Consider the following 55,354-nt stretch of genomic DNA (forward strand, 5'->3'; position numbering starts at 1 on the left):
GACGCTGAACACCGGGTTCAGCGAGCTCATCGGCTCCTGGAAGATCATCGCGATGTCCTTGCCGCGCAGCGCGCGCATCTCGGCGCCGCCGGCCTTGAGCAGATCGCGTCCTTGCAGCAGGATCTGGCTGTCCGGGGAGATTTGGGCGTGCTGCGGCGACAGCAGGCGCATGATGGCCATCGAGGTCACCGATTTGCCGGAGCCGGATTCGCCCACCAGCGCTACGGTGCGCTTGGCCGGGATGTCGAAGCTGACGCCCTTGAGCGCCTGGAATTCGCCGCCGTTCTCCTGACGGAACGCCACTTTGAGATTGCGCACCGACAGCAGGGTCTGGTTCTGAGTCATTGTTGTTCTCCCCCGCTCACTTCGCCGCCGCGCGCGGGTCCAGCGCGTCGCGCAGCGCATCGGTCAACATGCTGAAGGCAGTCACCAGGGTGGACATGAACACCACCACCATGGCCAGTTGCCACCAATAGCCCTGCAACAGCTCTTCCGGCACTTCCGCCAGCATGGAGCCCCAGCTCACCTGGCGCACGTCCACGCCGAAGCCGAGGAAGGACAGGATCACTTCGTACTTGATCAGACCCACCATCAACAGCGAGAACTGCACCAGCAGCAGGTGGGAAACATTGGGCAGGATGTGGATGAACATGCGGCGGCTGTGGCTGGCGCCGATGGCGTCGGCGGCCTGCACGTATTCGCGCGAGCGGTTCTTGATGAACTCGGCGCGCACCAGGCGGAAGGTGCCGGTCCAGCTGGTCAGCGACAGCACCAGGATGACGGTGGCGATGCCGCGCCCGGCCACTGCGGCGAAGGCGAGCAGCAGCAGCATGTCCGGCACCGAGGTGAACACGCTGTAGAACCACATCAGGAAATCGTCCACCTTGCGGCCGAAGTAGCCGGCCATCGCGCCCAGCGAGGTGCCGATCAGGATGGACAGCAGCGCGCCGAAGAAGCCCACCAGCAGCGAGGTGGCGGTGCCCTTGATCACTTTGTCCAGGATGTCGCGGCCGCGCTGGTCCGCGCCGAAGGGCAGCGACGCCACTTTCTTCACCTCCGGCACCGCGTATTGGGCGGCGTGGGGGCGCGCGGCTTCCAGCCAATCGTGGATGGGGTCTTCCGACGGTTTCAAGCGCTCGGTGGGCACGATGGCGCTGGACGGGCCGCCGGCGGCGGCCGGGGTGTCCTGCTGGCGGTATTGTTCCAGCAGCAGCGTGGGCGGCGCGTAGGAGGCGGCGATTTCGTCGTTCCAGCCGCGGCCGGCCAGGTTGAGCCAGCCGGCGGCGGCCAGCAGCATGAAGGCCGCCACCACCCACAGGGAGACGAAGCCGATGCGGTCGCGCTTCAGGCGTTGCCAGCCCAAGGCCCACAGGCTGCGCGAGGGGGCGGCCGGCGGCGCGCCGGCGGTGTTTTGCAATGTTGTCATGTCTTGTGCTCCGCGCTCACTTGAGTTGCACGCGTGGATCGATCCACTTGTAGATGATGTCGGCCAGCAGGTTGAACACCATGGCGGCGGCGGCGATGGTCACGGTGATGGCCTTGATCACCGGGAAATCGCTCTTGTCCACCGCCATCAGCAGTTCATTGCCCATGCCGGGGATGCCGAAGAAGCGCTCCAGCAGCATCGAGCCCAGCACCAGGAAGGGCAAGGACATCATCACCGCGGTGACCACCGGGATCAGCGCGTTGCGCAGCACGTGCTTGAACAGCACGGTTTTCTCGGACAAGCCCTTGGCGCGCGCGGTGCGCACGTAGTCGTGGCCCAGCTCTTCCACCACGAAGCTGCGGTAGAAACGCACATTGGGCGCCAGCGACACCAGCATGCCCAGGATCAGCGGCAGCGGCACATAGATCAGCAGGCTGCGCAGCAGGCTGTCGTCGTCCCAGCCCATTACCGGGAACCAGTCCAGTTTGAAGGCCAGCAGGTACTGGCCGACGATGATGTAGGCCAGCGAGCTGATGGACATGGCCACGGTGCAGATCAGCGTCACCAGGCGGTCGGTCAGGGTGCCTCGGTAGTAGGCCACGGCGATGGCGATGGGCAGCGCGGTCAGCAGTTCGAACACCAGCAAGGTGCCGGTCAGCGTCAGCGAGGGGCCGATGCGCGAGGCCAGCGTGGCGGTGACGGATTGCTGGGTGGACCAGGAAGTGCCGAAGTCGAAGGTGGCCACTTGCTTGACGAAGAGCCAGAACTGCTCCGGCAAGGTCTTGTCCAGGCCCAGCTGGGCGCGGATATTGGCCATGATTTCCGGCGTCAGGCGTTTGCCGGCCAGGATGTAGGTGGGGTCTCCGCCCACCCAGTTGAACAGCACGAACACCAGCAGCATGACGCCGAACATCGTCGGCACCATCTGCCAGATTCGGCGAATGATGAAATTGAACATCTGGATCTCCAGAAGAGTCGGCGCGGCTGCGCCCCGGGTTATAAGACCGTTCCCTTAGCGGCGCTTGCCTAGGTCGATGTCGACGTAGCGCCAGGACACGCCTATCGTGGCCAGCGGATGCGGTTTGTAACCCTTGAGATAGTCGTGGCTGACGACGTTTTCGAAGCGGGTCACGCCCAGCACATAGGGCTGGTAGGCGGCCACCACCCGGTTCATGCGGTCGAACAGCGCGTCGCGCTCCGGCCCGTTGGGCAGCACTTGCGACGCTTCATAAGCCTTGTCGAACTCCGGCCGGCTGAAGAACGGCAGGTTGCCGATGCCGATCTGCTTGGTCCACAGGCCGGTGACGAAATCGTCGCCGTCCGGAATGGCGGCGGAACCGCCCAAGGACCACATCTGCAGCTTGCCGGCGTAGGCGGCCTTGAGGTTTTCGTTCCACTTGGCCACTTTGAAGGTGACGCGCAGCTTCAGGCTGTCGAAGGCCTTTTGCCAAATCTGGTTGAACTGTTTGTCGAAGGCGCTGCCCTGGGTGGCCTGGGTGATCAGCAGCGGCTGGCCGTTGGGCTGCTGGCGGTAGCCGTCCGGGCCTATCTTGTAGCCGGCCTGGTCCAGCAAGGCGTTGGCCAGCGCCGGATCGAAGTCCGCCGCGCCGCGGAAGCGCGGATCGTTGCCCACCATGTTCAGGGGCACTAGGTTTTGCAGCTGGATGGCCTGACCGCTGTACAGCAGCTTGATCACTTCCTGGCTGGGGTAGGCCATGGCGATGGCGCGACGCAAGGCGATCTTTGGCTTGCCGTAGCCGCCCACCACCGGATCGCGCATATTGAAGAAGGCGTAAGTCAGGTCCATGCCCAGGTTGTGGTGCAGGCGGATGCCGCGCTGCGCCAGCGTCGGATTCAGGCTGGCCTGGAAGGGGTTGCCCGCGCTGCTGTGCACGGTGGACGGGATGGCGGACTTGGGCACGCCGGTGTAGTCGATCTGCTTGTTGAGGAAGGACAGCCAGCGCGGCTGCTCTTCTTCTATCACCTTGATGTCGATGCGGCCGATGACCGGCAGCGTCCTGCCGCGCAGTTGCTCGGCGATTTCGCGGTCCAGCGGCGGAGCGTCGGCGGCCGGCTCGTCGGAGAACACTTCCTTGCGGTAGCCGGGGTTGGCTTCCAGGATGATGCGGTTGCCCGGCTTCCACTCCTTCAGCAAGAACGGGCCGGTGCCCACCGGGTGGGCGTTGGTGTTGCTGTCGTAGGTTTCAATCACCTCTCGCGCCACCGCGCCGCTGAATTTGGCGGCCACGGTGTAGAGGAAGTTGTAATTGGGCTTTTTCAGCGTCAGCTGCAGGGTGTAGCGGTCCAGCGCCTTGATGCCTTCGATAGGCTTGTCGTAGTCGAAGCGCCCTTTCTTGCTGGCGGCGCTGCCCGCCTCCGCCAGCCCCAGCACGTAGTCGGTATAGGAGGTGGCGTTGGGCGAGCTGACCTTGGGGTCGGCGAAGCGCTTGATGCTGTAGGCGTAGTCCGCCGCGGTCAGCTCGCGCTTCTTGCCCTTGAAGGCCGGATCGTCGGCGAAATAGATGCCGGGCCGGACTTTGAAGGTGAACACCTTGCCGTCCGCCGAAATCTCCGGCAAGGCCTGGGCGGTGCCCGGCTTGAGCTTGACCGGCCGCGCCAGGTAGTCGTACCTGAGCAGGTTGTCGAAAATGTTCTCGATCACGCCCAGCGAATAGATGTCGCTCATCTTGGCCGGGTCGAAGCCGGTCTCGGGCGCCAGAAAGGCCACCCTCAACGTCTTGGTCATATCGGCCGCCTGCGCGGACGCGAACAGGCCCGCCCCGGCCAGCAGCAGGGGCAGCCATTTCAAGCGATTCATCTCGCTTACTCCTTTGTGTCACGGAGCCGGGAAACCCGGCGTCTCTATTGTTATGCCTGCTCCGGCATGAGGAAATGCCATGAGCAAGTGCCGTGACTGTAAAGCGAATCCGCAGGCTAGATCAACAAGAAACTATCAAAATGACATCAAAGAAAAAACATGTCTATGCATAGAAAAACTCATGCTATGCCAAGGACTTGGCGTCGCCTCAGGTCGCCGCGCGCAATGCCCAGTCAAAACAACGGGTTGGCAACAGCCGGCGCAGCCACCAATACAGTTTGGTGGGGAAAGTCACCCGGTAGCGCGCCGCCGGCTTGGCCGCGGTGATGGCGCGGTGCACCGCCTCCGCCACCGCGCTGGCCGGCAGCGTGAACGGCGCGGCGTGGCCCTCTTTCTTCAGCCGCTCCAGTTGTTGCTGGTAGGCCTCGCGGTGGTGGCTGGCGTCTATGTCCACGTTTTTCAGGAAACGCGCCAGCGCATTGGGGCGGAAACGGCTTTCAATCGGCCCCGGCTCCACCAGGGAGACATGGATGTCGGTGCCGTGCAGCTCGTGGCGCAGCGTGTCGCACAGACCTTCCATCGCGAACTTGCTGGCGTTGTAGGCGCCGCGCCAGCGCATGGCGGCGAAGCCCAGGATGGAGCTGTTGAACACGATGCGGCCGTGGCCCTGGGCGCGCATCACCTTGAGCGCGGCGTTGGTCAGCTCCCAGGGGCCGAACAGATTGGTCTCGAACTGCTCGCGCATCGCCGCGCGGCTGATGTCCTCCACCGCGCCCGGCTGGCCGAAGCCGGCGTTGTTGAACAAGGCGTCAAGTCGCCCGCCGGCCATTTCCAACGCCTGGGCCAGGCCGTCGCGGATGGAATCGGCGTCGTCCACGTCCAGCCGGATGCAGGCCATGCCCTCGCTGCGCAGGCGCTCCACGTCGGCGGCGGCGCGGCAGCTGGCGATCACGCGCCAGCCGCGCTGCGCCAGGATGACGGCGGTGTGGTAGCCGATGCCGCTGGAGCAGCCGGTGATCAGAATGGATGGTTGCGAATGCATGCTGGCCCCTGTCGTTTTCAATTGGCGACACCCTACCGCAAATGCGGGCGGCGGGGAATTGTCCGCTAGGCGCGTTCCCTTTCCGTGCGCTTAGCATTCCAACGACATCCGCGCTTGCCGAAAGCGCTCAATCGCCTCTGTCGCCGCACCGGGGAATTGGACTAGAATGACGGCCTTAAAGAGCCGCCTGCGCCCACGCGACACCGACGGAACCCGCACGGCCCGGCCACCACAAAGCACAATAAGGAAAACGCCATGGCTAAAGCCAGCAAAGCGCCGGCCAGTTTCGAAACCGCACTGGCCCAACTGGAAGACATCATCCAGGCGATGGAAAGCGGCGACATGCCGCTGGAAACGGCGCTAGGCTCCTACAAGCAGGGCATAGAATTGATCAAGTTCTGCCAGACCAAATTGGCCGACGCGGAACAGCAGCTGAAAATCCTGGAAAACAACGAACTCAAACCACTGGAATTGTCCAATGGCCAATAAACCGTTCATGGCCTGGATGACCGAGATCCAGCAGCAGGTGGAAGGCGCGCTGGAGCGCCTGCTGCCCTCCGCTCAGCACACGCCGCAGCAACTGCATGAAGCGATGCGCTACGTCTGCCTGGGCGGCGGCAAGCGGGTGCGTCCGCTGTTGGTGTTCGCCGCCGGCGAACTGGTGGGCGCTTCGGCCGATAACCTGGCCCGCATCGGCGCCGCGCTGGAAATGGTCCACGTTTATTCGCTGGTGCACGACGACATGCCCTGCATGGACGACGACGTGCTGCGCCGCGGCAAGCCCACCTGTCACGTGGCTTACGACGAAGCCACCGCGCTGCTGGTGGGCGACGCGCTGCAAACCCACGCTTTCGACATGCTGAGCGCGCCGCTGCCGGACGTGGCCCCCGCGGCTCAGCTCGCCATGGTCCACACCCTGGCCCGCGCCGCCGGCCACGCCGGCATGGCCGGCGGCCAGGCCATAGACCTGGCCAGCGTGGGCAAGGCGCTGAACCAGCCGGAACTGGAATACATGCATTTGCTGAAGACCGGCGCGCTGATCCGCGCGTCGGTGCTGCTGGGCGCGATGGCCGGCCGGCCGTTGAGCGAGGAGGAAACCGCCCGCCTGGACGTGTTCGCCAAACGCATGGGCCTGGCCTTCCAGGTGGTGGACGACGTGCTGGACTGCGAGGCGGACACCGCCACGCTGGGCAAGACCGCCGGCAAGGACGCCGCCCACGACAAGCCCACCTACGTCAGCCTGATGGGGCTGGCCGAGGCCAAGCAGTTTGCCCGCGACTTGCGCGACGAGGCGTTTGCCGCGCTGGAAGGATTTGGCGATTCCGCCCAACGATTGAAGGAACTGGCCGACTACATCGTCGCGCGCTCGTTCTGAGAAGCAGAAAACTATGTATCCCTTGCTCGAGACCATTGAAAGCCCCGCCGACCTGCGCAAGCTGTCGCGCCAGCAGCTTGCGCCGCTGGCCACGGAACTGCGCGACTTCCTGGTGGAAAGCGTCAGCAAGACCGGCGGCCACTTCGCCTCCAACCTGGGCAGCATCGAGCTGACCATCGCGCTGCACTATGTGTTCAACACCCCGGACGACCGCCTGGTGTGGGACGTGGGCCATCAGACCTACCCGCACAAGATCCTGACCGGCCGCCGCGAGCGCATGGGCAGCATGCGTCAGAAAGGCGGCCTGGCCGGCTTTCCCAAGCGCGACGAATCCGAATACGACACCTTCGGCGTCGGCCACTCCTCCACCTCCATCGGCGCGGCGCTGGGCATGGCGGTGGCGGCCAAGACCCAGGGCATAGAGCGCAAATGCGTGGCCGTCATCGGCGACGGCTCGATGACCGCCGGCCAGGCATTTGAAGCCCTGAACAACGCCGGCGCGATGGACACCGACCTGCTGGTGGTGCTCAACGACAACGAGATGTCGATCTCGCCCAATGTCGGCGCGCTGAACAACTACCTGGCCAAGCTGATGTCCGGCCGCTTCTACGCGGCGATGCGCGAAGGCTCCAGCAAGGTGCTGGGCATCGCCCCGCCGCTGAAGGAGATCGCCAGCAAGGTTGAGGAGCACGTCAAGGGCTTCTTCACCCCGGGCACCCTGTTCGAGGAGTTCGGCTTCAACTACATCGGCCCGATCGACGGCCACGACGTGGACGTGCTGGTGGATACCCTGAGCAATATCCGCAGCCTCAAGGGCCCGCAGTTCCTGCACATCGTCACCAAGAAAGGCCACGGCTACAAGCTGGCGGAGAGCGACCCGGTCAAATACCACGGCGTCACCAAGTTCGACCCCAGCAACGGCCTGGCCAGCGGCAAGGGCGGCGGCAAGCCGCAATACACCCAGGTGTTCGGCGACTGGATCTGCGACATGGCCAAGCGCGACCCGCGCCTGGTGGGCATCACCCCGGCGATGCGCGAAGGCTCCGGCCTGGTGCGCTTCGAACAGGAACACGCGGACCGCTATTACGACGTGGCCATCGCCGAACAGCACGCGGTCACCTTCGCCGGCGGCCTGGCCTGCGACGGCGTCAAGCCGGTGGTGGCGATCTACTCCACCTTCCTGCAACGCGCTTACGATCAGCTGATCCACGACGTGGCGCTGCAAAACCTGCCTGTCTTGTTCGCCATCGACCGCGCCGGCCTGGTGGGCGCGGACGGCCCCACCCACGCGGGCGCCTTCGACCTGTCCTTCCTGCGCTGCATTCCCAATCTGACGGTGATGGCGCCGTCGGACGAGAACGAATGCCGCCAGATGCTCTACACCGGCTTCCAGATGAACAGCCCGGCCGCGGTGCGCTATCCGCGCGGCACCGGCCCCGGCGCCGAGATTCAGGCGGAGATGACGGCGCTGCCGCTGGGCAAGGGCCGGTTGCGCCGCCAGGGCGAAAAAGTGGCCATCCTCGCCTTCGGCAGCATGGTGACGCCGGCGCTGGCCGCCGCCGAGACGCTGAACGCCACCGTGGCCGACATGCGCTTCGTCAAGCCGCTGGACGCGGAACTGGTGTGCCGGCTGGCGGAGAGCCACGATCTGATCATCACCGTAGAGGAAAACGTGGTGATGGGCGGCGCCGGCTCGGCCTGTTTGGAGGCGATGCAGGCGATGGGCATCCTCAAGCCGGTATTGCAACTGGGCCTGCCGGACGATTACGTGGAGCACGGCGACCCGGCCGGCATGCTGGCCGATTGCGGCCTGGACGCCGCCGGCATCGAGCGCAGCGTGCGCCAGCGGCTGGCGATGCTGTAAGCCTTACGCTTGTTCCAAGTCCAACGCCCGGCCCCGCCGGGCGTTTTGTTTTGACGGCGCGCCCGCGCCACAAACCGCGTTCAGCTTTTGTCAGCCGCGCCAATTTGCCATTGACATAGAATCCATTAGATGCGCAACAGCGCCGCGCCATTCAACCGCCATGGAGTCATTCAATGTCAAATAATTGGGATTATATTGCCGAGTTTAAGAATGATATTGACGAACTGCTGGAGAAGATCAGGCAGCGCGCCGATGAATTGTCGCGGGCCAATCATCACATCATCGCCGCCGTAGCCGACGAGAAAGAAAATCCGGCCAAGGGCGTGGTGTTTTATGCGCCGGCCATCCAAGGCAATATCCAGAAGAACAATGCCGGCTGGAAGAAAATATATATAGAGGCCAAGCCCAAAGGCGACGATCAGGCCGCCTACAATGCGGAACTATTCGACAAGATTCGCCGCCAGTTGAACGACTTGACGCCGGCCCAGGCGTTCGGCGCCAAGCTCTTGCTGTCGGACAGCCAGGGCGGCAAGGCCACCATCACCCTGTTCTATCCCACCACCTACATCAAACCGCCCGTGCCGCAGACCCACTGGCTATACACCAGCTGCTTCGAGCCCTATATCGAAAACGTGGCCGACAAGCTGAGCTTCGCCCTGAATCACATCGACTCCAGCTTTTCCCTGCTGGCCTACTCCGACGAGGACGGCTCCGACGCCAAAGGCGTCATTTATCACAAACTGGGACTGGCCAACCCCGAGCTGGCCCATGTCGGTCATGCTTGGGCGCTGAAGAGCTACTCCACCAAGGCCGACGGCAAGTCCCAAGCCGACTATCAGGCCGAGCTGTTCGACAAGATCAAGACCGACCTGAACTCCCTGTCGGAACAGCATCTGCTGTTGGCCCAGCTGTTCTTGACCGACCGCACCAAAGGCAGAGCCCATATCGCCCTGCTCTACCCGCAAGAGATCCGTCCCATCTAAGCCGCACGCCAAGCTCGCAAAAAAACGGAAGCCCCTGGGCTTCCGTTTTTTGTGCCGCCAGATCCCGGCTCAGGCCTCCAGCAGATCCAGAATGCGCCGCGCCGTTTCCTCCGGACGCTCCAGCGGAAACAGATGGCTGCCCTGCTGCATTTGCACCTGGATATTGAAGTGCTTGCGCATGAAGCGCAGGTCCGCCGGTTTCAACACATCCGAACCGGTGCCGGCGATAAAGGTGGCCGGCACTTTCAATTGTCCGCGATAACGCGGAAAATCATGCGGCAGCGCGCAGTAGATCTCATGCTCGATCCGCGGCCGGAATTTGAGCTTGCGCCCGCCCTGGCCGTCGTCCACGGTGCCGTGCTCGGCGTAGTCGGCCAGGCAGTCCGGGTCGAAGCGGGCGAACATCGGCTTGCGGGCGAAGTAGTCGTGGACCATGGCCACCGACGCCCAGTTGTCGCGCCGCTTCAGGGTATTGCCGCCCGGGGTGACGCTGTCGATGAAGCCCAGCTTCTTGGCCAGCCAGATGCCGCGCGAGCGGAACGGCCCCATCAGCGGCGAATCCAGGATCACGATGCGCTTGAACAGCTCCGGCCGGCGCAAGGCGGCGTAGAACATCAGGAAACCGCCCAGCGAATGGCCGACGCCGACGATGGGGCCCTGATAATGGCTTTCGATATGGGCGATGGTTTCCTCCACCAGGTGCGGCCAGCAGTCGGTGACCGGGTAAGCCGGGTCATGGCCGATGGCGTCGAGGAAGCCCACCTGGTGACGCTCGCCCAGCGCGGCCAGGAACTTGCGGTAAACCGAGGCCGGGAAACTGTTGGCATGAGCAAAGTGAATCGTTTCTCGCATGATGTATGGTGTTGCGCCCTAGTTTTTATATGAATATTCTATCTTACCGTTTGCCCGTTATTTGAATTTAATGCATATTGTTTTCGCATAGCAAGACGCGACGGCGACCAAACCCGTCGCCCTCCGCGCCCCGCCCGGCCGCCACGGAACCAATGCCAAGGCGCGCCGGTCATTCAAACGCTAAAGACCATAAACCATAGAGTCATCCCGTGCCAATCAACTTATCGCTACTCTCATCCCGGATCGTGGGCCTGCTCGCGGTCTCGCTGGCCTGCCTGGGCTTGAGCCTGCCCGCGCACGCCGTCAACCAGGACGATCTGCTGCCGGCCGAGCAAGCCTTCGCCGCCAAGGTGGAACGCGCCGGCGACCAGCTCAAGCTGACGCTGGACGTGGCCCCCGGCTACTACCTGTACCGCGACCGCACCCAGGTCAGCAGCCAGCCGGCCAATCTGGTGGGCGCGCCGCAGTTTCCGGCCGGCAAGGAAAAGAACGACCAGTACTTCGGCAAGCAGACCGTATTCATCGGCAAGAACGTGGTGACCGTGCCGCTGCAACCCAATGCGCCGGCCGAGTTCGAGCTGCAAGTGCGGCTGCAAGGCTGCGCCGACGCCGGCGTGTGCTACCCGCCCTACACCCACAAGCTCAAGGTGGGCGGCACGCCGGCCGCCGGCGGCAAGCTGGGAGAATGGCTGTCGGAGGCATCCCCGCAGGGAAAGTCCTCGGCCGGCAACAATGAGCTGGCAGCCCAGGGTTGGCTGACCACATTGGGCACCTTCTTGCTGGCGGGCATAGGCATGGCCTTCACCGCCTGCATGTATCCGCTGCTGCCCATCGTTTCCTCATTGATTGCCGGCCAGGGCGCCACCCTGACCCGCCGCCGCGGCTTCCTGCTGTCCTTCACCTATGTGCAGGGCCTGGCGCTGACTTACACCGTGGTCGGCGTCATCGCCGGCCTCACCGGCGCGCTGCTGACCGTGTGGCTGCAACAGCCGGCGGTGGTGCTGAGCGCCAGCGCGCTGATGGTGGTGTTCGCGCTGTCGATGTTCGATCTGTTCACCATCCAGCTGCCGTCGGCGCTGCAATCGCGGCTGGCCGACACCTCCAACCAGCTGTCCGGCGGCAAGTTCGCCACCGTGTTCGCCATGGGCGCGCTGTCGGCGCTGATCATCGGCCCCTGCGTCGCCCCGCCGCTGGCGCTGGCGCTGGGCTATATCGGCAGCACCGGCGACGCCGTGCTGGGCGGCGCGGCGCTGTACGCGATGGCGCTGGGCCTGGGCCTGCCGCTGATCCTGATCGGCACCTTCGGCGGCCACGTGCTGCCGCGCGCCGGCGGCTGGATGAAAACCGTCAAGGCCTGCTTCGGCGTGGTGATGCTGGGCCTGGCCATCTGGTTGGCCAGCCCCTTCCTGCCGGGCGCGCTGGTGATGCTGCTGTGGGCCCTGCTACTGATAGGCAGCGCGGTGTCGCTGGGCGCGCTGGAAGCGCTGCCGGGCAAGGCCAGCGCGGCGCGGCGGCTGGGCAAGGCCGCCGGCGTGACGCTGCTGTTGATAGGCGCGGCGCAATTGGCCGGCCTGCTGGCCGGCGCGGACAACCCGCGCTATCCGCTGCGCTGGCTGGGCCAGGGCCAGGCGGAAGCCCGGGCCGAGGCCGTGTTCCAGCCGGCCGCCAGCAACGCCCAGCTGGACGCCTTGCTGGCCAAGGCCAAGGCCGAAGGCAAGCCGCTGCTGCTGGACTTCTACGCCGACTGGTGCGTGTCCTGCAAGGAGATGGAGGCGGAAACCTTCCCTGACCCGGCGGTCAGCCGCCAGATGCAGGGTTATCTGCTGGTCAAGGCCGACGTCACCGCCAACAACGCCGAGCACCAGGCGCTGCTCAAGCGCTTCGGCCTGTTCGGCCCGCCCGGCATCATCCTGTTCGACAAACTGGGACAGGAGGCGGACCGCGTGATCGGCTTCACCCCGGCGGAAGCCTTCGCCAAAACGCTGGCGGCGGCGAATCCGCAATAGCCGCAAGCGCCAATTGCATTCACGCCCATTGCATTGCAGAATCAGCGGGCCGATCGGAAGATCGGCCCGTTTTCATTTTCCGAGAGCCCCATGGCCATCAATAAAGCGTTCTCCAATGTCAGCATTCTGGCGGTGTTCCAGATCGCCATCATCGCCCTGCTGGTGGTCTCCTGCCTGCGCGTAATCCAACCCTTTCTCGGCGCCCTGACCTGGGCCTCCATCATCGCCATTTCCGCCTGGCCGCTGTACTGCCGGCTGCGGCTGAGGCTGGGCGACCGCCACAAGCTGGCCGCGCTACTGATCGTGCTGGCCTTGGCCTTGGCGCTGGCCATCCCCATCGGCCTGATGGCGCTGACCCTGGCCGACACCCTGCCCCACCTGTCCGGCCTCACCCATGATCTGACCCAGCTGACGCTGCCCAACGCGCCGGCCTGGCTGGCCAATATCCCGGTGGTGGGCGAAAGCCTGCAAAAACTGTGGGGCAGCGTGCAGGCCGACCTGCCCGGCTTCTTCGAGAAAATCCGCCCGGCGGTGAACCAGGGCGCGTTGTGGCTATTGTCCGGCGGCGCCAACCTCAGCCTGAGCCTGCTGGAAATCGTGCTGGCCATCATCGTGTCCGGCCTGCTGCTGATCAACGGCGACCGGCTGTGGGACACGGTGGAGCTGATCGTGATCAAGCTGGGCGGCGCGCCGGCCGGCGAGCTGCCGGACGTGATCGCCCGCACCATACGCAGCGTCACCACCGGCGTGGTGGGCACCGCGCTGGCGCAAACCATTCTGTGCGTGATCGGCCTCTTGATCGCCGGCGTGCCCGGCGCGCTAGTGCTGGGCTTCCTCTGCTTCATCGTCGCCGTCGCGCAGATGCCTACGCTGATCGTCTGGCTGCCGGCCGCCGCCTGGGTGTTTTACACCGGCCACACCGGCCTGGGCATTTTCCTGCTGGTCTGGGGCTTTTTACTGATCAACACCATAGACAACATCCTGAAGCCCTTGCTGATCAGCCAGGGCGCGCAAATGCCGCTGTCGCTGATCTTCCTGGGCGTGATCGGCGGCCTGATCGCCTGGGGGGTGATAGGCCTCTTCATCGGCCCCACCCTGTTGGCGGTGGCGCTGACCATGCTGCGCCACTGGCTGCGCCCGGAGTGTCCGGAGCCCAAGGCCGGCGCGGCCGGGACAGGCTGCGAAGAGCAGGCCGCGGAATAAAAACCAGACATCAGGAGAGACCTTCCCATGACTTTCGCCACCCTGCTCGCCTTCGCCTTCATCATGTCGGTGGGCATTCTCACCCCGGGACCGACGGTTCTGCTCGCGCTGAGCAACGGCTCCCGCTTCGGCCTGCGCTACGCGCTGTACGGCATGCTGGGCGCGGTGCTGGCCGACCTGTTGCTGGTGCTGCTGGTGGGCCTGGGTTTCGGCGCGCTGCTGGCGGCGTCCGAAACCCTGTTTCTGATCGTCAAATGGCTGGGGGTGGCGTTTCTCGCCTATGTCGGCCTGCAGATGTTGCGTTCCAAAGGCGGGCTGGTCTCGATGCACGACGCCGCGCGGCAGCCCTCGCGCTGGTCCGCCGTCGCCAAGAGCTTTTCCGTGGCCATGGGCAACCCCAAGTATTATTTCTTCATGTCCGCGCTGCTGCCGCAGTTCGTCGCGCCGGCCGAGGCCCAGCTGCCCCAGTACCTGGCGCTGGCGGCCGTGATCGTGGCGCTAGACGTGCTGGCGATGAGCGCCTACGCGCTGCTGGGGGCGAAATCGCTGCAGCTGTGGCGGGAAAACGGCGTCAAGTGGCTGAACCGCGTCAGCGGCGGCGCCTTGCTGGCCTTGGCGGGGTCGATCGCGCTGTACCGCAGGAGCTCTTGAGCGCCTAAGAGCCTGTTCAAAGTCTGCTGCGCTTCGTGAAACGTTGCACGGTGAGTACCAGCTCAAAATGCTCATGTACCACTCGACCATTCCGCTTTTTCGCCAGTTTTCGCCTTGTCTCGCCCTTGCTCGCGAGACTTTGAACAGGCTCTAAGGCAATAAGACAAGGGCCCGTTCGGGCCCTTTTTGTTGACGCTCAAAACGCCGGACACTCCACTTCCCAGTCTTCCTCGCTCAAGTGCAGATGGCAGGCCAGCCGCCACGGCCGCGCCTCGGTCCAGCTCTCGCTGGCGGCCTGGGCGGCGTCGATGGCGCCGGCGCGCAGCAGCACGTTGCGTTCCTTGCGGCTGGGCCGCTGCTCCGCCGTCGGCGTCGCCAGCCTCACCTTGCAGGTGCCGCAGGTGCCCTGGCCGCAACGCCAGTGCAAGGGCACGTCCGCCAGCCGCGCCAGGTCCAGCAGATTGTCGCCGGCCGCCGCCTGCTGTTCGCCGAGCAGCGCGCCGTTTTCATCGACGAAGCGGATGGTGGGCACGGCTCACTGCACCAGCGGCAGATAGGCCAGCAGGTCGCCGCGCGCCACGGTCTGGCCCGGCTCCAGCCGCACCAGGCCGTCGGCCCAGGCGCAGGACATCAGCACGCCGGAGCCTTGCTGCGGGTACAGTTCCAGCTGCCAGCGGCCGTCGACGCACACGCGCCGCACGCGGATGAATTCGCTGCGGCGCGCGTCCGGCCGAGTCCAGTCGAAGGCCGCCGGATACGGGCCTTCCGGCGCCAGCGCCGACACCGGCAGGCCGGCGCGCCGCTCCAGAAAGGCGCGCGCCAGCACCTGGAAGGTGACGAAGCCGGACACCGGGTTGCCCGGCAGGCCGATGAAGTCCGCCTGCCCCACCTTGCCGTAGGCCAGCGGCTTGCCCGGCTTGATCGCCAGCTTCCACAGGTCCAGCGAACCCTCGGCCTCCACCGCGGTCTTGACGTGGTCTTCCTCGCCCACCGACACCCCACCGCAGGTCATGATCACGTCGGCGGCGTCGGCGGCGTCGCGCAGCGCCTCGCGGGTGGCGCCCAGGGAGTCGCGGACGATGCCCAGGTCTATCACCTCGCAGCCCAGGCGCATCAGCGCCGGCGCCAGCCAGTAGCGGTTGGAGTTGTAGATCTGGCCGGCGGCCAGCGGCCGGCCCGGCTCCACCAGCTCGTCGCCGGTGAAGAACACCGCCACCCGCAGCGGGCGTCGCACCGTCAGCGTCTCCACGCCGATGGACGCGGCCAGGCCGATGTCGGCCGGGTTCAGCACCTTGCCGGCCGGCAGGATTTCCTGGCCAACGCGGATGTCTTCGCCGCGGCGGCGGATGTTCTGGCCGGCGCTGGCCGGCTGGCTGAAGCTGACCGTGCCGTCGGCCCCGGTTTCCGCCTGTTCCTGCATGATGACGGCGTCGGCGCCGGGCGGAATGGGCGCGCCGGTGAAGATGCGCACCACGCTGCCGGCAGTCAATGCCTGCGGCACGCTGCCGGCCGGCACCCGCTGCGACACCGGCATCGCCGCGGACTGGTCGGCGGCGCGCAAGGCGTAGCCGTCCATCGCGCTATTGTCGTGCGGCGGCACGTCCAGCGTGGCCAGCACGGGCTCGGCCAGCACGCGGCCGGCGGCGGCCAGCAGTTCGACTTGTTCGGTGGCGGCCAACGGCTGGGCGCGTTGCAGCAGCCAGTCGCGGGCTTGTTCAAAGCTCAGCATGGGGCAGGTCCAATCGTGAAATCAGGAAGGCCGCGACGGCGTCGACGTCGTCGCGGTGAAACCAGGGGATGTCCAGCGTTTGCGGCAGATCGCCGACCACGGCCAGCACCTGCGGGTCGTCCGGGTGCAAGGCCGGCGCCGCCAAGGCGCTGTTGACCACTTCTATCTTGGGAATGGCTTCATGCTTGAAGCCTTCGGCCAGCGCCAGGTCGCAGGGGCCCAGCATGGCCAGATGGGCGGACAACGGCAGCTCGTTGCTGTCCGCCAGTTCCTCCACCAGCATGCGCCGGCGGGCCGAGGCCAGCAGCACTTGCGCCGCGCCGGCCTGACGATGGCGCCAGCTGTCCTTGCCCGGCGTGTCCCAGTCCACATCGTGGTGGGTGTGTTTGACCACGGCGACGCGCAGGCCGCGCGCCGTCAGCCGGGGAATCAGTTTTTCCAGCAAGGTGGTCTTGCCGCTGCCGGAATAGCCGGCGAAACCCAATACGCGCATGGCGCCGGCCCCCATAAAGATTCAGGCGGCCATGATAGCATGGCCGCCTGCGGGCTTGACTCCTACCAAAGAGCTAGCCGCCTAAGCCGCGTGAGCGAGCTTGCCGGCCTGCTCCGGCGTCTCGAAGCGTTTCCAGTCGACGATCATCACCTGGGTCAGACCGCAGTCCACCGCCAGCTGCGCCTCGATTTCCTCCAGCACCTGATGGCAATGGATCACGCCGTTGATCACCACTTCGGCCCGGCGCATCACGCTGTCGTCCGGCGTGACAAACCATATGCAGTAATGGCCCATAATCGCTTCCCCCAGGTGGTTTCACAGTGAGCGCGGACGTTTTTTCGCCGCAGTCATCTACAAATATCGTCCCAGTTGCCGCCAAACTTCAAGTTTTCTGTCAAACGCCAGGGTATGCGCCGGGCTGGAAGACGGCAAGGCCAGAATGTCCAGCCCCAGTCCGTCCAGCTGTCCGGCCGCGCGCGCGGCGGTGGCGCCGTTGAAGGCGACCGCGCGCAGCCGCGGCAGGCTTTGCGCCAGTTCGCGCAGATCGTTGGCCTGCTGATCGCGGATGTCGGCGTCCAGGCTGCCGCGCCGCCGCGCGCTGGCGATCACGTCCCACAGCGCCACGCCGGCCTGTTGCAGCGCTTCCAGGCGCTCGGCGTAGGCCAGCTCGGCCAGCGGCCGGCCGGTGATCGCCTGCAGCAGCGGCCAGAATTGATTGCGGGGGTGGGCGTAGTACTGGCCGGCCTGCAAGGAGGCGTCGCCGGGCAAAGAGCCCAGCACCAGCACCCGGGCGTCCGGCCGCGCCACCGGCGGAAAGCAGGATTTGGCGGCCGCGCCGCTCAAAACAGCTGTCCCTGCTGACGCGCCAGCCAGGCCTTGACCGGGCCGAAGCTCTTGCGGTGGGCCGGCAAGGCGCCGTGCTGTTCCAGCGCGGCCAGGTGTTCGGCGGTGGGATAGCCCTTGTGGCGGGCGAAGCCGTATTGCGGATGCAGGGCGTCCAGCGCCACCAGCTCGGCGTCGCGCGCGGTCTTGGCCAGGATGGAGGCGGCGGAAATGGCCGCCACCTTGGCGTCGCCCTTGACGATGGCTTCGCCCGGCACCGGCAGCCCCTTGGGCACGCGGTTGCCGTCGATCAGCGCGCGCGTCGCCTGCGGCTGCAGGCCTTGCACCGCACGCGTCATCGCCAGCATGGTGGCGTGCAGGATGTTGAGCTTGTCGATTTCCTCGACGCTGGCGCTGGCGATGCACCAGGCCAGCGCGTCGCGCTTGATCAGCAGCGCCAGCTCGTCGCGGCGGGCCTCGCTCAGCACCTTGGAATCGGCCAGGCCGGCGATGGGCCGCGCCGGGTCCAGAATCACCGCGGCGGCGAACACCGCGCCGGCCAGCGGGCCGCGGCCGGCTTCGTCGACGCCGGCGATCCGCTCCGGATCAAGCCCGCTCATTGCCGCCCCGCCACTTGCAGCACCGCGTCCGCCGCCAGCGCGGCGGTGTCCTGGCGCAAGGACTGATGCAGCTCGGTGAAGGTTTGCACCATCTCCCGCCGCGCGTCCTGATCCTCGTACAGCCTTTGCATCTCCGCCGCCAGCTTGGCCGGCGTGGCCTGCTTCTGCAGCAGCTCCGGCACCACGAAGCGGCCGCACAGGATGTTGGGCAGGCCGACGTAAGGCAGCCGGATCTTGCGCTTGACCAGGCGGTAGCTCAAGGCGGACAGCTTGTAGCTGATCACCATGGGCTTCTTGGTCAGCGCCACCTCCAGCGTGGCGGTGCCGCTGGTGACCAGCACCGCGTCGCTGGCGATCATCGCCATCTGCGCGTGGCCGAACAGCTTGCGCAAAGGCAGATCCCAGCCCTTGCAGCGGCTCAGCATGCGGTCGAACAGCTCCATGGTGGGACGGGTGGCCAGCGGCACCAGGAACTGGGCGTCGGGATAGGTTTTCAGCAGCAGCTTGGCGGCTTCGATGTACAGCGGCGCCATGTGCTCCAGCTCGCCCACGCGGCTGCCCGGCATCAGGGTGAATATCGGCGCGCGCTGCGGCAGCCCCAGTTGTTCGCGCATCGCCTCCTGGTCCGGCCGCAGCGGGATCTCGCTGGCCAGCGGGTGGCCAACATAGGTGACCGGCACCCCGGCCTGACGATACAAGGCCGGCTCCATCGGAAACAGGCACAGCATGTGGCTGACGCTGCGGCCTATCTTCTGCACCCGCTCCGGCCGCCAGGCCCAGACCGAGGGGCTGACGTAGTGCACGGTGGGAATGCCGGCGCGCTTGAGCGCGGCTTCCAGGTCCAGGTTGAAGTCCGGCGCGTCGATGCCGATGAAAACGTCCGGCTTTTCCGCGATCAGGCGGTCGCGCAGGGTGCGGCGGATGCGCAGCAGCTCCGGCAGACGCTTGAGCACCTCGGCGTAGCCCATCACCGCCAGCCGGCTTTGCGGCGCGTGGCTGACGAAGCCCCTGGCCTCCATCCGCGGGCCGCCGATGCCGGCGAACTCGATGTCGGGATGGCGCGCCAGCAGCGCGTCCATCAGGTGGGCGGCAAGAAGGTCGCCAGAGGCTTCCCCAGCCACCATGGCGACCTTCAGTGCCCGCTTGCTTTTAAACAAAGTGTCGGGCATGGATCTCAGCGAATGATGCCTCTGGCGGACTGGCCAAAGAAGCGTGTGAACGGAGCCAGTTCATCGTGGCCGGCGGCGGCCTCCTCCAGAATGGCGGCCTTGGCGTCTTCAAACGACAGGCCCTGGCGGTACAGCGTCTTGTAGGCGCCCCGCACCCGGCGGATCTGCTCGGCGCTGAAGCCGCGGCGCTTCATGCCTTCGGCGTTGATGCCGGAGGGCACCGCGCGGTTGCCGTGCGCCATCACGAACGGCGGCACGTCCTGGGCCACGGCGCTGGCGAAGGCGGTCATCGCATGCTCGCCGATGATGGCGAACTGGTGCACGCTGGTGAAGCCGCCCAGAATCACCCAGTCGCCCAGCTGCACATGACCGGCCAGGGTGGCGTTGTTGGCCAGGATCACGTTATTGCCCACCTGGCAGTCGTGCGCGACGTGCACATAGGCCATCACCCAGTTGTCGTTGCCGACTCGGGTCACGCCCACGTCCTGGGCGGTGCCGGTGTTGAAGGTGCAGAATTCGCGAATGGTGTTGTTGTCACCGATTTCCAGTCGGGTGGGCTCGCCGGCGTACTTCTTGTCCTGCGGCTGGGCGCCCAGCGAGCAGAACTGGAAGATGCGGTTGTTCTTGCCGATGGAGGTATGGCCTTCGATCACCACGTGCGGGCCAACCCAGCTGCCGCTGCCGATGCTGACGTTGGGGCCGATGATGGAGTATGGACCGATCTCGACGTCGTCGGCGATCTGGGCCTTGGGGTCGACGATGGCGGTTGGATGGATGGCCATGATCACACCTCGCGCTTGGCGCACATGATTTCGGCTTCGCAAGCCAGTTGGCCGTCCACCAGCGCGCGGGCGGAATACTTGCCGATGCCGCGCTTGCTGGTGATCAGTTCCACTTCGAAGGTCAGCTGGTCGCCCGGCACCACCTGGCGCTTGAAGCGGGCGTTGTCGATGCCGACGAAGAAATACAGCTCGTTCTCGGCGCGCTCGCCCTGGCTGCGGATGGCCAGGATGCCGGCGGCCTGAGCCATCGCCTCGATGATCAGCACGCCCGGCATCACCGGATATTGCTCGAAGTGGCCGACGAAGAACGGTTCGTTGATGGTGACGTTCTTCAGCGCCTTGATGCGCTTGTTTTCCTCGAATTCGGTGACACGGTCCACCAGCAGGAAAGGATAGCGATGCGGCAGATAGCGCATGATCTCGCGGACATCGATGGTGATGGCGTGTTCAGACATTGGGGGATTCCTCCTGATTCTTCATTTCTTTGAGCTCGCGCTCGAGCTGCTTGAGCCTCTTGGCCATATCGTCCAGATGACGGACGTGCACGGCGTTGGCCAGCCACTCTTTCATCGGTTGCAAGGGGTAAGACGAGGCGTAGGTGCCCGGCGTCTTGATCGACTTCGACACTAGGGTGCCGCCGCCGATATGGGTTTTGTCCGCTATTTCGATGTGGCCGACGAACATCGCCGCGCCGCCCACCGTGCAATAGGCGCCGATCTTGGCGCTGCCGGCGATGCCGACGCAGCCGGCGATGGCGGAATGCTCGCCGATCTGCACGTTGTGGGCGATCTGCACCAGATTGTCCACTTTGGCGCCCTTCCGGATCACGGTGTCCGCCATCGCGCCGCGGTCCACCGTGGTGTTGGCGCCGATTTCCACATCGTCCTCGATGATGACGCGGCCGGTTTGCGGAATTTTGAACCAGTGGTCCTTATCCCAGGCCAGGCCGAAGCCGTCGGCGCCGATCACGCTGCCGGAGTGCACGCCGACGCGGTTGCCCAACACGCAGCCGTGGTAAAGGGTCACATTGGGATACAGCACCACGTCGTCGCCCAGCACGCAGTCGTCGCCCACCACCACGCCCGGCAGCAGCCGGCAGCGCTCGCCGATGACCGCGTTGCGGCCGATGCTGACGTGCTCGCGCACTTCGGCGCTGGCCGCCACCCGCGCGCCCTCGCCCAGCACCGCGCTGGGGTGGACGCCGCCCTGCGCCTGCGGCTGCGGATGGAACAGCGCCGCCAGGCGGGCGAAATAGAGATAGGGATCGGCGGCGACAATCCAGGAGCGCTGGCCCCAGGCTTCGCCGCCTGCCAGTTCTTCCGCCATCTTGGGCGAAACGATTACCGCGCTGGCCTCGCTGTCGTCCAGCTGCTTGCGGTACTTGGGATTGGCCAGAAAGGCGATGTCGCCGACCGCGGCCGCTTCCAGCGGCGCCAGGCGGTCAACCGTCAGGTCCGGGCCGGCCAGTTCGCCGCCCAGCCTGCCGATAATGAATGAGAGGGTATAAGCCATCAAAAACGAAAGCCGACCTGGGGTCGGCTTGCTCCCGTAATGTGAGTTGGCGCGTCGCTAGCAGCGCGCGCATCCAGGGCGGCCGCCCAAAAGCTGTTTGCGATCCGCCGCGCGCCGCGGAGCATGGCCCGGCGGGCGCGCGTTCGAAACGCCCGTGCTCCGCATGGGCATTCCGCTTTCTCCGCCGCGCCTGGCCTCGCTCCGGCCCGCGGGAGCGCAAACACGCTCCCAGCCGCCCCGCCCTGCCGTCAGCGGTCCAGTTCCTTCAGAACCTTGGGCGTCAGGTCGTACTTGGGGTTCACATACACCACGTCTTGCAGGATCAGGTCGTACTGCTCGCGCTCCGCCAGCTGCTTGAGCGCGCGGTTGGCCCGCTCCTGCACCGAGGCGAACTCCTCGTTGCGGCGCTGGTTGAAGTCCTCGGACAGCTCGCGGCCCTTGGCCCGGTAATCCCGGTCCAGCGCCGCGTACTCGCGCTCGTAGCGCTTGCGGTCGTCGGAGTTCAGGCTGCTCTTGGCCAGCTGGGACTCCAGCTCCTTGGCGCGCGCTTCCATCTTCTTCAGCTCGTTGCGCCGCTCGGAGAACTCCTTGTCCAGGCGCTTCTGGATGGCGATCGCCGGCGCCGCCTCGCGGTAGATGCGCTCAGTGTTGACATAGCCCATTTTCAGCTCGGCCGCCTGGGCCGAGATGGCGGCTGCCGACACAATAGCGGCCGCCCACAGCAATGCTTTCATATAACAACCCCGTCAATTTTAGAACACGGTACCCAGCTGGAATTGGAAGCGCTGGACTTTGTCGTTGTCCTTCTTCTTCAGCGGATTGGCGATACTGAATTTCATCGGACCGATCGGAGACAGCCAGGTCAGCGCCACGCCCGCGGAATAACGCACGCCGTCGCCGGCGGAGCTGCCCGGCACCGACGGATCCCACAGGGAACCGGCGTCGAAGAACAGGCTGGTGCGCACCGACTTATTGTCCTTCATTCCCGGGAAGGGGAACAGCACTTCGGCGTTGGCCACCGCCTTGCGGGTGCCGCCCAGGTAGTCGCCGTTGGTGTCGCGCGGGCCGATACTGCTGGTGTCGTAACCGCGCACCGAGCCCAGGCCGCCCAGGTAGAAGTTCTGGAAGAACGGCAGGCGCGAGGTCTTGCCGTAACCGTCGGCGTAGCCCAGCTCGCCGTTCAGCATCAGCGTGAAGGTCTTGGTCAGCGGGAAGAACCAGGTCTGCTGGTGGGTCAGGCGGTAGTACTGCAGATCGCCGCCCGGCAGGCCGGCGTCCGCGCCCACCTTGATCACCGCGCCGCGAGTCGGCCACAACGCGCTGTCGCGGGTGTCGCGGCCCCAGCTGATGGTGCCCAGCAGCGTGTTGTTGTTGCTGCCGTACTGGTTGACGAAGTCCTTGTAGCGCTGCGGACTGTTGTCGTAGGTGCTGATCTTGGTGTTTTCCGCGCCGATGCTGAAGTTGATGCGGTCGTACTCGGTCACCGGCACACCGAAACGCACCGCGCCGCCTATGGTGCTGGTCTTGTACGCGGAAATATTTGTCGCGTCCGGGTTGTAGACGCGGTTGTACAAGTCATAGCCCAGGCTGACGCCGTCCGGCGTGAAGTAGGGGTCGGTGAAGGACAGCGACAGGTTCTTGTTGACCTTGCCGGTGGACAGACCCAGCGACATGTACTTGCCGGAACCGAAGATATTGCTCTGCGACAGGTTGGCGGACAGCTGCACGCCCTCGCCCTGCACGAAGCCGATGCCGGCGGACACGCTGCCGGTGGAGCGCTCCTTCAGGCTGATGTTCATGTCCACCTGGTCGGCGGCGTCCGGCACCGCCGGGGTTTCGATGTTAACGTCTTCGAAATAGCCCAGCAGTTCCACGCGCTCCTTGCTGCGCTTGATCTTGTCCGCGCCGTAGGGCGCGCCTTCCAGCTGGCGCAGTTCGCGGCGGATCACTTCGTCGCGGGTCTTGGTGTTGCCGGCGATGTTGACTCGGCGCACATAGGTCTTGCGGCCCGGGTCCACGAAGAAGGTGAAGGCCACGGTCTGCTTGTCGTGATCGATGTCAGGCAACACGTTGACGTTGGCGAAGGCGTAGCCGGCCTGGCCCAGGCGATCGCTCAACGATTTCACCGACTCGGTGATGCGCTCGTTGTTGAAGGTATCCCCGGCCTTGGCCTGGATCAGCTTGCGCAGGTCCGCTTCCGGCACTTTGAGATCGCCGGCCAGCTTGATGTCGGAGATGGTGAACTTCTTGCCTTCGTGAATATTCACCGTCAGGAACATGTCCTGCTTGTCGGCGCTGATCGACACCTGGGTGGAGTCGATATTGAATTCCAGATAGCCCTGGTTCTGGTAGAAGGCCTTGAGCTTTTCCAGATCGCCGGTCAGCTTCTGCTTGGAGTACTGGTCGTCCTTGGTCACCCAGGACAACCAGCCGCCGGTGGTCAGGCTGAACTGGTCTATCAGATCGGACTGCTTGAAGGCGCTGGCGCCGACGATGCGGATTTCCTTGATGCGCGCGGTCACGCCCTCGTTGATGTCCAGCGTCACCGCCACGCGGTTGCGTTCCAGCTTGGTCACCGACGGGGTCACTTCCACCGAGTACTTGCCGCGGCTGTAGTACTGGCGCTTGAGCTCCTGCACCGCGCCGTCCAGCAGCGCCTGATCGAAGATCAGCGATTCGGCGAAGCCGTTGTCCTTCAGCGCCTTTTTCAGCTGGTCCTTGCTGAATTCCTTGGCGCCGTTGATGTTGAGCTGGCTGACCACCGGGCGCTCGGCCACGGCGACGATCACCACGCTGTCGCGCGATTCGATGCGCACATCGTTGAAGAAGCCGGTGGCGAACAAGGCCTTGATCGCCTCGTTGGCCTTCTGGTCGTTGAAGGTGTCGCCCACCTTGACCGGCAGGTAATTGAACACGGTGCCCGGCTCGGTGCGCTGCAGGCCCTCGACGCGGATATCCTTGATGACGAACGGATCAACAGCCCAGGCCATGGAGGCCGAAGTCAAGCCCAATACGGCTGCTGCAAGCAATTTCAATTTCATAGATCGGTTTTAACCCCCAAATAGGCGGCTGAAATCATTCAGCAAGGCAAACGCCATCAAAGACGCCAGCAAGATGAAGCCAATTTTTTGTCCGAACAATTGCGCCCGCTCACTGACGGGGCGGCCTCTGATCAACTCCGCGACATAATACATTAAGTGCCCGCCATCCAGAACTGGAATCGGCAGCAGATTCAGCACGCCGATGCTGATGCTGATCAGCGCAAGGAACTCCAGATAAGGCGTCAGACCCTCGCGCGCGGTCTGACCGGCGACATTGGCGATGGTCAGCGGGCCGGAAAGATTATCCAGCGAAGCCTGGCCCATCAGCATGCGGCCCATGAACTTGACGCTCATCCAGCCGGTGTCCCAGGTCTTGGCCAAGGCGGCCAGACCGGCCTGCGCGGTCGAATAATGCTCGGTGTACAACAGCTGGCGCCCCCAGCCGGCGTCCGGCTGCGGCGCGGCGCCGATGCGCCCCACCACTTCGCCGTCCTGCTGATGCGCCTGCGGCCGCACCTTGATGCTCATGACTTCCGCGCCGCGCTGGATTTTCACGTCCAGGTCCCGGCCCGGGCTGTTGCGCACCTCGGCCACCCAGCCTTCCCAACTCGCCAGCGGCTTGCCGTTGAGCGCCAGCAGCTTGTCGCCCGGCTTCAGGCCGGCGCTTTGCGCGGCGCCGCCCTCTTCCAGCGCGCCTATCTCCGGCAGGAAGCGTCCCGGCGTCAGGCCGGTGCTGCCCTGTTGCATCGCGGTCACCGCCTTGTCGCCGAAGCGGGCCGGGTCGATGCGGCGCTCAGCGCGGACGCCGGCCGCGGTCTCCACCTGCACCACGGTGGCGTCCGGCGACATCGCCGCCTCCACCAGGGCGAGACGGATCTGCTGCCAGTTGGCCACCGGGCGGCCGGCCACGCTCAGTATCCGGTCGCCGGGGGCGAAGCCGGCCGCGGCGGCCGGGGTCTGCGCCACCACGGTGCCGACCAGGGGCTTGATCTGGGTCACGCCCTGCGCCATCACCACCCAGTACAGCAGCACCGCCAGCAGAAGATTGGCCAGCGGGCCGGCGGCAACGATGGCGATGCGCTTCAGCACATGCTGATTGTTGAAGGCTTGCGGACGCTGTTCTTCCGGCACCGGGCCCTCGCGTTCGTCCAGCATGCGCACGTAGCCGCCCAGCGGAATCGGGCAGATCACCCACTCGGTGCCCTTGCGCCAATACGTCCACAGCGGCTTGCCGAAGCCGATGGAGAAGCGCAGCACCTTGACCCCGCACAAGCGGGCCACCCAATAGTGTCCCAGTTCGTGAAAGGTCACCAGCACGCCGATGGCGACCAGGAAGGCGAGCAGGGTCAGCATGCGGCCACCTGTTGCAGCGCGAAGGCGCGCGCTTCCCCATCCTTGGCCAGCAAGGCCTCGACCGAGTCGCTACCCGCCAGGCTGACGCCGTCCAGCGCCGCGGACACCACCGCGGGAATGTCGATGAAACGCAGGCGACCGTTCAGGAAGGCGTCCACCGCCACCTCGTTGGCGGCGTTCAGCACCGCCGGCGCGTCGCCGCCCAGGCGCAGCACGTCGAAAGCCAGCTTCAGACAGGGGAAGCGCTCCAGATCGGGCGCTTCGAAGGTCAGATTGGACAAGGAGAAGAAGTCCAGCGAGCCCACGCCGGCCTCGATGCGCTCCGGCCAGGCCAGCGCGCAGGCGATGGGCGTGCGCATGTCCGGCGAACCCAGCTGGGCCATCACCGAGCCGTCGCGATACTGCACCATGGAATGGATCACGCTTTGCGGGTGCACCACCACTTCGATGCGCTCCGGCGGCGCGGAAAACAGCCAGTGCGCCTCGATCACTTCCAGACCCTTGTTCATCAGCGAGGCGGAATCGACGGAAATCTTGCGCCCCATCACCCAGTTGGGATGGCGGCAGGCGTCGTCCGGGGTGACGCGCAGCAAGTCCTCGGCCGAGGACTGGCGGAAGGGGCCGCCGGAAGCGGTGAGGATGATCTTGCGGATGCCGGCGGCGTCCAGATTGCCGGCGTAGTCGTGCGGCAGCGATTGGAAGATGGCGCTGTGCTCGCTGTCCACCGGCAGCAGGGTCGCGCCGTGACGGCGCGCCGTGTCCATGAACAGACGGCCGGCCACCACCAGGGATTCCTTGTTGGCCAGCAGGATGCGCTTGCCGGCGCGCGCCGCCGCCATCGCGGACGGCAGGCCGGCGGCGCCGACGATGGCGGCCATCACCACCTCGGCCTCAGGCAGCGCAGCCACCTGAACCAGCGCGGCCGGGCCGTGCAGCACCTCGGCGTCCACACCGGCCTCGGCCAAGCGTCCGCGCAAGGCGTCGGCGGACGCGGCGTCGCCGGTCACCACATAGGCCGGACGGAATTGCAGCGCCTGTTGGAACAGGCGATCCACCTGGCGGTTGCCGCTCAGCGCCACCACCCGGTAACGCTCAGGGTGGCGCGCCACCACGTCCAGCGTATTGACGCCCACGCTGCCGGTGGCGCCGAGAACGACAATCCCTTGCGGTTTCGTCATTGAATAGAGTTCCTGCGGTTACATGCCGCCCAGAGCGCGCAGCGCGTTGCTGACGGCGAGGACGGCGATAAGACTGTCGATACGGTCATACACGCCGCCGTGACCGGGCAGCAGCCGGCTGCTGTCCTTGATGCCCGACGCGCGCTTGAACCAGGATTCCAGCAGGTCGCCCATCACGCTGACCGCGCTCAGCGGCAGCGCCAGCAGCAGCAAGGCCCAGATCGGCAGGCCGATGTCTATCCAGCCCAGATGATCCACCAGCGCCACGTACAGGGCCACGCAGATCACGCCGCCGTACACCCCTTCCCAACTCTTGCCCGGGCTGATGGACGGCGCCAGCTTGCGCCGGCCGAAGGCCTTGCCGGAGAAATAGGCGGCAATGTCCGCCACCCACACCAGGCCCATCACCGCCAGCAAGGCGAAGGCGTCCGCCGCGCCGGGCTGCGGCCGCCATTCCAGGAAGGCGAACCAGGCCGGCAGCATCAACAGCCAGCCCAGCAGCCAGGCCGCCAGCCCCTGGCGGATGCGCCAGCGCTTGGCCAGCCAGCACGGCACCAGCAACAGCCAGAAGGCCAAGGTCAGCGCGTGCTCCGCCGGGCCCAGCCGGTAATGGCTGAACCAGGCGGCCGCGGCCAAGGCGCTGCTCGCGGCCAGATACAGCCATTTGCCGGCGCCGGCCATGCCGGCCATGCGGCTGAACTCCCACAAGGCCAGCAGAATGATCAGCCAGGAAAAGCAGGCCCAGGCCTCGGCCGGAAACAGGAACAAGGCCGCCAGCATCAGCGGCAACAGCACCAAGGCCGTCAGAACGCGTGTCAGCAGCATGGCTCAGCGCCCGTCCCGGCGCAGATGCTCGGGCAGTTGTTCGCTGGTGCGCCCAAAGCGGCGCTCGCGGCACTGGTAGGAGCCGATGGCGGTTTCCAGCGCGGCGCGGTCGAAGTCCGGCCACAGCGTTTCGGTGAAATACAGCTCGGAATAAGCCAACTGCCACAGCAGGAAGTTGCTGATGCGCTGCTCGCCGCCGGTGCGAATGAACAAATCCGGCTCCGGCGCCCACGGCATCGACAGGCGCTGGCTCAGCGCCTCTTCGTCGATATGGGTGACGCCCTCGGCGATCAGGCCGTTGACCGCGCTGAGGATGTCCCAGCGGCCGCCGTAGTCGGCGGCGATGTTCAAGGCCAGGCCGTCGTTGCCGGCGGTCTTTTCCTCGGCGCGCAGAATGCGCTCCTGCAAATCCGCGCTGAAACGCTCGCGCGAACCCAATACCCGCAGGCGGATATTATTGCTGTGCAGCTTGCTCACCTCGTGCTCCAGCGCGCGGATGAACAGGTCCATCAGGAAGGACACCTCCTCCTGCGGACGCCGCCAGTTCTCGGTGGAGAAGGCGAACAGGGTCAGGCATTCGACCCCCAGCTCCTTGCAGGCTCCAACGATCTCGCGCACGGTGTCCAGGCCGCGCTTGTGGCCGGCCACCCGTGGCAGAAAACGCTTTTTGGCCCAGCGGCCGTTGCCATCCATGATGATGGCGATATGCCGCGGCACGGAACGCACCTCCGGCACATCCTTGGTAGAGCTTGCAAACAAGGTACGGCGCTCCTTAGACGGCCATCAGGTCGGCTTCCTTGGCGGCCAGGGCCTTGTCGATTTCGACGGTGTACTTGTCGGTCAGCTTCTGGATTTCATCCTGGCCGCGACGCTCGTCGTCCTCGGTAATGGCCTTGTCTTTAAGCAGGTTCTTGAATTCGTTGTTGGCGTCGCGGCGGATATTGCGCACGGCCACGCGCGCGCCCTCGGCCTCGCCGCGCACGACCTTGATCAGGTCCTTGCGGCGCTCTTCGGTCAGCATCGGCATCGGCACGCGGATGATCTCGCCCATGGAGGCCGGGTTCAGGCCCAGGTCGGAGTCGCGGATCGCTTTTTCGATCTTGGCCAGCATCGGCTTTTCCCAGGGTTGCACGCCAATGGTGCGCGCGTCCACCAGGGTCACGTTGGCCACCTGGCTGATGGGCACGTCGCTGCCATAGTAGTCCACCATGACATGATCAAGAATGCCGGTATGGGCGCGACCGGTGCGCACTTTGCTCAGGTCGGTCTTAAACGCTTCCAGCGACTTCTGCATTTTCTGCTCGGCCGATTTCTTGATGTCGTTAATCATGTCCACTCCAAATCGAAACTTAAAAAGACAAGGCGAAAACGGCCATTGCCGCTTTCGCCTTCAGCAATTTTCAAACTCAGCAGTGTACCAGCGTGCCTTCGTCTTCGCCAAGCACGACCCGGGTCAGCGCGCCGCTCTTGAAGATGCTGAACACCTTGATGTTCAGGTTCTGGTCGCGGCACAGCGCGAAGGCGGTGGCGTCCATCACTTTCAGGTTGCGCGAGATCGCCTCGTCGAAGGTCAGGGTCTGGTAACGTATCGCGTCCGGGTTCTTTTTCGGATCGTCGGTGTACACGCCGTCCACCTTGGTGGCTTTCAGCATGATGTCCACGTTCATTTCCATGCCGCGCAGCGCCGCGGCGGTGTCCGTGGTGAAGAAGGGGTTGCCGGTGCCGGCGGCGAAGATCACCACCTTGCCCTCTTCCAGGTATTGCATCGCCTTGCCGCGCACATAGGGCTCGGCGATCTGCTGCATGGTCAGCGCCGACTGCACCCGCGCGATCAACCCAGCCTTGGTCATCGCGTCCTTCAGCGCCAGCGCGTTCATCACCGTGGCCATCATGCCCATGTAGTCCGCGGTGGCGCGATCCATGCCCGCGGCCGCCGGGGCGACGCCGCGGAAGATGTTGCCGCCGCCGATCACCACGCCCACTTCCACGCCAAGCTCCACAACTTCCTTGATCTGACCGACGATCTGCTCGATCGTGGCACGGTTGATGCCATAGCTGTCATCGCCCATCAGGGCCTCGCCGGAAAGTTTCAGCAGGATGCGTTTATAGGCAGGAACTTGGCTCATGGTAACCTCGGTTTGGCTGGATATTCGGTTTTCAGTTTGCAAAACGGCACCCTGCAGGCAGGGTGCCGTCAATACGTCTCGCGACTGGGCGCTTACAGCTTGGCGGCTGCAGCCACTTCAGCGGCGTAGTCTACTACTTTCTTCTCAATGCCTTCGCCCACTACGAACATGGCGAACGCCTTGACCGAGGCTTTCTTCTCGGCCAACAGTTTTTCCACGGTCTGGTCCGGGTTCTTGACGAAGGGTTGGCCCATCAGGGTCACTTCGGCCAGGAACTTGTTGACGCGGCCTTCAACCATCTTGGCGACGATGTCGGCCGGCTTGCCGGATTCGGCGGCCTGAGCGGTGTAGATCTTGCGCTCTTGTTCCAGGATGTCGGCGGAAACCTGATCCTTGGACACGCAGATCGGCTTGGAAGCAGCGATGTGCATGGCCACGTCCTTGCCCACTTGCTCTTCGCCGACGAAGTCGACGATCACGCCGATCTTGGCGCCGTGCAGGTAGGTGGCGATCGCGCCTTCGGTCTGGTAGCGAACGAAACGACGGATGGTCATGTTCTCGCCCAGCTTGGCGATGGCGGCCTTGCGGATGTCTTCAACGGACTGGCCGTCGATTTCCACGGCGGACAGGGCTTCCACGTCGGCCGGGTTGGCTACGACCACAGCCTTGGCGGCGGCGGCGGCCAGGGCCAGGAAGGTCGGGTCCTTGGCAACGAAGTCGGTTTCGCAATTGACTTCCACCAGGGCGCCAACGCCGCCTTCAACGAAGGAACCGATGATGCCTTCGGCAGCCACGCGGCCGGCCATCTTGGAAGCCTTGTTGCCGGACTTGATGCGCAGAATTTCTTCAGCCTTGGCGGCGTCGCCTTCGGCTTCCACCAGGGCTTTTTTGCATTCCATCATGCCGAGGCCGGTGGCCGCGCGCAGATCCGAAACCATTTTTGCGGTAATATCCGCCATACTTCGTACTCCTGAATGATTTTGATTACGTGGGTCTAAAAAAAGGGGCTTACGCCCCTTTTCGTCTGCTTACTCGGCTTGAGCCGATTCAGCAGCCACGATCTCGTGCAGAGACTGGGCGCGGCCTTCCAGCACCGCGTCGGCCATGCCGCGAGCGTACAGGCGGATGGCGCGGCTGGAGTCGTCGTTGCCCGGGATCACGTAATCGATGCCGTCCGGGGTGTTGTTGGTGTCAACAACGCCGATAACCGGGATGCCCAGTTTCTTGGCTTCGACGATGGTGCCCTTCTGGTAACCAGTGTCGATAACGAAGATGGCGTCCGGCAGGCCCTTCATATCCTTGATGCCGCCCAGCGAACGCTCCAGCTTGTCGACTTCGCGTTGCAGGTCCAGCAGTTCTTTCTTGTTGTAACCGGTGTCGCCAGCGGATTCCAGGATGGCGCGCTTCTCTTCAAGACGCTTGATCGACTGCTTCACGGTCTTGTAGTTGGTCAGCATGCCGCCCAGCCAGCGGTGGTCAACAAACGGCATGCCGCAACGGGCAGCCTCTTCACGTACGATCTCACGAGCCTGACGCTTGGTGCCCACGAACATGATGGAACCTTTGTTGGCGGCCAGACGACGCACATATTCCTGGGCTTCCACGAACAGCGGCAGAGTCTTTTCCAGGTTGATGATGTGAATCTTGTTGCGGCTGCCGAAGATGTACTTGGCCATCTTCGGGTTCCAGAAGCGGGTTTGGTGGCCGAAGTGAACGCCGGCCTCAAGCATTTGACGCATGGTAACGTTGGTGGACATGCAAAAACTCCTTAAAGGGTTAAGCCTCCATCCGCGCAGACAACCTCGAAACGAGGCACCCTTTGGCGCGGATGTGCGTAATAGATGATTTTCCCCCGCCAGGATGGCAAGGGACGCGGGATTCTAACACCGGACGGCGGAGCGCTCAAGCCTCGTCGCGCGCCTCGCGGGCTTTTTCACGCTGGCGGCGCAGCTTGCGCCGCGTCATCCGCGCCACAAAAAAGGTGGGCAACACGCCCAGGAAGAACAGCGTGGACAGCGAGGCCAGCACGCTGTGCTGCGTCACGGCCAGCATCAGCACCACGTAGAGCCAGCCCAGCAACACGATCATCAGCATATTTAAACAATCGTTTGAATTTTCCGGCAAAGCCGACAACAATGACAGCGCCGGGCTCGAAACCCATTCCGCCCGCCGCCATCGACAGACCCACATTGTAAAGCGAGCCCAGCCCCATGCAAACCGCCATCACCCGCCTGCTCGGCATTCAGCGCCCGCTGATCTGCCCCGGCATGAGCTATATCGCCACCCCGGAACTGGTGGCCGCCGTCGGCAACGCCGGCGGCCTGGGCATTCTCGCCACCGGCCCGCTGACGCCGGAGCAGACGCGGCAGGCCATCCGCCGCGTGCGCGAATTGAGCGACCGCCCCTTCGGCGTCGGCTGCACGCTGATGATGCCGGGCGCCAAGGAAAACGCCGCGGTCGCGCTGGAGGAGCGCGTGCCGGTGATCAACTTCTCGCTGGGCAAGGGCGACTGGCTGATCGAGCGCGCCCACGCCTACGGCGGCAAAGTGGTCGCCACCGTGGTGACCGAGAAACACGCGCGCTCGGCGCAGGCGTCCGGCGCCGACGCCCTGCTGGTCACCGGCCACGAGGCCGCCGCCCACGGCGGCGCCGTCACCTCGCTGACGCTGATCCCGGCCATCCGCCAGGCCAGCGCCCTGCCCATCATCTCCGCCGGCGGCTTCGCCGACGGTCAGGGCCTGATCGCCGCGCTGGCGCTGGGCGCCGACGCGGTGGCCATGGGCACGCGGCTGGCGATGACCCGGGAAAGCCCGGTGCACCAGCGCACCAAGGAAATGATCCGCCAGCGCGGCGTGGCCGACACCCTGTACTCCAAGAATTTCGACGGCCTGTGGTGCCGAGTGATGGACAGCCCCGCCGCACGCCAGGCCACGCGCAAGCCGCTGGGCCCGCTTGCCGCCGCCTGGCGCGCCAGCGCCGCCGCGCGCAAGCTGGGCATGCCCATCGCCAAAGTGGTGCTGGGCGGCCTGCTGAGCCAGCCGCAGGCGCTGCGCCAGCTGGCGCAGTTCGGCGCCGCCACCGAATCCATCCGCCTGGCGATAGAGGACGGCGACCACGACAAGGGCGTGCAGCTGATCGGCCAGGCCCAGGGCCTGATCGACGACGTGCCCGGCGTGGCCGAACTGTTCGAGCGCATCCTGGCCGAGGCGGACGCCTGTCGGCAAAGACTCGCCGCGCTAGACCACTGACCAATAAAAAACCGCCGCCCCATCAAGGGTACGGCGGTTTTTGCCAAACCGGCGTCGATCAGGACGCGGCGTTGGCCTTGGCCATCTTGCGACGATCCGATTCGTTCAGGTAACGCTTGCGGATGCGGATGGACTTCGGCGTGATTTCCACCAGCTCGTCGTCGTCGATGAATTCAACGGCGGACTCCAGCGTCAGCTTGATCGGCGTGGTCAGACGCACGGCTTCGTCGGTGCCGGAGGCGCGCACGTTGGTCAGCTGCTTGCCCTTGACCGGGTTCACCACCAGATCGTTGTCGCGGCTGTGGATGCCGATGATCATGCCTTCGTACAGCTTCTCGCCCGGGGCCGTGAACATGCGGCCGCGGTCTTCCAGCTTCCACAACGCGTAAGCCACCGCCTCGCCGTTCTCTTGCGAGATCAGCACGCCGTTGTGACGGCCCGGCATGTCCGGCTTGACCGGAGCGTAGTCGTCGAACACATGGCTCATCAGGCCGGTGCCGCGGGTCATGGTCATGAAGTCGGACTGGAAGCCGATCAGGCCACGCGCCGGAATATGGTATTCCAGGCGAGTGCGGCCGTTGCCGTCGGATTCCATATTGGTCAGCTCGCCGCGGCGACGACCGATTTCTTCCATCACGCCACCCTGGTGATCGTCTTCCAGGTCGATGGTCAGGTTTTCGTACGGCTCGCACTTCTGGCCGTCGATTTCCTTGAACACCACGCGCGGCTTGGCCACGGCCATTTCAAAGCCTTCGCGACGCATGTTTTCCAGCAGAATGGTCAGGTGCAGTTCGCCGCGACCGGACACGCGGAACACGTCGGAGTCGCCGGTGTCTTCCACGCGCAGCGCCACATTGGTCAACAGCTCCTTGGTCAGGCGGTCGCGGATCTGACGCGAGGTCACGAACTTGCCTTCTGTGCCGGCCAGCGGCGAGGAGTTCACCATGAAGTCCATGGTCAGCGTCGGCTCGTCCACGGACAGCATGGGCAGGCCTACCGGCTGCTCTTTGTCGCAGATGGTCACGCCGATGCCGATGTCTTCGATGCCGGAGATGATGATGATGTCGCCCGCTTCGGCTTCTTCAACCGGCACGCGGTCCAGGCCTTGATAGCCCAGCACCTGATTGATGCGGCCGGAAGCCACTTGATCGTCGTGGTTCATCACCACCACTTGCTGACCCGGCTTGATGCGGCCGTTCAGCACGCGGCCCACGCCCAGGCGGCCGGTGTAAGTGGAGTAGTCCAGCGCGGAAATCTGCAGCTGCAACGGCGCGTCGACACTGCCCGGAGGGGTCGGCACATGCTCGAGCACGGTGTTGAACAGCGGACGCATATTGTCGGACTCTTCTTCCAGCTCCAGCTTGGCGAAACCGTTCAGGCCGGAAGCGTAGATGATCGGGAAGTCCAGCTGTTCATCGGTCGCGCCCAGCTTGTCGAACAGGTCGAAAGTCTGATCCACCACCCAATCCGGACGCGCGCCCGGACGGTCCACCTTATTGATCACCACGATAGGGCGCAGACCCAGCGCCAGCGCTTTCTTGGTAACGAAACGGGTTTGCGGCATCGGGCCTTCTACGGCGTCAACCAGCAGCAGCACGCCGTCCACCATGCCCAACACGCGCTCAACTTCGCCGCCGAAGTCGGCGTGTCCCGGAGTGTCGACGATATTGATGTGCACGCCTTCGTATTCGATGGCGGTGTTCTTGGCCAGAATGGTGATGCCGCGTTCTTTTTCAAGATCGTTGCTGTCCATTACACGCTCGTCCACTTGCTGGTTCTCGCGGAAGGTACCGGATTGACGCAGCAGTTGGTCTACAAGCGTGGTCTTGCCATGGTCGACGTGGGCGATGATGGCGATATTGCGAATTTGTCGGGTCATTTTTGGAGGAGGATGGATACAGAAAAATCGCTGGATAATAGCACAAAAAACAGTCCCTACCAAAAATTCCGGCGGGCGACAAGCGTCTGGCTTTTGCGTACACTGCGCGGCAAACCGACTTTCGACGAGGAAACGCGCTATGTACGACTGGAACGCCTTATGGCATGAGCACGAGGCTTACCGCACCGGCTACGCCGTCCAGCACAATGACGCCAACCAGTTGGCCGAGGCGCTGTCCGCCAAGCTGATCAAGCCGGCGGCGGGCATCGACGACGTGGCCGTCTACGACAACGGCGAGCGCTATCTGCTGGCCGCCCACCAGGACGGCCTGCAATTGCTGGAAATCGCCAAGCGCAGCCTGTTCGACATCACGCTGCGCTTCGTCACCGAGGACGAAGAGCAGGACATCGCACCGCCCTACATCGAAATCCACGTCGACAACCTGGCCACCGAAGAACAGGCGGTCTGGCGCGCCGCGGTCAGCCGCGACGAGGAAGGCCGGATCTGGGTGGGCAAGCGCGCGCTGGACGAAGGCGTGGTGCCGGCCATGCCTTTCGACGAACTGTCCTTCACCGACGACGCCCGCTTCCGCGAAGAACTGACCCGCGTCTGGCACGAGGACCTGCCGCAACGGAAGCCGGCGCTGGAAGCCTGGTTCCAGCACGGCGCGCTGAGCGCCCCGGACGACGAGCCGGCCCACTACGGCGACGCCGCGCGGGTGCAGCAGATCTGCGACCGCTACGCCGAAATCGTGCGCCGCGAACAGGCGCTGCTGTCGCGCCAGTTCAGCGACCCGGAACTGCACCTGATCGCCCAGGTGCTGAAAGGCGTGCACTTCGACGACGCCGCCGCCTGCCGCGGCGTGTGGCTGGCGGTGGAGACCCGCATCATCGAAGAAGAGCTGGACCAGCAATGGAAGGTGGATGGGGAAAAACTCCTGACCAAGATGAAGGCGCTCAGCTACGCCCAGGAAGTGGCCTTGATAGAAGCGCTGTCGCCGTTGCCGTCCAACTGAACACCTGAAACCGGATCGCGGGTAAAATGCCCCCGATCCGAGCAATCACTCCAATATATCCAAGCGACCGGCCCCGCCAAGATGCGCCGCGCCGGCCCACATCAAGAAAGACTGAAAAACATGGCCCAAACCAGCGCCCTGAGACAGCTTCCGCAAAGCAATCTGTTCCGCCCCGGCGACGTCTTCGTCCTGTTCGGCGAACTGTTCGGCCGCGGCTACGCCAACGGCCTGATCAACGAAGCGCGCAAGGCCGGCATGGACATCATCGGCATGACCGTGGGCCGCCGCGACGAAAACAACCAGCTGCGCCCGCTCAACGAGGAAGAACTGGCCGCGGCCGAGGCCAATCTCGGCGGCCGCGTGATCAATGTGCCGCTGATGGCCGGCTTCGACCAGGACGGCGCGCCGACGCCGACCGAACTGCTGGCCGCGCTGACCCTGAAAAGCTGGCAGGACGACAAGCTGGACTGGGAGCACATCGAACAATGCCGCCAGATCGGCGTGCAGCGCTTCAAGGACGGCGTCGCCCAGGCGATGGCCCAACTGGACGACATGATAGCCGACGGCCGCAACGTATTCTTCGCCCACACCATGGCCGGCGGCATCCCCAAGGCCAAGGTGTTCCTGGCCATCGCCAACCGCGTCTACAAAGGCCGCGGCGAGCGCTTCCTGTCCACCCAGGCGCTGCTGGACAGCGATCTGGGCAAACTGATCCTGCAGAACTTCGACGAAGTCACCGCCAACACCTTCCAGCACCTGATAGACGGCAGCGCCGCGCTGCGCGGCCGGCTGGAAGCCGCCGGCGGCCAGGTGCGCTACACCGCCTACGGCTACCACGGCACCGAGATCCTGATCGACGGCGACTACCAGTGGCAGACCTACACCAACTACACCCAGGGCTACGCCAAGATGCGCCTGGAAAACGTCGCCCGCGCCGCCTGGGAACAAGGCGTCAAGGCTACGGTGTTCAACTGCCCGGAAATCCGCACCAACTCCTCGGACATCTTCGTCGGCGTGGAACTGCCGCTGCTGGCGCTGCTGCGCGCGCTGAAACGCGAGGACGGCGGCGCCTGGGCCGACGCGCAATGGCAGGCCTGCGCCGCGCTGCTGCAGGACGGCCATACGCTGGAAGAAGTGCTGGAGAAGATAGACGCGCTCAATAGCGGCGAGGTGATGCGCGGCTTCCGCAATTTCGAAGCCTGGCCGATGCCGAACAGCCCGGAACTGGCCGAGGTGATGATAGGCACTTCCGACGCCATCGTGGACCTGCACCAGGACAAGAAGGCGCTGATCACCGACCACCTGAGCAGCCTGGTGATCGACGCCACCGGCCCGCTGATGTTCCACGAAGCCGCCGCGCCGGCCGGCCCGGTGCTGTGGCTGAACCACGACATCATCGCGCGCCAGCTGAACCGGATGCACGCTTAAGAACCTGTTAACGATCTGCTGCGCGTTGTGGAGCATTACACGGTGAGTACACCCTCAAAATGCTCATGTACCAACCGTACATTCCGCTTTCTCAGCCGTTTTCGCCTTGTCTCGCTCTTGCTCGCGAGATCGTAAACACGTTCTAAGAAGCGACCAGCCCCCTTCCCCAACGCAAAAGCGCGCCCATTCGGGCGCGCTTTTTTTCGTCCCAAACCCGCTCAGCCCGCCAACACCGGAAACAGCGTCAACACCACCTTGCCCAGATTGCGGTTGGCCTCGACATAGGCGTGCGCGTCGGCCACCTGGGCCACGGGGTAGCTCGAATCCAGCGTCAGGCGCAGCCTGCCCTGCTCCAGCGCCGGCAAAATCCGGGCTTCCACCGCCCGCGCCAGGCGCGCCTTCACCTCCAGCGGCTGCGGCCGCAGCGTGGAGCCGATCAGCGAGATGCGCTTCATCAGCAACGCGCCCAGGTTCAGCTCCGCCTTGGCGCCGCCCAGCAGGCCGATATTGACCAGCCTCCCGTCCGGCTTCAAGGCCGACAGATTGTCGTTCAGATAGCTGGCGCCCACCGGGTCCAGCACCACGTCGGCGCCGCCCCAATCCTTGACCAAGGCGCCGAAGGCCGGCGTTTGCCGGTAGTTGAACGCCTGCGCCGCGCCCAGTTGGCGGCAAAACGCCGCCTTCTCCTCGCTGCCCGCGCTGGCGAAGGCCTGCGCGCCCAACAGGCCGGCCAGCTGGATCGCCGCCGCGCCCACGCCGCTGGCGCCGGCGTGCACCAGCACGGTCTCGCCGGCCTGCAAGCCGGCTTTCTCCACCAGATTGAACCAGGCCGTCATCCAGGCCTCGGGCAGGCTGGCCGCCTCCACCCAGGACAGCCAGTCCGGCTTGGCGATGGCCAGCGCCTCGTCCAGCAGCGCGTATTCGGCGTAGCCGCCGCCGCCGATCAGGCCGAACACCGCGTCCCCGGGCCGGAAGCACGAGTCCGCGTCCGCCTCCTCCACCACCCCGGCCACTTCCAGGCCCAGAATCGGGCTGGCGCCCGGCGGCGGCGGGTAATGCCCGGCCCGCTGCGCCAGGTCGGCGCGGTTGATCCCCGCGGCCATCACCCGCAGCAACAACTGCCCGGCGCCGCGAAGCGGCGGCGCGATCTCGTCCAACTGCAGGGTGTCGACTCCGCCCGGAGCCGACTGCACGACTGCCAACATACCCCCTCCTTTTACGCTCAAGCGCCTGATTAACAATGCGAAAACCCTTTGCCAAGCCGAACGCGGGCGAGTATCATTTTCGCCCTTGCCTCGATCCGCGCGCCGGACCCGACGCAATCACCGTCTCGCAACACTGGGTTCCCTCACCCCATCCAAATAAAAAGGCCGACATCATGTTTAGCTTTACCCGCCGGCAGCGGCTGTCCGCGCTGCTGTGGCTGTCCCTGTTCCACATCGCCATCATCGCGTCCAGCAACTACCTGGTGCAACTGCCGATCACCGTGTTCGGCTTCCACACCACCTGGGGGGCGTTCACCTTCCCCTTCATCTTCCTGGCCACCGACCTGACCGTGCGCGTGTTCGGCGCGCCGCTGGCCCGCCGCATCATTTTCGCGGCGATGTTGCCGGCGCTGGCGATCTCCTATCTGATTTCCACGCTGTACTATCAGGGCGCCTGGCAAGGCGTCGCCGCGCTGACCAGCTTCAACCTGTTCGTCGCCCGCATCGCCGTCGCCAGCTTCGCCGCCTACGCGCTGGGCCAGATTCTGGACGTGCAGGTGTTCAACCGCCTGCGTCAGTTGAAAACCTGGTGGATCGCCCCGGCCTCGGCGATGTTGTTCGGCAATATCAGCGACACCCTGGCCTTCTTCTTCATCGCCTTCTACCAAAGCAGCGATCCCTTCATGGCCGCCAACTGGGTGGAAATCGCGCTGGTGGACTACAGCTTCAAGCTGCTGATCTGCCTGCTGTTCTTCCTGCCGATGTACGGCGTGATCCTGAACCGCATCCTGAAGCAACTGAGCTTGCGCGGCGTCGAACCCCAATTGCGCGCGGCCTGAGAAACTCTCGGCAGGCGGGGGCCCGCGCGGCCTTGCCCCCCGCGCCTGCACAAGCAAAACGCGGCCGGATTGATTACAATCGGCCATCATGAGTGAAAACTGCTTCCACTGCGGCCTGCCGGTGCCGCCCGACGTCCAGTTCCCGGTCAAATACCGCGAAGTCGATCAGCCCACCTGCTGCGCCGGCTGCCAGGCGGTGGCGGTCACCATCATCCAGTCCGGCCTGTCCGATTATTACCAGCACCGCACCGAGGGCGCGCGCCAGGCCGAACCGGTGCCGCTCGAGCTACTGGAGCAGATCAAACTCTACGATTCCGACGAGCTGCAGCGCAGCTTCGTGCGCTTTGAGGCGGAAAACCTGCGCGAAGCCTCGCTGATGCTGGAAGGCATCACCTGCGCCGCCTGCGTCTGGCTCAACGAGCAGCACATCCGCCAGCTGCCCGGCATCGTCAGCGTCGACATCAATTACAGCAATCACCGCGCCCGCGTGCGCTGGGACAACAGCCGGGTCCAATTGTCCGCCATCCTGGAGGCGGTCAGCGCCATCGGCTACCGCGCCCACCCCTACGACGCCGAACGCCAGGAAGCGTTGAACCAGAAAGAGCGCAAGCAGGCGATCAACCGCCTGTGGGCGGCCGGCCTGTCCATGATGCAGGTGATGATGTACGCGGTGCCCATCTACCTGGCGCCGGACGGCGAGATTTCGCCGGACTTCCTGTGGCTGCTGCACTGGGCCAGCTTCATCCTGACCCTGCCGGTGGTGCTCTACTCCGCCGTACCCTTCTACCGCGCCACCTGGCGCGACCTCAAGACCCGGCGCGTGGGCATGGACACCCCGGTGACCATAGGCATCCTCACCGCCTTTCTGTCCAGCTTCTGGGCCTTGATCAACAAGGTGGAGCACGGCGTCTATTTCGACTCGGTGTCGATGTTCGTGTTCCTGCTGTTGGGCGGCCGTTATCTGGAAGGCATTGCCCGGCGCAAGGCCGGCGAGGCCACCGAGAGCCTGGTCAAGCTGATTCCCGCCTTCGCCCACCGGCTGGCCGGCTGGCCGGACAATCGCCAAAGCGAGGAAACCACGGTGGCGCAACTGCGCCCCGGCGACGTGATCCTGGTCAAGCCCGGCGAAACCATTCCCGCCGACGGCGTGGTGCTGGACGGCCACAGCGCCAGCAATGAGGCGCTGCTGACCGGCGAAAGCCGCCCGGTGAGCAAGGACGCCGGCTCGGCGGTGATCGCCGGCAGCGTCAACGCCGCCAGCCCGCTGGTGGTGCGGGTGGAGCAGACCGGCCAGGACACCCGGCTGGCCGGCATCGTGCGGCTGCTGGACCAGGCGCTGGCGGAAAAGCCGCGGCTGGCGGTGATCGCCGACCGCTTCGCCAGCTGGTTCGTCGCGCTGCTGCTGCTGGCCGCGGCCGGCACCTATATAGGCTGGCACTACATTGAACCGGACCGCGCGCTGTGGATCATGGTGGCGGTGCTGGTGATCTCCTGTCCCTGCGCGCTGTCGCTGGCCACCCCGGCGGCGCTGACCGCCGCCTCCGGCCACCTGGCGGCGCTGGGGGTGCTGACCACCCGCGGCCACGCGCTGGAGACCCTGCCCAAGATCAGCGACGTGGTCTTCGACAAGACCGGTACTCTGACCCATGGCGACATGCGGCTGCTGGACAGCTGGACCGCCCCCGGCCGCGACGCCGCGGCGGCGCTGGCGACGGCGGCGGCGCTGGAACAGGGCTCGGAGCATCCGGTGGCGCGCGCGCTGCTGGCCGCCGCCGGCAACGGCCCGCATCAGGCGGCGGAAGCGCTGCGCAACCATCCGGGCCAGGGCGTGACCGGCCGGCTGGATGGCCGCGACTGGCGCATAGGCTCGCCGGAATTCATCGCCGCCCAATTGGGCGACTGCCCGCTGCCCGCCGCCGACTGGCACGGCGACAAGACCCTGATCGCGCTGGCGGACGACAGCCAACTGGTGGCGCTGTTCGCCATCGGCGACGCGGTGCGCGCCGACGCCGCGCCGCTGCTGCGCCAACTGAAGCAACGCGGCCTGCGCGTGCACCTGCTCAGCGGCGACGGCGCCGGCGCGGTGAGCAGCCTGGCGCGCCAGCTGGACATCGACGCCCACATCGCCCGCGCCGCGCCGGAGGACAAGCTCGCCTACGTCGGCCGGCTGCAAGCCGCCGGCAAGCGCGTGCTGATGGTGGGCGACGGCATCAACGACGCGCCGGTGCTGGCCAAGGCCGACGTGTCCATCGCCATGGGCGGCGGCACCGACGTGGCGCGCGCCAGCGGCGACATGGTGCTGATAGGCGACCGGCTGGGGCTGATCGCCGACGCGTTCGAGCTGTCGCGCAAGACCTTGTCTGTGATACGTCAAAACCTGTGGTGGGCCGCCGCTTACAATATCGTGGCGCTGCCCTTGGCCGTCGCCGGCCACGTCACGCCGTGGATCGCCAGCCTGGGCATGGCGTCCAGCTCCCTCATCGTAGTCGGCAACGCCCTCCGACTGGTCAAACGGAAATCCTGATGGAAAGCCTGTATCTGCTCATTCCGCTCAGCCTGGTGCTGGCCTTCGTCATCGGCGGCATTTTCTGGTGGGCCACCCGCAACGGCCAGTTCGACGATATGGAAGGCCCGGCCCACCGCATCCTGATGGACGACGACAAGCCCAAGGACGGCGGCGACGACAATGCTCCGCGCGGCGACTAGATCCCCGCCCTTCCTCACAAACCCTCCCGGCGGCGCCCTCGCGCCGGGATTTTTTTTGCCGCCGCGCGGCGCGCCCAGCTGTCCCGCCACGACCGGAAATCTCACCCAAATCGAATAAAATCAAGGACAAAGCGCGGTTATCGCTTTCGTTCTCCGATTTTTGCTGTAAAATCGCGCACCTTGAGCAATATTAGCTAATCATCATCTAATAATCGTTGGATCCGCCTGGTTCGGCGCCTCGCGTCGGCTGGTCATCTTCCGCACCTTCATCTCAGGGTTGTTCGTGAATACCTTACAAGCTCTCGTCGGCATGTTGTTCCTGCTTGGCACCGCCTATGCGCTGTCCACCAATCGCAAAGCCATCAACTGGCGCATCGTGCTGATCGGTCTGATCATGCAAAGCACCTTGTTCCTGGTCATCAACTACGTGCCCGCCGCGCGCGCGGTGTTCGAAGCCTTCGGCTCCGGCTTCGCCAAAGTGCTGACCTTCTCCGGCGAAGGCGCCACCTTCGTGTTCGGCGACCTGGCCAAACCCAGCGGCAGCATGGGCTTCTTGTTCGCCTTCATGGTGCTGCCGGTCATCATCTTCTTCTCCGCCTTCAGCGCCCTGCTCTACCATCTGGGCATCCTGCAGCGCGTGGTGGCCGGCATGGCCTGGGTGATGAAGCGCAGCATGAAGCTGTCCGGCCCGGAAAGCCTGACCGTGGCCGGCAACATCTTCCTCGGCCAGACCGAGGCCCCGTTGCTGATCCGTCCCTATATCCAGCACATGAGCCGCTCCGAGCTCGCCTGCGTGATGATAGCCGGCATGTCCACGCTGGCCGGCGGCGTATTGGCCGCCTATGTCGCCTTCCTCGGCGGCAGCGATCCGGCGGAACAGGCCAAGTTCGCCACCTATCTGCTGATGGCCTCCTTCATGAACGCGCCGGCCGCCGCGGTGTTCGCCAAGATCATCTACCCGGAAACCAACCGCGACCACGCCTCCAGCGACAAGCTGGACTACAGCCAGGACGACGATCAGGGCAGCTTCATCAACGCCATCGTCAACGGCGCGATGTCCGGCATGAAGATGGCCGCCGCGGTGGCCACCATCATCCTGGCCATCGTCTCCATGATCGCGCTGGCCAACTTCGTGGTGAAGGACGGCATCGGCGCGGCGCTGGGCGTCAACGAGATGATCAAGGCCTCCACCAACGGCGTGTTCGACGGCCTGACGCTGCAATACCTGTTCGGCCAGGCCTTCCGCGTGTTCGCCTTCATGATGGGCGTCAGCTGGCACGAAACCCTGGAAGTGGGCAGCCTGCTGGGCCAGAAGATCGTGGTCAACGAGTTCATCTCCTATCTGGACCTGGCCAAGATGAAGGCCGCCGGCACTCTGTCGCCGCAAGCCATCCTGATTTCCACCTTCGCGCTGTCCAGCTTCTCCAATTTCAGCTCGGTGGGCATCTGCGTCGCCGGCATCGGCGCGCTGGCGCCGTCGCGACAGAAGGAACTGGCTCAGATCGGCATGCGCGCGCTGGCCGCCGCGGTGATGGCGGGCTTCATGACGGCGACCACCGCCGGCCTGTGGATGTCCATCTTCTAAGAGCTTGTTTACGATCTGCTGCGCTGCGGCGATACGACGTTGAAAACCCCTTCGAAATGCTCATGTACAGTGTGTACACTCCGCTTTCTCAGCTGTTTTCGCCTTGTCTCGCTCTGGCTCGCGAGATCGTAAACAGGCTCTAACAGCGATCGCCGCGCGCAAAACGCCTGATGCTGCGTTGCGCCGACTTGCTTGCAACCCCGCGCTCCGGCGCGGGGTTTTTCATTAACCCGCGGCGGCGTGCTAAGCTGCCGCCATTTTCACGCGCGGCACCGCCAATGGAACGCAAACACTGGGATATTTTCTGCGCCGTGGTCGACAACTACGGCGACATCGGCGTCGCCTGGCGGCTGGCGCGCCGGCTGGCCCACGACTTCGGCCTGGAAGTGCGGCTGTGGGTGGACGACCTGGCCAGCTTCGCCCGCATCGCGCCGGAGCTGGACCTGGCCTTGCCGGCCCAGCGCCTGGCCGACATCGACATCCGCCACTGGCCGGCGGACGGCCCTCCGGACGATACCGTGCCCGCCGACGTGGTGATCGAAGCCTTCGGCTGCCGGCTGCCGGAGCGCTTTGAACAGGCCATGGCCGCCAAGGCGGTCAAGCCGGCATGGATCAATCTGGAATACCTGTCGGCGGAAGACTGGACCCGCGGCTGTCACCGCCAGCCCTCGCCGCACCCGCGGCTGCCATTGACCAAGCACTTTTTCTTTCCCGGCTTCGGCGCCGACACCGGCGGCCTGATCTGCGAACAGGGCTTGCTCGACGTCCGCCGCCAATGGCAAGACGACGCGCTGGCGCGCCGCGCCTACTGGCAGCTGCTGGAGTTGCCGGAACCGGCGGCGGACGAATGGCGGGTCAGCCTGTTCGCCTATGAAAATCCGGCCGTCACCAGCCTGCTGGCCGCCTGGGCGCTGGGCGAGCGGCCGGTGACCTGCCTGCTGCCGGAAGGCAAGGCGCTGCCGGACGCGGCCCGCGTCTTCGGCTACCCGCTGCGCGCCGGCATGCTGGCGCGCCAGGGCCAGCTGACGGTCAAGGTGCTGCCGATGACCGACCAGGACAGCTACGATCTGCTGCTGTGGTCCTGCGACCTCAATCTGGTGCGCGGCGAAGACAGCTTCGTGCGCGCGCAATGGGCCGGCCGGCCGTTTCTGTGGCACATCTACCCGCAGGACGACGCCGCCCATCTGGCCAAGCTTGATGCCTTTTTGTCACAGTACGGCGCGGCGCTGCCCGCCGACGCGGCGCGGGCGCTGATGGCCGCCAGCCATGCCTGGAACCACGGCGCCGACATGGCCGCCGCGTGGACGGAACTGGCCGCCTGGCTGCCCGCCTGGCGCGAGCACGCCGCCGTCTGGCCGGAAAAATTGCTGGCGGGCGGCGATCTGGGCGACAGACTGCTGCACTTTGTCCGGGAAATCGGCTAGAATACGCCGTTTTTCGGAAAGCTTTTTTTCCGACTTCAATCAAGAGTTTGGGACTTTTAGTAATGAAAACCGCACAAGAACTCCGCGCCGGCAACGTATTCATGGTAGGCAGCGACCCGATGGTCGTGCAAAAGGCTGAATTCAGCAAATCCGGCCGCAACGCCTCCGTTGTGAAAATGAAGATGAAGAACCTGTTGACCGGCGCCGGCAGCGAAGCCGTATACCGCGCCGACGACAAGTTCGACGTCATCGTGCTGGACCGCAAGGACTGCACCTACTCCTACTTCGCCGATCCGATGTACGTGTTCATGGACACCGAATTCAATCAGTACGAAGTGGAAGCCGACAACCTGGGCGACACGCTGAACTTCATCGTCGACGGCATGGAAGAAGTGTGCCAAGTGACCTTCTACGACGGCAAGGCCATCTCCGTTGAACTGCCGACCACCGTGGTTCGCGAAGTGGAATACACCGAACCGGCCGTGCGCGGCGACACCTCGGGCAAAGTGCTGAAGCCGGCTCGCCTGGTGGGCACCACCTTCGAAGTTCAGGTTCCGGCCTTCGTCAACACCGGCGAAAAGATCGAAATCGACACCCGCACCAACGAATTCAAGAAGCGCGCCTAAGCGCCCTCTTGCTTCGCAGTGCCCAAAGCCGCCCGGCGCCGATGCGCCGGGCGGCTTTTGTTTTGAGCGATGCCGGCCCTCAGCGCCCTGTCGTGGCCAACGCTTCGCCCTGCCCCGCCGGCAAGGCCCGCCGCCGCATAAAATCCAGCCACAGCTCCGCCACCTGGCGCGGCTGTTCCATCATCGGCAGATGGCCTACCCGCTCCAACACCCGCTTTTCGCTGCCGGCGATGGCGGCGGCGAAGCAGTCCGCGTCCTCCACGTGCAGGATGCGGTCCTCGCGGCCCCAGACGATCAGCGTCGGCGCCTGGATGCCGGCCAGCAGCGGCCGCTGGTCCACGCTGTCGAACAAATCGTCGAAAATCTTGCGCTCCACCGCGGCGCGCTCCGCCTTGCGCGCCGCCGCCACCTCGATGGCGAAGCCGGGCACCCGCGGCGGCCGGTACATCGCCCAGTCCAGCATCGCCCGCACCCCGTCCGCGCTGCTCATGTCCAACATTGGGTTTTCCCCGCTGCGCTGCCACAGCTCGGCCATTTCACTGGCGCTGACGCCGGCGCCGGCGGCGTTGAGCAGGGTCAGGCTGGCCGCCGACTGCGGATAGCGCGCGGCGAAGTTGGCGGCGATGGCGCCGCCCATGGAGTTGCCGATCAGATGGACGCGCTCCGCGCCCCAGACCTCCAGAAAGGCATGCAGCCGGTCCGCCTGTGCCTCCACCCGGTAACTGATGTCCAGGCCGGACATGCTGTCGCCGTGACCGGGCAGATCCGGCGCGATCAGGCACAAGGTCTTGGGCAGGCAGCGCGCCAGCATCGCCCAATGGTCTTTCTCCGCGCCGAAGCCGTGCAACATCACCACCACCGCCGCGCCGGCCGGCGCCGGACGCTCCAGCCAGCTCAGCTCGCCCTGCTCCAGGCGCCGCCGCCGCGGCCTCAGCCCGGCCCAGCGCCGTTGCTGGCGCACGCCCCAGTCAAACAACCATTGCTTGCCGTTCCAGATCCAGCGTCGCCACATTGCGGCCTCCTTGGAGAGAAATCGATGATGAACCGCGCTCAGCCCCGCAGCGCCTGCGCCACCCGCTGCCGCAAAGCCGGCAGCAACTCAGCCTCGAACCAGGGGTGGCGGCGAAACCACAGCTGATTGCGCGGGCTGGGGTGGGGCAGCGGCAGCAGCGCCGGCCAGTGTTCGCGCCAACGCTCCACCGCCTCGGTCAGCCGCGGATAACGGCCCGGCAGATGGTAGCGCTGCGCGTACTGGCCCAGCAAAATCGTCAATTGCACATGCGGCAGGCCGTCCAGCAAGGGCTGACGCCAGGCGGCCGCGCATTGCGGCGGCGGCGGCAGGTCGCCGGACTTGCCGGTGCCGGGATAACAGAAAGCCATCGGCAGGATGGCGATGCGGGTCTCGTCGTAAAACACCGTCTTGTCCACGCCCAGCCAATCGCGCAGGCGCTCGCCGCTGGGGTCGTCGAACGGCAGGCCGGACGCGTGCACGCGCCGCCCCGGCGCCTGGCCGGCGATCAGGATGCGCGCGTCCGGATGCCATTGCAGCACCGGGCGCGGGCCATGCGGCAGGCTGTCCGCGCACAGCCGGCAGGCGCGCACTTGCCGCAGCAGGCCGGCGGCGTCCATGCGCGTCGCCGCTTACAGCACCACGCCGGCCGGCGGCTGGTCGTGGGTCTGGCCGACGGACTGGTGCGGCAGCTCCAGATAGCTGCGCGATTGCATCTCGGTCAGCCGGCTGGCGGTGCGGAAGAATTCGCCGGCCTGCACCCCCTCGGTGTACAGCTGTTCCGGCTCGGCGGCGGCGGAGGCCACCAGCTTGACGCGGTTGTCGTAGAACACGTCCACCAGCCAGGTGAAGCGGCGGGCGATGGACGCCTCGCGCGCGGTGATCTTGGGAATGCCGCTGACGAAGACGGTATGGTATTCGGTGGCGATTTCCAGGTAATCGGTTTGCGCGCGCGGGCCGTCGCACAAGGCAGGGAAGTCGAACCAGATCGCCCCGGCGGCCAGACGCTTGACCGGAATCTCGCGGCCCAGCACCTCGATGGAGCGCTTTTTCTGCTCCACGCCGTGGCTCAGGCGCTGGAACAGCTGTTCCATCTTCTCCTCGCTGGCCGCGTCCGCCGGCACCATGAACAGCGGCTCGCGCGTCAATTCGCGCAGCCGGTAGTCGTTGCCGCCGTCCACGTTCAGCACTTTCAGCTCGCGCTTGATCAGGTCTATGGTGGGCAGGAAGTTCTGCCGTTGCAGGCCGTTGGGATAGAGGCCGTCCGGCGCGTAATTGGAGGTGGTGACCAGCACCACGCCGCGCTCGAACAGCGCCGACAGCAGCCGGCCCAGCATCATCGCGTCGGCGATGTCGCTGACGTGGAATTCATCGAAGCACAACAGGCGGGTGTCGCGGGCGATCTTGTCGGCGTAGGCCAGCAGCGGGTCCTTGCTGCCGGCCAGCGCGCGCAGCTCGCGGTGCACCTCGGCCATGAAGTTGTGGAAATGAATGCGGCGCTTGCGGCGGTAAGGCACGCAGGCGTAGAAGGCGTCCATCAGAAAGCTCTTGCCGCGCCCCACCCCGCCCCAGAAATACAGGCCTTTGGGCACGTCCGGGCTGCGCAGGCTGCGCCCGAGGAAGCGGTTGCGCTTGTTCTTGAACTCTACCAGCTGGTGCCACAGCAGATCCAGTTCCTCGATCGCCGCGGCCTGGGCCGCGTCGTGGATGAAGCCGGGCTTTTCGCTGGCGGCCTGGTACCAGGCCTTGGGGCTGAGATGGGCGTTCCCATCCGGGGAGAAAGTGTGCTGGGACATGGGCGGCGGAGTGTTCAAACGCTATGACGATACGGCCTGACATCATACCCCGTTTGCGCGCGCGGGCAAAAACGACGCGCCGCCCTTAGAGCGTGTTTACGATCTCGCGAGCTAGGGCGAGACAAGGCGTTGCGGCTGAGAAAGCGGAATGTACACGTGGTGCATCAGCATTTCGAAGCCGGCACTCATCGCACAATCTCTCTACCGACGCGCGGCAGATCGCAAGCAGGCTCTTAGGCGGCGGCGTTGTCCAGGCACCGGTTCAATCTCCGCCGCGCTTCGCCGGGTCCTGCTCCGGCTCGCAAGGCTTTGCACCCGTCCTAAACCTGGCTCAGGCTTGACCGTTTCTTTGCGCGCGCACCTTGCTCAGCAAGGCGTCCAGCACTTTCCGCGTCTGCATGGGCTGAGCCGCGGCGATCACGTATTTGCCGTCCACCACCAGCATGGGCGTGCTGCTGATCCGGTAGTCCTTGGTGAACTTGGCGGCGGCCTCCACCTGGGCCTTGACCGCGAAGGAGCGATACACCGCCATGGTCTTGGTCGCGTCCACGCCCGGCTGGCGGCGCAGCCACTTCTCAAACTCCGCCTCGTTGCCCAGATGGACCTTATCGCGCTGCACCGCCTGGAACGCGGCGCCGTGCAGGCGCTCCGTCAAACCGGCCGCGCTCAAGGTGGCGAACACCCGCGCATACCCTTCCATCGGCTTGCCCCACACCACGTGCTTGCGCACCACGCGCACATCCGCCGGCTGAGTCTTCAGCCAGGCCGATATCGCGACGTCCTGAGCCTGACAATAGCGGCAAGGATAGGAGAAAAACTCGGCCACCTCGATCTGGTCGCCGCTGGACACCGGATGCGGCTTGGGCAATACCAGGTAATCCTTGCCCACCGTGGGCTGCGCTTGCGCCGCGCCCAGCGCCAGAACAAACCAACACAACAGCAATAACGCTTTCATCGACATACACTCCATTGATTCCGCCGCCGGGCTTCGTCGCAGCGCGCGCCCCGCGTTCAAGGGAAGCGGGGAGGACGCATCAGGCCGTGGCCAGCAAAGTCGGCACCTCGGCCGGCTTTTCCACCTTGTTCAGCCTGGGCTCGGACTTGGCCGGGCCGCGCAAGCGCTGCAACTCCTCCTTCAGCAGCTTGATTTCCTCTTGCAGCCTGTGACGCATGTCCGCCTCCGCCTTGCGCACATCCAGGCTCAGCTTTTTCTCCATTTCCGTCGTCAGCTTCTCATCGAGAAACGACTCGTACTTTTTGAACAGCTCATCGCGGTAAACGTCCAACTGCAAGCGCAGCATGAGGTTTTCCTCCTCCATTTCGGCCAATTTGTGCTGGAACTGGGCGACATTCATATTGAAGTTCATGCTTTCTCCTAGCAGATGGCTCGCAAACGGCGCGATCAGCGCGTGCCGACAGGCCGGAGCGGGATTCCGGTTAAAAAAATATCCCTCTCCGCGCAGGGAGAGGGAGGCAAACATAATAGGTTTGCAATAGACACTAGGCAGCTCAACACCGGGGGATCGGCGTGAGACCCTATGCAACAGGACGCCGCATAAGATGGGCAAAGTATGCGCAAACGCGCCGCCGAAAAATATCTGACCAGTACGAAAAACCGGCGCCGCCGCGTTTTTTTCCAACGCGGCGGCGCGGCGGCTCAGATCAGGCGATTGAGGCGGTTCAAGCCGCGTTTCAGGCGCTGCTGCACCGGCTCCAGCAGGGCCACCGCCTCCTCGCTGCTGAACAGCAAAGGCTCGTCGCGGCGCTGCAGCAACGTCAGGATGGCTTGCAGGCCGACATGGGCTGAGCGGATATCCATCAAGCCTTGCAACAGGCACGCGTCCATTTCCGCGCACTGCTCGGCCATCTGGCGGCCAAGCAGGGACAAGGCGGTCCGGTCTGGTTGGGTGTCCAGCAGGTTCTGGTTCAGCTGCTTCAATTGCTCCATCACGGGCAATGGGACTTTCATCGTCGCTCTCCTTAACGGTTCGCCAGCGCGCGCTCGATGCCGGCGGCCAGCTTCAGGATATGCGCGTCGCGGCCCTGCAAGCCGCATACGCCCAGGCCAATCTGGCCCGTCAGCGGCAGGCTGGCCGCGCAGCCATCCAATAGATTGATCACCGCGCTATTGCGCAATACCCGTTGGTTCAAACGGGCGTAGTCCTCGTCGTCGTCCAGCTCCGCCAGCTTGGGCGGCAGAATCGCCACCGTGGGCATCAGCCAGGCGTCGGCCATGGACAGGCGATGCGCGGCGACGGCTTGCAGCGCCCGGCGCCGCTCCAGCAGCTCCAGATAACGGACCGCGCTCTGACCGGCGCCCTGCCTCAAGCCTTGGGCGATGCGCGGGTCGTAGCAGTCGCCGCTCTCGCCCTCCAGCCGCTCCCGATGCCAGCGCCAGGCCTCGGCCGCCGCCAAGCCGCCCTGGGCGTCCATATCCGCAATCCACCCAAGCTCGGGAAAATCGAAACGGATGATGCGGGCCCCCGCCCGCGACAAACACGCCAGCGCGTCGTCGAAAGCCTGGGCCACGGTTGGGTCCGTCTGGTCGGCCAGATAGTCTTCCGTCACGTAGAGCCGGCGTTTTTTCACGTCGGGCGGCTGGCCGCTCGCATGGGCGGGCAGCCAGCCTCCGCTGAGCGCCGCGTCCAGGATGGCGCAGCAGGAGACCGAGCGCGCCAGCGTGCCGATGGAGTCCAGCGACGGCGACAAAGGCAGGCAGCCCTGCATCGGCATCCGCCGCGCGGTGGCCTTGAAGCCGACCAGGCCGCAAAAGGCGGCGGGGATGCGCGCCGAACCGCCGGTATCGGACACCAGCGCGGCGGCGCTCAGCCCCAGGGCCACGCTGACCGCCGCGCCGGAACTGGAGCCGCCGGCCACGCACTCCGGGTCGCCGGGGTTGCGCGGCGTGCCGTAATGCGGATTCAGGCCCAGGCCGGAATAGGCGAACTCGCTCATATTGGTGCGCCCCAACAGCACCGCCCCGGCCTGGCGCAGCTTGCTCACCGCCTCCGCGTCCAGGCCGGCCGGCGCAGAGGGCTTCAACACCACGGAGCCGGCGGTGGTGACCGCGCCCTGGATATCGAAGCTGTCATTGACCGACAGGGGAATGCCGGCCAGAGGGGTGGAAAAACGCTTGCTTGCGTCGATACGCCGGGCGGCGGCCAGCGCGGCGTGGGCATGCACCTGGGTGAAGATCGCGCCCTCCGCGCCTTGATGCCCGGCAATGGCGTCCAGCGCCCCTTCCGTCAACGCCACGCTGCTGGTGTTGCCCAGCAGCAGATTCCTGTGCATCTGCATCACAGTGGGCTTCATGCTGAGGGGAAGTGAGATAACTGGTAGGAGTTTACCGAGATAAATCCGGGATGACTCGGGATGATGGCGGACTTCGTGGGATGGGACTTGGAAATGTGTTGCAGCCAGTGAAACAGTTATCGCTGGCTGCTTGGGTCAATCAATGGCCAAACATGTCGCCTTGCCGACGGGCCATTTCTTCTTGGCGGACTGCCTTCACGATCTTGTAGACCCATTGTATCGACACGCCGTACTTGCGCGCGAGTTCGCTATGGTTGGCGCCATCGAAATCGTCAAAGATACGGCGGTCTCTTTCCGATAGCCGGATCGAAAGCCCCATCGGGAAATACACGTTCTGGCCACCCCAGTGGATGGCCATGCGGTTGGCGATCTCTCTGCCCAGCTGGATGGCGCGCTCTTGCTCCATGCTGGCCAGCTCCACCAGGGCCACCGCTACATGATCGGCCAGGTCGAGGAGCAGCTCAGGGCCTTTGCTTCGAAATTGGTCTCTCATTGCATGGTCTCCGTGGTGAAGTGGGTCAGCACCGCCTGAAACGCCGTTTCGGTCATTTCCGCGACGCTGGTCTTGTGGCCAAGCACAGCGCCGGCGGCCTCTCGCATTTGCTCTTCCTGCGCCGCCTGCGCCTCAATACCAGCCGGTACCGGCAACCCCATGGCCCTGTGCAGTTGAGCACGGCGAGCCTTGACCACTCGCTGGCGCCATTCCTTTAGATGCTCAATCACCAGGCTGGCCTGCTCCGTCGACAGCCACTGCAATGTGTCGACCTTGGCCATGCGCTTCACAAACGTCGCCAGGGCTTCCTCGGATGCGTTGCGCACCACTTCCATGCCGGCGAGTTCCAGCCATATGCCGCGAATCATCTTTGACTGGCAGTCTTTCGCCAGGGGCCGCCCGCCGGCTTTGGAACGCACCTTGAAGCCTGCCTGCTTCATGTATTCCAAAACCTGGCTGAGCTGTGGAATGGTCAGCTTTGACGACGACGCTTGCTTTCCAATCCGCTGCAGGATGGCGCGATAGCTGTCGTCATCCAGTGCGAGATCGCGCTTGGCGACGTGGATCAAGCGGATCAGGCGCTGACGGTTGTCGACATGCGTCACAGGAAGCTTTCCATTAGCGCCCTTGGCCATCTCACACCCCCGCGATATCAAGAGCGATCGGCTGGTACTGATCCGTCTCGCCGATGCGTTCGTAAACACGAATGTAGGACTTGCTGCCTACTACCTGGACGGCCTCGCTGATTGCCACCATCGCGCGCTGCCAGCGCTCGTCCTTGATCTCGTAGCGGCGCAGGGCCAGCACGCGGGCGGTGTTGATCTGGCCCTCTTTGTCGCTATCAAAAGCCTTGTTTACGATGGCCTGCAGCTCCGGCCGCGCGCCCTCCGTCCAGTCCGCCAGGCATTCGTCGATCAACACGCGGGCGGCTTGCAGCCGTTCGTCAAAGGCGATGCGGTCCTGAATCGCCCGCTGGATGCGGTACTTGCCGTCGAAGCTGTAGAGGGTCAAGTTGCCCTTTTTACCGCCCAGCTTGGCGTCGTATTGCTCCACCGACATATCGATGAAGGCGGAGATGTCGCCAAACGCCTGAGCCTTGAAGTCCGCCAGCACCTTGGTGACGCCACGGGCCTTGTCGACCAGCTCTTTCACCAGCCGGTCGCGTTCCTTGTCGATCGGCTTGATCAGACTTTCGGGAACCAGGTAGCCCTTGGCGTCTTGCCAGTAGCCGTCTGGTACGTTTTGCTCGGTAGTCATTTGCTGATCCTCATCATCATTTGCTTCACTTTCGCCAGTTCCTTCCGGTTCTTCCGCAGCCACTCATCGGTAAATTGCGGTTCGGCCGATGCGCTCCAGAACTGGCGAGGGCGGGTATTCGGTACTTCAGCCTTGGGCTCAACAGGAGGCTCGGCCTTGTCCTCCTCCGGGGCCGGCGCCGAGTTCGCCGGCGCAACCTGGAACGGCTTCAACTCGTCGAGGTAGTCCAGCCAGACGATTTGCCGGGCCTCGCGGCGGTCAGTCCCCTGCGCCACCAGCCGCTCCACCTCTTCGGCCAGACGCTGCCGGGTGGCAGCGTCCAGTTCCGGTTGCGCCGTGTTCATGCCGCCTTGGGCGCCAGCCGCAGCAGCCTGCGCTTGCTTTGCACCAACTGCCGGCCAGTGCGGTAGAGCTGGTAGAAGGCCTCACGGCTGCAGGCCGCCGGCAATACCAGTTTTTCGAGGTCCCAATCGTCGTTGCTGAACTTCATCGTGGGATCAATACGCGCTTCATCCTCAAACTGAACCGAGTACATATCCGCCACCAGTTCCAGGGTGTGATCGCTGAAACAATAGATGTCGAAGTGGTTCCCGCCCGCACCCGCCTGGCGGATGATCTGCCATGGCTGATAGGTAGCGATGCGGCCAAGCGCGGCGATTTCATTCTTTACACGTTCCATTCCCACCCCCTCAATGACCAAATTCAGTCCACACCACACGGCAGCGGCCCAGCATGAACTGGCCTTCCCGGTACGGGCCGCAGTGATCACGCCGGCCGTAGCTGTAATAGACCGCCTCGCCCTGGTTGATCATGCGCAGGCACTTGCCGCAGCTTTGGATGCGGATCGTAGGGCGCAGCACGGACGACAACTCCACCGCCACCACCACAAAACCGTTTTCAGCCAACGCTTCCACCGAATCGACCACGCCACGGATGGCCGACAGCACTACCTGGTTGCTGTTGGGTGTTTTTGAGATAAGAGCTTGCGGCACCATGTCACACCCCCCGGACCACATCGGCGTTGACCAAAGGCACCCCCAGGTCGGCGGCCAGGTTCATGCACGCCGTCAGCAGATTGCCCACCGCCAGCGGATACAGCAGCGACACCGTCTCCGGGCGATCCCGGCGCGTGGCTACCGTCAGCTTGGCGCGCAAGGCGTCGATGCCGCTGGCGTCGATCACTTCGCTGACCGGCTTGCTCATGCGCTCGAACTTGAACTTCAGGTATTCGTCCAGGCGGCCGCCCTCCAACGGGGCCAGCTCCACCATCTCGCAGCGCTGCACCACCTCGCGCACGGCCGCGTCGCGCTCGCTCAGCTTGGTTTTCAACTCGGGTTGGCCGATCAGGATGATCGACAGCAGCTTTTTGAAGCCCAGCTCCAGTTCGAAGAAACGCTTCAGGTGCTTGATGGTGGGGATAGGCAGCGCATGGGCTTCGTCGATCACCAGGCAATGGCGGAAGCCGGCGGCGTGGCTTTCCTTGAGCGCCTTGTGCAACTGGGCAAAGCGCGCCTCGGGGCTGCTCTTCGGCTTCTCCAGTGGCGCCACGGCGGCCATGAGCGCCTCGGCGATGTGCGTGGCTTTCAGGGTCTTGCCCTTCTGGTCGTTATCCTCCATGCCCAGCACATAGGGCTTGATCACCAGGATCGGCTGGGTCTCGCG

58 protein-coding genes and 1 pseudogene (1 of these 59 cut by a window edge) are annotated in these 55,354 nt (G+C 64.9%); 16 read left to right on the forward strand and 43 right to left on the reverse strand.

From position 1 onward, the window contains the following. The 5 genes from JW897_RS21390 to JW897_RS21410 form a co-directional block, all read right to left on the reverse strand. On the reverse strand, positions 1-345 hold a 345-nt coding region (locus tag JW897_RS21390), incomplete at its 3' end, for an ATP-binding cassette domain-containing protein (protein WP_205467563.1). Between the two features lie 16 nt (positions 346-361). Then, positions 362-1,426 (reverse strand): ABC transporter permease, encoded by a 1,065-nt coding sequence (locus JW897_RS21395; RefSeq protein WP_048412275.1) that lies wholly within the window; start codon positions 1,424-1,426, stop codon positions 362-364. A gap of 16 nt (positions 1,427-1,442) precedes the next feature. Beyond that, positions 1,443-2,384 carry an ABC transporter permease gene (locus JW897_RS21400; RefSeq protein ID WP_048412274.1) on the reverse strand — a complete coding sequence of 314 codons (942 nt, stop codon included), beginning with the start codon at positions 2,382-2,384 and terminating at the stop codon, positions 1,443-1,445. Between the two features lie 54 nt (positions 2,385-2,438). After that, positions 2,439-4,244 carry an ABC transporter substrate-binding protein gene (locus JW897_RS21405; RefSeq protein WP_048412273.1) on the reverse strand — a complete coding sequence of 602 codons (1,806 nt, stop codon included), beginning with the start codon at positions 4,242-4,244 and terminating at the stop codon, positions 2,439-2,441. A gap of 208 nt (positions 4,245-4,452) precedes the next feature. Then, complete coding sequence (locus JW897_RS21410; RefSeq protein ID WP_048412272.1) at positions 4,453-5,286, reverse strand: SDR family NAD(P)-dependent oxidoreductase; 834 nt, start codon at positions 5,284-5,286, stop codon at positions 4,453-4,455. Positions 5,287-5,526: 240 nt separating this feature from the next. On the opposite strand from JW897_RS21410, the pseudogene JW897_RS21415 reads away from it, so the two are divergent. The 4 genes and pseudogenes from JW897_RS21415 to JW897_RS21430 all read left to right on the forward strand — a co-directional run. Then, positions 5,527-5,775, forward strand: a pseudogene (locus JW897_RS21415) (exodeoxyribonuclease VII small subunit); the annotation flags it as partial. Beyond that, entirely contained in the window at positions 5,765-6,661 is an 897-nt protein-coding gene (locus JW897_RS21420) for a polyprenyl synthetase family protein (protein WP_205467564.1), read from the forward strand. The pseudogene JW897_RS21415 and the gene JW897_RS21420, both read left to right, overlap by 11 nt. Before the next feature lie 13 nt (positions 6,662-6,674). Beyond that, entirely contained in the window at positions 6,675-8,525 is a 1,851-nt protein-coding gene (gene dxs, locus JW897_RS21425; protein ID WP_048412269.1) for a 1-deoxy-D-xylulose-5-phosphate synthase, read from the forward strand. Positions 8,526-8,698: 173 nt separating this feature from the next. Further along, positions 8,699-9,508 (forward strand): hypothetical protein, encoded by an 810-nt coding sequence (locus JW897_RS21430; RefSeq protein WP_205467565.1) that lies wholly within the window; start codon positions 8,699-8,701, stop codon positions 9,506-9,508. Between the two features lie 69 nt (positions 9,509-9,577). On the opposite strand, the gene JW897_RS21435 is transcribed toward JW897_RS21430, so the two are convergent. Then, on the reverse strand, positions 9,578-10,360 hold the full coding sequence (locus tag JW897_RS21435; RefSeq protein ID WP_205467566.1) for an alpha/beta fold hydrolase: 783 nt from the start codon (positions 10,358-10,360) through the stop codon (positions 9,578-9,580). 209 nt (positions 10,361-10,569) lie between these two features. Between JW897_RS21435 and dsbD the strand changes: the two genes are divergently transcribed. The 3 genes from dsbD to JW897_RS21450 all read left to right on the forward strand — a co-directional run bounded on the left by dsbD (position 10,570) and on the right by JW897_RS21450 (position 14,220). Beyond that, positions 10,570-12,366, forward strand: a complete 1,797-nt coding sequence (dsbD, locus tag JW897_RS21440; protein ID WP_205467567.1) for a protein-disulfide reductase DsbD — start codon at positions 10,570-10,572, stop codon at positions 12,364-12,366. A gap of 90 nt (positions 12,367-12,456) precedes the next feature. Then, positions 12,457-13,569, forward strand: coding sequence for an AI-2E family transporter (locus tag JW897_RS21445; RefSeq protein ID WP_048412266.1), 1,113 nt, complete (start codon positions 12,457-12,459; stop codon positions 13,567-13,569). A gap of 27 nt (positions 13,570-13,596) precedes the next feature. Continuing rightward, positions 13,597-14,220, forward strand: coding sequence for a LysE family translocator (locus JW897_RS21450; RefSeq protein WP_205467568.1), 624 nt, complete (start codon positions 13,597-13,599; stop codon positions 14,218-14,220). A 196-nt stretch (positions 14,221-14,416) separates the two neighbouring features. On the opposite strand, the gene JW897_RS21455 is transcribed toward JW897_RS21450, so the two are convergent. The 21 genes from JW897_RS21455 to JW897_RS21555 form a co-directional block, all read right to left on the reverse strand. Continuing rightward, complete coding sequence (locus JW897_RS21455) at positions 14,417-14,752, reverse strand: 2Fe-2S iron-sulfur cluster-binding protein (protein ID WP_205467569.1); 336 nt, start codon at positions 14,750-14,752, stop codon at positions 14,417-14,419. A 3-nt stretch (positions 14,753-14,755) separates the two neighbouring features. Beyond that, positions 14,756-15,949, reverse strand: coding sequence for a molybdopterin molybdotransferase MoeA (locus JW897_RS21460; RefSeq protein WP_205467570.1), 1,194 nt, complete (start codon positions 15,947-15,949; stop codon positions 14,756-14,758). Next, on the reverse strand, positions 15,936-16,457 hold the full coding sequence (gene mobB, locus JW897_RS21465) for a molybdopterin-guanine dinucleotide biosynthesis protein B (RefSeq protein WP_304413548.1): 522 nt from the start codon (positions 16,455-16,457) through the stop codon (positions 15,936-15,938). Before mobB ends, JW897_RS21460 begins: the two co-directional genes overlap by 14 nt. Before the next feature lie 66 nt (positions 16,458-16,523). Next, positions 16,524-16,736: a hypothetical protein gene (locus JW897_RS21470; RefSeq protein ID WP_048411263.1), complete on the reverse strand. Its 213-nt coding sequence runs from the start codon at positions 16,734-16,736 to the stop codon at positions 16,524-16,526. A gap of 57 nt (positions 16,737-16,793) precedes the next feature. Beyond that, complete coding sequence (locus JW897_RS21475; protein ID WP_048412262.1) at positions 16,794-17,285, reverse strand: DNA-deoxyinosine glycosylase; 492 nt, start codon at positions 17,283-17,285, stop codon at positions 16,794-16,796. Then, the gene (rnhB, locus tag JW897_RS21480; RefSeq protein ID WP_205467571.1) at positions 17,282-17,884 is read right to left on the reverse strand and encodes a ribonuclease HII; all 603 of its coding nucleotides are present in this window, start codon (positions 17,882-17,884) and stop codon (positions 17,282-17,284) included. The genes JW897_RS21475 and rnhB overlap by 4 nt, the downstream gene beginning before the upstream one ends. Continuing rightward, positions 17,881-19,053 carry a lipid-A-disaccharide synthase gene (lpxB, locus tag JW897_RS21485; protein ID WP_205467572.1) on the reverse strand — a complete coding sequence of 391 codons (1,173 nt, stop codon included), beginning with the start codon at positions 19,051-19,053 and terminating at the stop codon, positions 17,881-17,883. Before lpxB ends, rnhB begins: the two co-directional genes overlap by 4 nt. 5 nt (positions 19,054-19,058) lie before the next feature. Continuing rightward, positions 19,059-19,835 carry an acyl-ACP--UDP-N-acetylglucosamine O-acyltransferase gene (gene lpxA, locus JW897_RS21490; RefSeq protein WP_048412332.1) on the reverse strand — a complete coding sequence of 259 codons (777 nt, stop codon included), beginning with the start codon at positions 19,833-19,835 and terminating at the stop codon, positions 19,059-19,061. 2 nt (positions 19,836-19,837) lie between these two features. Further along, a complete protein-coding gene (gene fabZ / locus JW897_RS21495) occupies positions 19,838-20,290 on the reverse strand; it encodes a 3-hydroxyacyl-ACP dehydratase FabZ (RefSeq protein WP_043639907.1) in 453 nt (150 codons plus the stop codon). Next, positions 20,283-21,347, reverse strand: a complete 1,065-nt coding sequence (gene lpxD / locus JW897_RS21500) for a UDP-3-O-(3-hydroxymyristoyl)glucosamine N-acyltransferase (protein WP_048412259.1) — start codon at positions 21,345-21,347, stop codon at positions 20,283-20,285. The genes fabZ and lpxD overlap by 8 nt, the downstream gene beginning before the upstream one ends. A 248-nt stretch (positions 21,348-21,595) precedes the next feature. Continuing rightward, on the reverse strand, positions 21,596-22,081 hold the full coding sequence (locus JW897_RS21505) for an OmpH/Skp family outer membrane protein (RefSeq protein ID WP_205467573.1): 486 nt from the start codon (positions 22,079-22,081) through the stop codon (positions 21,596-21,598). 18 nt (positions 22,082-22,099) lie between these two features. Continuing rightward, positions 22,100-24,388 (reverse strand): outer membrane protein assembly factor BamA, encoded by a 2,289-nt coding sequence (gene bamA / locus JW897_RS21510; protein ID WP_048412257.1) that lies wholly within the window; start codon positions 24,386-24,388, stop codon positions 22,100-22,102. A 9-nt stretch (positions 24,389-24,397) separates the two neighbouring features. After that, positions 24,398-25,741 carry an RIP metalloprotease RseP gene (gene rseP / locus JW897_RS21515; RefSeq protein ID WP_191186532.1) on the reverse strand — a complete coding sequence of 448 codons (1,344 nt, stop codon included), beginning with the start codon at positions 25,739-25,741 and terminating at the stop codon, positions 24,398-24,400. After that, the gene (ispC, locus tag JW897_RS21520; protein WP_205467574.1) at positions 25,735-26,919 is read right to left on the reverse strand and encodes a 1-deoxy-D-xylulose-5-phosphate reductoisomerase; all 1,185 of its coding nucleotides are present in this window, start codon (positions 26,917-26,919) and stop codon (positions 25,735-25,737) included. Before ispC ends, rseP begins: the two co-directional genes overlap by 7 nt. Before the next feature lie 18 nt (positions 26,920-26,937). Continuing rightward, a complete protein-coding gene (locus JW897_RS21525) occupies positions 26,938-27,744 on the reverse strand; it encodes a phosphatidate cytidylyltransferase (protein ID WP_205467575.1) in 807 nt (268 codons plus the stop codon). Between the two features lie 3 nt (positions 27,745-27,747). After that, a complete protein-coding gene (uppS, locus tag JW897_RS21530; RefSeq protein WP_231589187.1) occupies positions 27,748-28,437 on the reverse strand; it encodes a polyprenyl diphosphate synthase in 690 nt (229 codons plus the stop codon). Between the two features lie 79 nt (positions 28,438-28,516). Further along, on the reverse strand, positions 28,517-29,074 hold the full coding sequence (gene frr / locus JW897_RS21535) for a ribosome recycling factor (protein WP_019104407.1): 558 nt from the start codon (positions 29,072-29,074) through the stop codon (positions 28,517-28,519). A 76-nt stretch (positions 29,075-29,150) separates the two neighbouring features. Continuing rightward, a complete protein-coding gene (gene pyrH / locus JW897_RS21540) occupies positions 29,151-29,870 on the reverse strand; it encodes a UMP kinase (RefSeq protein ID WP_048412252.1) in 720 nt (239 codons plus the stop codon). 92 nt (positions 29,871-29,962) lie between these two features. Further along, positions 29,963-30,829 carry a translation elongation factor Ts gene (gene tsf / locus JW897_RS21545; RefSeq protein ID WP_205467576.1) on the reverse strand — a complete coding sequence of 289 codons (867 nt, stop codon included), beginning with the start codon at positions 30,827-30,829 and terminating at the stop codon, positions 29,963-29,965. A 69-nt stretch (positions 30,830-30,898) separates the two neighbouring features. After that, positions 30,899-31,627: a 30S ribosomal protein S2 gene (gene rpsB, locus JW897_RS21550; RefSeq protein ID WP_048412250.1), complete on the reverse strand. Its 729-nt coding sequence runs from the start codon at positions 31,625-31,627 to the stop codon at positions 30,899-30,901. 145 nt (positions 31,628-31,772) lie between these two features. Then, positions 31,773-31,964, reverse strand: a complete 192-nt coding sequence (locus JW897_RS21555; protein WP_082158708.1) for a hypothetical protein — start codon at positions 31,962-31,964, stop codon at positions 31,773-31,775. Between the two features lie 116 nt (positions 31,965-32,080). Between JW897_RS21555 and JW897_RS21560 the strand changes: the two genes are divergently transcribed. After that, positions 32,081-33,118: an NAD(P)H-dependent flavin oxidoreductase gene (locus JW897_RS21560; protein WP_205467577.1), complete on the forward strand. Its 1,038-nt coding sequence runs from the start codon at positions 32,081-32,083 to the stop codon at positions 33,116-33,118. Positions 33,119-33,176: 58 nt separating this feature from the next. Here the strand turns inward: JW897_RS21560 and typA are convergent, their stop codons facing one another. Then, positions 33,177-34,997 (reverse strand): translational GTPase TypA, encoded by a 1,821-nt coding sequence (typA, locus tag JW897_RS21565; protein ID WP_048412248.1) that lies wholly within the window; start codon positions 34,995-34,997, stop codon positions 33,177-33,179. Positions 34,998-35,136: 139 nt separating this feature from the next. Between typA and JW897_RS21570 the strand changes: the two genes are divergently transcribed. Together JW897_RS21570 and JW897_RS21575 are read left to right on the forward strand one after the other, a co-directional pair. Next, complete coding sequence (locus tag JW897_RS21570) at positions 35,137-36,012, forward strand: hypothetical protein (protein ID WP_205467578.1); 876 nt, start codon at positions 35,137-35,139, stop codon at positions 36,010-36,012. A 120-nt stretch (positions 36,013-36,132) separates the two neighbouring features. Next, a complete protein-coding gene (locus tag JW897_RS21575) occupies positions 36,133-37,440 on the forward strand; it encodes an enoyl ACP reductase FabMG family protein (protein WP_205467579.1) in 1,308 nt (435 codons plus the stop codon). 218 nt (positions 37,441-37,658) lie between these two features. Here the strand turns inward: JW897_RS21575 and JW897_RS21580 are convergent, their stop codons facing one another. After that, a complete protein-coding gene (locus JW897_RS21580; protein ID WP_205467580.1) occupies positions 37,659-38,645 on the reverse strand; it encodes an NAD(P)H-quinone oxidoreductase in 987 nt (328 codons plus the stop codon). 173 nt (positions 38,646-38,818) lie between these two features. On the opposite strand from JW897_RS21580, the gene JW897_RS21585 reads away from it, so the two are divergent. The 6 genes from JW897_RS21585 to efp all read left to right on the forward strand — a co-directional run bounded on the left by JW897_RS21585 (position 38,819) and on the right by efp (position 45,825). Next, complete coding sequence (locus JW897_RS21585) at positions 38,819-39,484, forward strand: 7-cyano-7-deazaguanine/7-aminomethyl-7-deazaguanine transporter (protein ID WP_205467581.1); 666 nt, start codon at positions 38,819-38,821, stop codon at positions 39,482-39,484. 88 nt (positions 39,485-39,572) lie between these two features. Further along, on the forward strand, positions 39,573-42,008 hold the full coding sequence (locus JW897_RS21590) for a heavy metal translocating P-type ATPase (protein ID WP_205467582.1): 2,436 nt from the start codon (positions 39,573-39,575) through the stop codon (positions 42,006-42,008). Continuing rightward, entirely contained in the window at positions 42,008-42,190 is a 183-nt protein-coding gene (gene ccoS / locus JW897_RS21595; RefSeq protein WP_048412242.1) for a cbb3-type cytochrome oxidase assembly protein CcoS, read from the forward strand. The genes JW897_RS21590 and ccoS overlap by 1 nt, the downstream gene beginning before the upstream one ends. 283 nt (positions 42,191-42,473) lie before the next feature. Beyond that, entirely contained in the window at positions 42,474-43,775 is a 1,302-nt protein-coding gene (locus tag JW897_RS21600) for a NupC/NupG family nucleoside CNT transporter (protein ID WP_048412330.1), read from the forward strand. A 278-nt stretch (positions 43,776-44,053) separates the two neighbouring features. Next, positions 44,054-45,199 carry an elongation factor P maturation arginine rhamnosyltransferase EarP gene (earP, locus tag JW897_RS21605; protein WP_205467583.1) on the forward strand — a complete coding sequence of 382 codons (1,146 nt, stop codon included), beginning with the start codon at positions 44,054-44,056 and terminating at the stop codon, positions 45,197-45,199. Positions 45,200-45,261: 62 nt separating this feature from the next. Next, a complete protein-coding gene (gene efp / locus JW897_RS21610; RefSeq protein WP_048412240.1) occupies positions 45,262-45,825 on the forward strand; it encodes an elongation factor P in 564 nt (187 codons plus the stop codon). 79 nt (positions 45,826-45,904) lie between these two features. Here efp and JW897_RS21615 read toward each other — a convergent pair whose 3' ends face one another. From JW897_RS21615 to JW897_RS21680, 14 genes are all read right to left on the reverse strand, one after another. Beyond that, positions 45,905-46,837, reverse strand: coding sequence for an alpha/beta fold hydrolase (locus JW897_RS21615; protein ID WP_205467584.1), 933 nt, complete (start codon positions 46,835-46,837; stop codon positions 45,905-45,907). Positions 46,838-46,875: 38 nt separating this feature from the next. Further along, positions 46,876-47,454: a uracil-DNA glycosylase family protein gene (locus JW897_RS21620; protein WP_048412238.1), complete on the reverse strand. Its 579-nt coding sequence runs from the start codon at positions 47,452-47,454 to the stop codon at positions 46,876-46,878. 12 nt (positions 47,455-47,466) lie between these two features. Beyond that, positions 47,467-48,630 carry a cell division protein ZapE gene (gene zapE / locus JW897_RS21625; RefSeq protein WP_048412237.1) on the reverse strand — a complete coding sequence of 388 codons (1,164 nt, stop codon included), beginning with the start codon at positions 48,628-48,630 and terminating at the stop codon, positions 47,467-47,469. A 331-nt stretch (positions 48,631-48,961) separates the two neighbouring features. Then, positions 48,962-49,585, reverse strand: a complete 624-nt coding sequence (locus tag JW897_RS21630; protein ID WP_205467585.1) for a thiol:disulfide interchange protein DsbA/DsbL — start codon at positions 49,583-49,585, stop codon at positions 48,962-48,964. A 79-nt stretch (positions 49,586-49,664) separates the two neighbouring features. Further along, a complete protein-coding gene (locus tag JW897_RS21635) occupies positions 49,665-49,997 on the reverse strand; it encodes a hypothetical protein (protein ID WP_048412235.1) in 333 nt (110 codons plus the stop codon). Between the two features lie 290 nt (positions 49,998-50,287). Beyond that, a complete protein-coding gene (locus JW897_RS21640) occupies positions 50,288-50,599 on the reverse strand; it encodes a DUF1484 family protein (RefSeq protein ID WP_156187719.1) in 312 nt (103 codons plus the stop codon). A gap of 11 nt (positions 50,600-50,610) precedes the next feature. Further along, the gene (locus JW897_RS21645; RefSeq protein ID WP_275899895.1) at positions 50,611-51,942 is read right to left on the reverse strand and encodes an amidase; all 1,332 of its coding nucleotides are present in this window, start codon (positions 51,940-51,942) and stop codon (positions 50,611-50,613) included. 139 nt (positions 51,943-52,081) lie between these two features. Beyond that, a complete protein-coding gene (locus JW897_RS21650) occupies positions 52,082-52,435 on the reverse strand; it encodes a Mor transcription activator family protein (protein ID WP_048410762.1) in 354 nt (117 codons plus the stop codon). Beyond that, positions 52,432-53,070, reverse strand: coding sequence for a gp16 family protein (locus JW897_RS21655; protein ID WP_205467587.1), 639 nt, complete (start codon positions 53,068-53,070; stop codon positions 52,432-52,434). The genes JW897_RS21650 and JW897_RS21655 overlap by 4 nt, the downstream gene beginning before the upstream one ends. A gap of 1 nt (position 53,071) precedes the next feature. Then, the gene (locus JW897_RS21660; RefSeq protein ID WP_205467588.1) at positions 53,072-53,692 is read right to left on the reverse strand and encodes a DUF3164 family protein; all 621 of its coding nucleotides are present in this window, start codon (positions 53,690-53,692) and stop codon (positions 53,072-53,074) included. Then, the gene (locus JW897_RS21665; RefSeq protein ID WP_205467589.1) at positions 53,689-54,036 is read right to left on the reverse strand and encodes a hypothetical protein; all 348 of its coding nucleotides are present in this window, start codon (positions 54,034-54,036) and stop codon (positions 53,689-53,691) included. The genes JW897_RS21660 and JW897_RS21665 overlap by 4 nt, the downstream gene beginning before the upstream one ends. Then, positions 54,033-54,371 (reverse strand): hypothetical protein, encoded by a 339-nt coding sequence (locus JW897_RS21670; protein ID WP_205467590.1) that lies wholly within the window; start codon positions 54,369-54,371, stop codon positions 54,033-54,035. The genes JW897_RS21665 and JW897_RS21670 overlap by 4 nt, the downstream gene beginning before the upstream one ends. Positions 54,372-54,381: 10 nt before the next feature. Further along, a complete protein-coding gene (locus JW897_RS21675) occupies positions 54,382-54,687 on the reverse strand; it encodes a hypothetical protein (protein ID WP_205467591.1) in 306 nt (101 codons plus the stop codon). 1 nt (position 54,688) lies between these two features. Next, a protein-coding gene (locus JW897_RS21680) for an ExeA family protein (protein ID WP_205467592.1) crosses the window boundary here: on the reverse strand, positions 54,689-55,354 show its 3' portion. It continues 528 nt past the right edge of the window; the window shows 666 of its 1,194 coding nt (coding positions 529-1,194); its start codon lies off the right edge, out of view — the gene reads right to left on this strand; the stop codon is at positions 54,689-54,691.

This window comes from Chromobacterium alkanivorans (genome assembly GCF_016937655.1).
Classification (GTDB): domain Bacteria; phylum Pseudomonadota; class Gammaproteobacteria; order Burkholderiales; family Chromobacteriaceae; genus Chromobacterium; species Chromobacterium alkanivorans.

Excerpts from the sequence above, each read along its gene's own strand:
- JW897_RS21395 (WP_048412275.1), bottom strand. The coding sequence starts at position 1,426 with ATGACAACATTGCAAAACACCGCCGGCGCGCCGCCGGCCGCCCCCTCG.
- JW897_RS21400 (WP_048412274.1), bottom strand. The coding sequence starts at position 2,384 with ATGTTCAATTTCATCATTCGCCGAATCTGGCAGATGGTGCCGACGATG.
- JW897_RS21405 (WP_048412273.1), bottom strand. The coding sequence starts at position 4,244 with ATGAATCGCTTGAAATGGCTGCCCCTGCTGCTGGCCGGGGCGGGCCTG.
- JW897_RS21410 (WP_048412272.1), bottom strand. The coding sequence starts at position 5,286 with ATGCATTCGCAACCATCCATTCTGATCACCGGCTGCTCCAGCGGCATC.
- JW897_RS21420 (WP_205467564.1), top strand. The coding sequence starts at position 5,765 with ATGGCCAATAAACCGTTCATGGCCTGGATGACCGAGATCCAGCAGCAG.
- dxs (WP_048412269.1), top strand. The coding sequence starts at position 6,675 with ATGTATCCCTTGCTCGAGACCATTGAAAGCCCCGCCGACCTGCGCAAG.
- JW897_RS21430 (WP_205467565.1), top strand. The coding sequence starts at position 8,699 with ATGTCAAATAATTGGGATTATATTGCCGAGTTTAAGAATGATATTGAC.
- JW897_RS21435 (WP_205467566.1), bottom strand. The coding sequence starts at position 10,360 with ATGCGAGAAACGATTCACTTTGCTCATGCCAACAGTTTCCCGGCCTCG.
- JW897_RS21445 (WP_048412266.1), top strand. The coding sequence starts at position 12,457 with ATGGCCATCAATAAAGCGTTCTCCAATGTCAGCATTCTGGCGGTGTTC.
- JW897_RS21450 (WP_205467568.1), top strand. The coding sequence starts at position 13,597 with ATGACTTTCGCCACCCTGCTCGCCTTCGCCTTCATCATGTCGGTGGGC.
- JW897_RS21460 (WP_205467570.1), bottom strand. The coding sequence starts at position 15,949 with ATGCTGAGCTTTGAACAAGCCCGCGACTGGCTGCTGCAACGCGCCCAG.
- mobB (WP_304413548.1), bottom strand. The coding sequence starts at position 16,457 with ATGGGGGCCGGCGCCATGCGCGTATTGGGTTTCGCCGGCTATTCCGGC.
- JW897_RS21470 (WP_048411263.1), bottom strand. The coding sequence starts at position 16,736 with ATGGGCCATTACTGCATATGGTTTGTCACGCCGGACGACAGCGTGATG.
- rnhB (WP_205467571.1), bottom strand. The coding sequence starts at position 17,884 with ATGAGCGGGCTTGATCCGGAGCGGATCGCCGGCGTCGACGAAGCCGGC.
- lpxB (WP_205467572.1), bottom strand. The coding sequence starts at position 19,053 with ATGCCCGACACTTTGTTTAAAAGCAAGCGGGCACTGAAGGTCGCCATG.
- lpxA (WP_048412332.1), bottom strand. The coding sequence starts at position 19,835 with ATGGCCATCCATCCAACCGCCATCGTCGACCCCAAGGCCCAGATCGCC.
- fabZ (WP_043639907.1), bottom strand. The coding sequence starts at position 20,290 with ATGTCTGAACACGCCATCACCATCGATGTCCGCGAGATCATGCGCTAT.
- lpxD (WP_048412259.1), bottom strand. The coding sequence starts at position 21,347 with ATGGCTTATACCCTCTCATTCATTATCGGCAGGCTGGGCGGCGAACTG.
- JW897_RS21505 (WP_205467573.1), bottom strand. The coding sequence starts at position 22,081 with ATGAAAGCATTGCTGTGGGCGGCCGCTATTGTGTCGGCAGCCGCCATC.
- bamA (WP_048412257.1), bottom strand. The coding sequence starts at position 24,388 with ATGAAATTGAAATTGCTTGCAGCAGCCGTATTGGGCTTGACTTCGGCC.
- rseP (WP_191186532.1), bottom strand. The coding sequence starts at position 25,741 with ATGCTGACCCTGCTCGCCTTCCTGGTCGCCATCGGCGTGCTGGTGACC.
- ispC (WP_205467574.1), bottom strand. The coding sequence starts at position 26,919 with ATGACGAAACCGCAAGGGATTGTCGTTCTCGGCGCCACCGGCAGCGTG.
- JW897_RS21525 (WP_205467575.1), bottom strand. The coding sequence starts at position 27,744 with ATGCTGCTGACACGCGTTCTGACGGCCTTGGTGCTGTTGCCGCTGATG.
- uppS (WP_231589187.1), bottom strand. The coding sequence starts at position 28,437 with ATGGATGGCAACGGCCGCTGGGCCAAAAAGCGTTTTCTGCCACGGGTG.
- frr (WP_019104407.1), bottom strand. The coding sequence starts at position 29,074 with ATGATTAACGACATCAAGAAATCGGCCGAGCAGAAAATGCAGAAGTCG.
- pyrH (WP_048412252.1), bottom strand. The coding sequence starts at position 29,870 with ATGAGCCAAGTTCCTGCCTATAAACGCATCCTGCTGAAACTTTCCGGC.
- tsf (WP_205467576.1), bottom strand. The coding sequence starts at position 30,829 with ATGGCGGATATTACCGCAAAAATGGTTTCGGATCTGCGCGCGGCCACC.
- rpsB (WP_048412250.1), bottom strand. The coding sequence starts at position 31,627 with ATGTCCACCAACGTTACCATGCGTCAAATGCTTGAGGCCGGCGTTCAC.
- JW897_RS21555 (WP_082158708.1), bottom strand. The coding sequence starts at position 31,964 with ATGCTGATGATCGTGTTGCTGGGCTGGCTCTACGTGGTGCTGATGCTG.
- JW897_RS21560 (WP_205467577.1), top strand. The coding sequence starts at position 32,081 with ATGCAAACCGCCATCACCCGCCTGCTCGGCATTCAGCGCCCGCTGATC.
- typA (WP_048412248.1), bottom strand. The coding sequence starts at position 34,997 with ATGACCCGACAAATTCGCAATATCGCCATCATCGCCCACGTCGACCAT.
- JW897_RS21570 (WP_205467578.1), top strand. The coding sequence starts at position 35,137 with ATGTACGACTGGAACGCCTTATGGCATGAGCACGAGGCTTACCGCACC.
- JW897_RS21575 (WP_205467579.1), top strand. The coding sequence starts at position 36,133 with ATGGCCCAAACCAGCGCCCTGAGACAGCTTCCGCAAAGCAATCTGTTC.
- JW897_RS21580 (WP_205467580.1), bottom strand. The coding sequence starts at position 38,645 with ATGTTGGCAGTCGTGCAGTCGGCTCCGGGCGGAGTCGACACCCTGCAG.
- JW897_RS21585 (WP_205467581.1), top strand. The coding sequence starts at position 38,819 with ATGTTTAGCTTTACCCGCCGGCAGCGGCTGTCCGCGCTGCTGTGGCTG.
- JW897_RS21590 (WP_205467582.1), top strand. The coding sequence starts at position 39,573 with ATGAGTGAAAACTGCTTCCACTGCGGCCTGCCGGTGCCGCCCGACGTC.
- ccoS (WP_048412242.1), top strand. The coding sequence starts at position 42,008 with ATGGAAAGCCTGTATCTGCTCATTCCGCTCAGCCTGGTGCTGGCCTTC.
- earP (WP_205467583.1), top strand. The coding sequence starts at position 44,054 with ATGGAACGCAAACACTGGGATATTTTCTGCGCCGTGGTCGACAACTAC.
- efp (WP_048412240.1), top strand. The coding sequence starts at position 45,262 with ATGAAAACCGCACAAGAACTCCGCGCCGGCAACGTATTCATGGTAGGC.
- JW897_RS21615 (WP_205467584.1), bottom strand. The coding sequence starts at position 46,837 with ATGTGGCGACGCTGGATCTGGAACGGCAAGCAATGGTTGTTTGACTGG.
- JW897_RS21620 (WP_048412238.1), bottom strand. The coding sequence starts at position 47,454 with ATGGACGCCGCCGGCCTGCTGCGGCAAGTGCGCGCCTGCCGGCTGTGC.
- zapE (WP_048412237.1), bottom strand. The coding sequence starts at position 48,630 with ATGTCCCAGCACACTTTCTCCCCGGATGGGAACGCCCATCTCAGCCCC.
- JW897_RS21630 (WP_205467585.1), bottom strand. The coding sequence starts at position 49,585 with ATGAAAGCGTTATTGCTGTTGTGTTGGTTTGTTCTGGCGCTGGGCGCG.
- JW897_RS21635 (WP_048412235.1), bottom strand. The coding sequence starts at position 49,997 with ATGAACTTCAATATGAATGTCGCCCAGTTCCAGCACAAATTGGCCGAA.
- JW897_RS21640 (WP_156187719.1), bottom strand. The coding sequence starts at position 50,599 with ATGAAAGTCCCATTGCCCGTGATGGAGCAATTGAAGCAGCTGAACCAG.
- JW897_RS21645 (WP_275899895.1), bottom strand. The coding sequence starts at position 51,942 with ATGAAGCCCACTGTGATGCAGATGCACAGGAATCTGCTGCTGGGCAAC.
- JW897_RS21650 (WP_048410762.1), bottom strand. The coding sequence starts at position 52,435 with ATGAGAGACCAATTTCGAAGCAAAGGCCCTGAGCTGCTCCTCGACCTG.
- JW897_RS21655 (WP_205467587.1), bottom strand. The coding sequence starts at position 53,070 with ATGGCCAAGGGCGCTAATGGAAAGCTTCCTGTGACGCATGTCGACAAC.
- JW897_RS21660 (WP_205467588.1), bottom strand. The coding sequence starts at position 53,692 with ATGACTACCGAGCAAAACGTACCAGACGGCTACTGGCAAGACGCCAAG.
- JW897_RS21665 (WP_205467589.1), bottom strand. The coding sequence starts at position 54,036 with ATGAACACGGCGCAACCGGAACTGGACGCTGCCACCCGGCAGCGTCTG.
- JW897_RS21670 (WP_205467590.1), bottom strand. The coding sequence starts at position 54,371 with ATGGAACGTGTAAAGAATGAAATCGCCGCGCTTGGCCGCATCGCTACC.
- JW897_RS21675 (WP_205467591.1), bottom strand. The coding sequence starts at position 54,687 with ATGGTGCCGCAAGCTCTTATCTCAAAAACACCCAACAGCAACCAGGTA.